This window comes from Lutimaribacter pacificus, assembly GCF_900142185.1.
Lineage (GTDB): Bacteria > Pseudomonadota > Alphaproteobacteria > Rhodobacterales > Rhodobacteraceae > Lutimaribacter > Lutimaribacter pacificus.
In genome coordinates, this window is record NZ_FQZZ01000007.1 from 112,614 (window position 1) to 169,665 (window position 57,052).

The window sequence follows — 57,052 nt, forward strand, 5'->3', positions numbered from 1 at the left end:
CCAGCCGCAGGAAAGCCGCGCGGTCTGTGTCATCCTTTAGGTTCAGGGCGATGCTTTTCTTGCCGCGGTTCACGGCGGCAAAGAGGCCGGGGAACATGGCGCGCGCGGCGTCGCCCGCAGGACGTTCGACCTTGATGACCTCGGCCCCCATCTCGGCCAGTTGCTGCGTTGCATAGGGCCCAGGCAGAAGCTCGGTCAGATCGAGAACGCGAAGCCCCGAAAGCGGTGCAGTGCCGGTCATTTTTGCTCTCCTGTGCTGTCTGCGCGGTCCGGGTCGGCAATCCCGGCGCATTCCGCCGAGTCGTCCTGTTCCAGGATCATGTCCCAGATCTTCTGACCCTGCGGATTTTCGAGCTCTTCCATCAGATGCGCCAGAAGCCCGGCGGATCGGCCAATCAGGGCGAAGGCCCGCGCCCAGATCGGGGCAAGCCCCATGTCCGAAACGGTGGCCCCGACCGCGCCGGCGGCGTTGATGGGCAGCAGACGTCCATATTCCTCGCGGGCGGCGGCCTCGACGGCCGCCATGAAGCGCCAGTGCCGCCCGTCGAACCCATTCTCGCCGGCGATCCGGCGCAGGACCGGCGTGCGGGGGTCGCCGTCGACATGGATCGGATGACCGAGGCCTGGCACGATCCGGCGCGCCGCGCGAAAGGCGCGCACGGCCTCTTGCGCGCGGGCGGCATAGGCTGCGTCGTCGTCGCTGTCGGACAGCTCGCCGATCTCGTCGCGGGTAAAGGCCGCGGCGTTCTGCATGGTGCCGAGAAAATGGTTCCCCGCGCCCAGCAAGCCCGCGGCCACCGCACCCTGAAGCGATTCCGGCGCGCCGAGAATGGTCATCCGCGCGGCGATGGCGCTGGGGGTAAGGCCGTGATCGGTGGCGGTGACGATGATCGCGTTGGTCATCGCGCGGGTGCGGGCATCCGGCTCTTTCCCCGTGGCGGTGAAATAGATCATGTCGACGAAATCCATCTTGCCCAGGATCTCATCGGCCAGATCGCGCCCGCGCACATAGATGCGGTCGCGGGTGGTGAAACCGATGTCCGTCTTTACCGTCATTGCCTTGCCTTTCCTTCTATCTCGGTCGGAGCGCGCAGGATCACCGCGTCAAGCACCGTCGCACCCGCCGGACCGGCGCGCACCGGATTGAGATCCATCTCCGCGATGTCGCCGCGCGCACCCAGGGCGGCCAGGATCACGAGAAGATCGGCCAGCGCGCCCAGATCGGCGCCGGGGCGGCCGCGCAGCGGACCCAGCAGTGCGCGTCCGCGGATCTCGTCGATCATCGCCAGCGCCTCGTCCCGCCCAAAGGGCGCGGCGCGGTGCGTGACGTCAGAAAGCGCCTCGACCATCACGCCGCCGAGGCCGAAGCTCACCACCGGGCCGAACACCGGATCGCGGTGCAGTCCCGCCATCACCTCGACGCCCGGCCCCTGTTCCATGCGCTCAACCAGAGCGCGCTCCAGCCTGTGCCCCTGTGCTGAAAGCGATGTCATCATCGCGCCCCAGGCCGCCGCCAGCGCCTGCTCATCCATCAGCCCGACGGCCACGGCCCCGGCTTCGGTCTTGTGCAGAAGACCGGGCACCAGCGCCTTGAGCACCACCGGAAAGCCGATCCCGCGCGCCGCCTCGCCTGCCTGTCTGGCACTGGTCACGACCCGTCCTTCGGGCACGGTCAGACCCAGGTCGGCCAGCACCGCCTTGGCGGCAGCCTCGTCAAGCTCGCCGGGCGGAAATGCGGGTAGAGCAAGCGTGGAGGTCCCCGAGGGGCTCCAGTCGCCGCGCCAGATCAGCCGCTTCAACGCCGTCACTGCCTTGCCGAGGCTGCGAAAAGGCGCCAGCCCTGCCGCGTTCAGCGTGGCATAGCCAGCGGCGCGATGCCCGCTCATCCAGACCGGCAGGAGCAGAGCCGGGCTGTCCGGCGCCAGCGCGACCATGTCGTCGGCGGACCGGTCGGTGATCGGGCCGTAGTCGGCGGGAATCGGCAGAAGCACAACATCGGTGGCCGGGTCCCGCGCCACCAGCGACAGGCAATCGCGGTTGAGCTTGTCTTGGGTGAAGACCTGGGTGGTCAGGTCCACCGGGTTATCGACCGCCGCATAAGACGGGGCCAGCGCACGCAACCCCGCGCGGGTGCCGGGGGCCAGTTCGGACAGGATCAGCCCGGCGCTGCCCACCATATCGGCGGCCAGCGCCGCTGTGCCACCCGAGAAGGAATAGACGCAGATCCCCCGCCGCGGGGCGATGCCGACGCGCTCGAACAGCGCCACCGTATCGATCAATTCGTCCAGATCCTCCACCTCGACGATGCCATGCTGGCGAAACAGTGCCGAGGTGACCGCCGCCGATCCGGCAAGCGCGGCGGTGTGCGAACGGGTGGCAGCAACGCCATAGTCCGACTTGCCCACCTTCATCGCCACCACCGGCTTGCCGGCGCGAGCAGCGGCGCGGGCAGCTGCCAGAAAGCGCGGCCCGTCGCGGAAGCCTTCGGCGAGAAGGGCGATTACCTTTATGTCGGGATCGCCCACCATGTGGTACACGACATCGGCCATGGTCAGGTCGGCTTCGTTGCCGGTAGAGCACCACAGGCCAACGCCGATACCCCGTTCGCTTGCCTGGATGAAGGCGCGGCCAAGTCCGCCGCCCTGGGTGACAAGCCCAATGCCGCCGCCCAGCGTGTCGTTCTTGAATACCGGTGAAAAGGTCAGCCCAAGGCGGCGGTTGATGTTGCTCAGCCCTGGCGAGTTCGGCCCGTAGATGCGCATCCCGCTTTGCCGGGCGATTTCAGCCATCTCGGCTTCGACGGCACGGCCCTCATCCCCGGTTTCGCCAAAGCCAGAGGTGAAGACCACCGCAAACCCCGTTCCTGCTGCCGCGCAATCGCGCAAGGCGCCCACCACCGCATCGGCTGGAAGGCACACCACCGCCACATCGACGGGGCCAGGCAAGGCCGACATTGCAGAATAGGCGCGCAAACCATGCACCCTTTCACGCCCGGGGTTGACCGGAAAGATCTGCCCATCGAAGTCGGAATGCTCGGCAAGGTTCAGCAAGGTGTCGCTGCCCACGCTACGGGGCCTTTCACTGGCGCCCAGGATCGCCACGCTGCGTGGCGACAAGAGCCGCGAAAGATCGGGAAAGTCGCGGGCGACCACCGGCTCAGCCACCTTGCGGCGCCCGCCGGACGAGCAGTTTCCAGACCCCTTCCACCACGGTTTCGCCACGCTGGTTGATGACCTCGCGCCGGAACGACAGGATGCCGCGTTCGGGTTTCGAAGTCTCGCGCTTCTCGGCTACGGTAACGCGCACGCCAATCGTGTCGCCGATGAAGGTGGGGTTGGGAAAGCTGCACTGCATGTCGAGCAACCCCAGAAGCGAGGGTTCCAGGAACGTGTTCATCAGCATCCGCGTGGTCAGCCCGGACATCACCGACACCACCAGAAGCCCGTGCGCGATACGCTGGCCAAAGGCCGAATCGGCGGCATATTCGGCATCGACGTGCAGCCGGTTGAAGTCGCCTGACAGGCAGGCGAAATTAGCCACGTCGGCCTCGGTGATGGTACGGGTGGGGCTATCGAACTGGTCGCCTTCGTTCAGGTCCTCCCAGTAGAGTTGCTGGCCCTTGAGGGCCGAAAGATCGGGCCGTGTCATTGGGTTTCCTCCTCTGGCAGCGCTAGCACTGCCTCTTTCAGTTCAGCCTTGAGAACGCGGCCGGTCAGGTTGCGCGGCACCGCCGTCATAAAGACCACGCGCCGCGGGCGCTTGTATCGGTCAAGCCGGGTTTCGGCATGGGCGATCACATCGGCCGCTGTCAGCTGCGCGCCCGGCGCGGGCACGATCACTGCGCAGATCGCCTCGGTCCAGTGCGGATCGGGCAGGCCGATGCAATGCGCCTCGGCAATCGCCGGGTGGCCGGCCAGCGCCTCCTCGATCTCGGGGGCGTAGACATTGATGCCGCCGCTCTTGATGATGTCGCGCTTGCGACCCGTGAACCAGAGCAGCCCTTCGTCGTCGATCCGGCCCAGATCGCCCACGGTCAGATAGTCGCCGCGCCGGGTTTCAGCGGTCAGCGCCTCATCCTTGTAATACCCGTCGTAGCGGCTTTCGCTGCGGGTGCAGATCTCGCCGACCTCGCCCTGCGGCACCTCGTTTCCATCGTCGTCCAGCAGTTTGAGTTCCACCCCGAAGAAGGGGCGGCCGACGCAGTTGCCCGCAAGGTTGCGGCGCAGATCCCGAGCGGTCAGGTTGGCATAGGGTCCTGCTTCGCTGGAGGCGGCATAGATCATCAGCGCATCGCCGAACTTGTCGAGCGCGGCACGCTTGAGGTCGAGATACATCTCGCCGCCGCCAGATTGCAAAGTCCCCAGCGACGACAGATCGGCGCTCGCGAACCCCTCGGCCTCGACCATCCGCTGGAGCATGGCGGGCAGCAGCATGGTGGCGGTCAGCCGCTCGTCTTCGATCAGCCGTAGCGCGGCGGCCCCGTCGAAGCGGCGCATCAGATAGACGCTGGCACCCAGATAAAGCGGCAGCAGCGTATAGGTGCAGCCGGCCGACAGGCAGATCGGCAGCGCCGACAGCGCCCGGTCGTCGGGGCGGAAACGCTGCTCGATGGCGCGTTCCTCCATGCCGAAGAGACTGCGCAGCGCGCCCTTGGGCTTGCCGGTGGTCCCCGACGTGTGCAGCATGATCGTGGTGCCGTCCTGCCCTTGCGGCGGATCGGGCGGTGTGTCTGCCAGAAGGTCCGACAGGCGCGGCAGTCCTTGCGGGGCCCCGTCGCCGATGGTGACGATGTCGTCCACCACGGTCCGGAACAGATCGGCATGATCCAGCGCCGCATCGCCCAGCAGCAGGGTTTTGCTGTCCGAGCGGGCAACCACATCGGCCATGACTTCGGGCGCGATGCGATAGTTGATCGGTGCGGGAATTGCGCCTAGCCCCGTCACCGCCACATAGGCGGCAAGGAAATCGGGATGATTTTCCGAGATCACCGCCACCTTGTCGCCCGGTCCGATGCCGCGCCGCGCCAGCACCGTCATCATCCGTTCCACCCGGTCAAGGAAATCCGTATAGGTCTGGCTCCTCCCCTCGAACACCACCGAGGGTTTCGTGGGGAACCGCCGCGCGTTCAACCTCAGGGCCTGGAGAAAGGTCATCGGCATGGCCGCCTCCTCAGGTGAAGGCCGAGATCCCGAGAACCTCGCGCCCTATGATCAATGTCTGGATTTCCGATGTGCCTTCGGGGATCAGCCCGCCGCGCGTGTCGCGGAACAACCGTTCGACGGGGTAGTCGGTCGAATAGCCCAGCCCGCCGTGCGCCTGCAGCGCCATCGAGGCCACCTCATGCGCCGCCTCGCTGGCATAGAGCTTGGCAATCGAGCATTCCTTGCGCCCAGGCAGACCCGCGTCCAGCGCTTGGGCGGCACGGTCAGTCAACGCGCGCGCCGCTTCGGTGCGGATGGTCATGTCGACGATCAGCTTCTGCACCAGCTGATAGCTTCCGATCACGTTGCCGAACTGCTTGCGCGTCTTGACGTAATCGGTGGACAGGTCCAACGACCGCTGCGCCGCGCCCACCGCGCCCGCCGCCACGTTGAGCCGGCCATAATTCAACCCCGTAAGGATCGCCTTGAGGCCCTTTCCCGCAGGACCCAACAGGTTTTCCTTTGGCACCTTTGCGTCTTGAAAGGCCAGCTGCGATGTCGCGGTGGCCTTGATGAACATCGTGCCCACCCGCGAAGCTTCGAAATCGGTCTCCTCGAGGTCCACGATGAACAGACTCAGATCGCCATCACAGCCTTCCGTGAATGTCCGTGCCACCAGGATTCCGACCCGGCCGTTGACGCCGTTCGTCGTCCACAGCTTGCCGCCATTGATCAGCCAGTGGTCGCCCTTGTCCTCGGCGCGGGTCTGCACCGAGGCAACATCAGAGCCGTGGTCGGGTTCGGTGATCCCCACCCAGACCGGCATCTGGCCAGCCATGACGGGTTTCAGCCACTTTTCCTTCTGGCGCGCATCGCCCAGGTGGTGGAACAGTGCGATCACGATGTTCACGGTGTTGAGCAGAACCCGGAGTGAAAGCCAGCGGTATCCTGCTTCCTCCATCATCATCGCCCAGGTGCGATAGCTGAGGCCGTAGCCACCGGCCTCTTCCGAGAGAAGCCCGCCAAGATAGCCGAACTGGCGTAGCTCGCCCATTATCGCCCAGGGCAGATCGCCCGTCGCCTCGCATTGCGAGATGCGCTCTTCGGTCAGCTCGCGCGCCATGAAGCCCCGGATGCTGTCTCGCAGCATCCGCGTCTCTTGATCCTCGACACAGGCGGAGGCCGGGACATGTTTAGCCATATCGCCCCCCGGTGATGTGAAGCGTCTCGCCCGAGATGTATTCCGCCGCATCCGAGGCGAGGAACACCACGCCGTTGGCGATGTCGCGTTCGTTGCCAAGGCGCTGCACGGTATTCATTGCCAGAGCGCGCGACTTTATCCGGTCGTAGTTTGGAAGCGCCTCGATCATCTCGGTGGCGATGAACCCCGGCGCGATGGCATTTACGGTGACATTGAAGCGCCCCTGTTCCATCCCCAGCGCCCGGGTGAAGCCGATGATGCCGGCCTTGGCGGCGGCATAGTTGGTCTGTCCCGGATTGCCGAGATAGGCGCGAGAGGAGATGTTGATCACCCGGCCCCACTTCTGTTCCATGAAGTACGGCACCACGGCGCGCGAGCAGGTATAGGCACCCTTCAGGATCACGCCCACAACAGCGTCCCAGTCCTGTTCGGGCATCTTGGTGATGTAGTTGTCGCGCGGAAATCCGGCATTGTTGACCAGGATGTGGACGGCGCCAAATGCTTCGATCGTGCGCGAGACGAGGGCTTCGACCTGTGCCTCGTTCGTGACATCGCAGACCACGCCGATCGCGTCGTATCCGTCGGCCTCAAGAGCGGCGCGGGTGGCTTCTGTGGTTTCGGGGTCGATATCGGTGATCACCACCTTCGCCCCCTCTTCGGCCAGCGCGCGGGCGGTCACTGCGCCGATCCCGCGACCCGATCCGGTGACGATAGCCACCTTGTCCTTTAGTCCCAGTTCCAAGTTACGCTCCTTCAGGTTGTCAGTATTCGCCCGAGAACACGGTTACGATCTCGGGAAAGAATGCGATCAGGGCCAAGACCGCGAACTCGGCCAGCACGAAAGGCAGCACCCCGACAAAGACCCGTTTAAGAGGTACGCCGGTGATCGAGCTGGCGACGAAAACGTTCATTCCGATTGGGGGGGTAATCAGCCCGATTTCGACCGTTTTGGTCACCAGGATGCCGAACCAGATCGGCGAATAGCCAAGCTCCATGACCATTGGAAAGACGATCGGCATGGTCAGGATCAGGATCGCCAGCTGATCCATCACGCAGCCCAGCAGGATGTAGATCAGGATCAGGATTAAAATCACCACGCCCGGCCCGATCTCAAGCCCTTGCACGTACGAAACCAGCGCCTGCGGTGCCATGGTCAGGGTGACAAAATAGCCGAAAATGTGCGCCCCGATAATAATGGTGAAGATCATTGCAGTCGGGCGCGTTGTACGTTCGAGCGCCCCCATGAATTCGCGCCAGCCCATACGTCTGAGCAACACGGCGGCAATCATGATCGCGCCAAAGCAGCCGACCGCGGCGGCTTCGGTCACGGTGACAGCGCCAGAATAAATCCCGGCCACGACAAAGACGAACAGCAGAACCACCGGCCAGATGTCGCGCAGTGACGCGAAGCGCTCACGCCACCCATGGCTTTGCACTGGTGGCGCCAGATCGCGGTTCAGCGTCGCCCAGACCATCGTGATCCCGGCAAAGCTGAGCGCGGTAATGAGACCCGGCAGAATGCCGGCAATGAACAGCCCGCCGATCGAGGTTTCGGTGATGATACCGTAAACCATCAGCACAACCGAAGGCGGGATCATGATCGACAACGTCCCGGCGGCCGCAACCGTGCCTACGATCATGCCGCGGTCATAGCCATATTTCTCAGCCTCGGGCGCGACGGTGCGCGCCATCGTGGCCGTCGCCGCGGTGGACGAGCCCGAAACCGCCCCGAAGCCTGCGCTGGTAAAGACCGTGGCCACGGCCAGTCCGCCGGGCAAATGGCCCACCCACCTGTTGGCGGCGCGGAACATGTCCGACGAAATCCGACTGGCCGACAGGATCTCGGCCATCAAGATGAACAAGGGAATGGCGGTCAACAGCCAAGAGGCGGTGTTGCGATACGGGGCCACCGACAGGATGCCGAGCGCCAGATTGAGCCCGCCGATCAGATACAGGCCGACGGTGCCGGCGATGCCCATCGCGAAGCCTATCGGCATCCCGACGACGAGAAGCCCCGCCAGCAATAGCGACACAGGTGCAAGAAATTCCATACTCAGCCAATCCGATCCGAAGCGCCGCGAAGGTGCTGAACGTCACCCGCCGCATTTACGAGAAGGCGCAGAACGATCAGCACGCAGCCAATCGGCGCAATCACAAGCGTGGTGACGAGAGGCGCGTCGATGTCGCCGGATGTGCGATATCCGAAGTCCCACGCCTTAAGCGCCTCGCGCGAGGCACCGTAACAGATCAGCGCAAAAAACGCGGCCGCTGCCAATCGCAAGACGACATTGAAACCGGCCCGCAGCCCTTCGGGCAGAGCATCAAACACTATCCCCACTCGCACGTGGCCATCATACATTTCCAGATAGCTCAGGCTTCCGAACACGATGATGGGCATCAGATATAGCTCTGTAGCGCCAATGACCCCTTCGATCGGGTCATTCAGGATATAGCGCGTAAAGACCTGTATGAGGATCAGCACCAGCATGACCATCATCGCAGCGCGCGACAGCCAGTTCATCCCGGTATCCACCCGGTCCATCGCTCGGCCCAGAGGACCGTGCAATCCAACTCTCGGCGACGGCACGGCGTCCTCTCGGGGATCAAGATCGTGACGGGACACGGTTGCGCGCCTTACTGCGTCTGGTGCTTTTCGATGTTCGCACGAAACATCTCCAGCACTTCGCCCGCAGGCAGTCCGCGCTCTTGCAGACCAGAGACCCAGGCATCGAACACCGGCGCTGTGGCCGATTTGACCTTTTCGCGCTGCGCTTCATCCAGAACGATGACCTCGATACCGCTGTCCCGCATCTTGTCCTCAAGCTCGGCGGCCGATCGGTCGGTTTCTTCGGCAACTCGCTGCATCGCCTCCTGCGACGCCTGTTGAATGGCCTGTTGATGCTCTGGCGACAGATCCTGCCAGACCTCCTCGCGGATCGCGTAGGGCGCCCAATACACAAAAACATCCAGACCCAGAACGGCGGTATCGATTACCTCGTCCAGCTTGTAGGAATAGATGCTGGTGGTGGGAAAGATCGTGCCGTCGACGGTGCCGGTGCGGATGGCCTGATAGGTTTCCGGGCTGGGAATATCAACCGGCGCGCCCCCTAGGGCCTTGACCGACTCCGCCATGTTCCCGGCAATGGTTTTCAGTTTCAGCCCTTTGATGTCATCAATGCCGCTAACATCCTGGTCGCGGGTGAACAGGTTGTAGGTCGAGGTCATTACACCCCAGACTGGGCGCATCCCGTTGGCCAGGAAGTCGTTTTGCAGGATCGGATCCGACGTCACCGTTTCAAAAAAAGCGGGCGTCCCGACAACGCTCTGCGAGAAAAGGCCAGGAAGCGTGTGCACGCCCGCCAGCGGCATCGTGCCCCCGTTATAGGCCGGCGGAACATAGCCGATGTCCACCACGCCTGTCTGCACCATCGAGAACATATCGCGCAGCGAACCCAACTGACCGGCACCGAAATACTGAAACTTGACCTCGCCATCGGTCAGCTCGGTTACGCGGTCCATCCAGTAGGTGGTGCCGGTCTCGACGATGTAGTGGCCGGGCGGAAAGGTATCTGCAACCTTGAGTGTCACTTCGGCCGCCGCAATTTGCGGCATCGTTCCGACCGCGATCACCAGCGCCGCCCCTGCGGCAAACCGATCGAGTTTTGTGTTTCTTGTCATGGCAGTCTTCCTCCCTGTGGCGTTGTCGATCAGCGCACCATGGTGCGGTGAACCGGTCAATGTTTATGGGTGGCCGGGAGCGCAACTGTCGCGAGATCACACATATATGCGAATACGCGAACTGAATCCGCGGCGACGCAACAGAGAAGATCGAACGCCAATCGTGGGTGGGAATCTCCAGCGCTTTCACGGCCGAAAGAAAGGATTCCGTGGCCTGCCGATCAACAGTAAGCGGCGGCTGCGCCCCACGTTGTAGATGAGCTCCGGCACTGCGAGGTGATATCCATCTCATGATGGGGAGTGTGTTTCGCAATGTGCGCGACAAATTCGTTTCTCAGATCTCTGGGCGTCGAGATCTACGGGTCAGGTCATCGGCGCTGGCCGGACGACGTGAAGGCTCGCGCTGTGGCAGAGACTTTGGAGCCGGGAGCGACCGTGAATGCGATTGCCGAGCGATATGACATCCGCCCAAACCAGCTCTCGGCTTGGCGGCGTCTGGCAAAGCAGGGCCAGCTGGTTCTTCCTCCGGCGGAACTCGGAGAGCCGGTCTTCGCGCCTCTGGTCATTTGCGATCCGACTGAGACGCCCGAGCTTTCCGACGCGAAGCCCCAGCAGGTGATCCGGATCGTCAAGGGAACAACCCGGATCGAGCTGTCTTCTGACACGTCGGCAGGTCAGATCGCCGCGATCGTGCGCACTCTGGAAGCGCCTGCATGCTGATGCCGTCTCAAGGGGTCCGCATCCTGGTGGCGACGAAGCCGGTAGACTTCCGCAAGGGGCATGATGGACTGGCAGCCTTGGTGCAGTCGACCTTGACCGAAGATCCGTTCACCGGGACGGTCTTTATCTTTCGGGCGAAGCGCGCAGACCGGATGAAGATCCTGTTCTGGGACGGCAGCGGTCTCGTCATGGCCTACAAACGGCTGGAGGAGAGCACCTTCACCTGGCCCGCGATCCGGGATGGTGCGATGACCCTGAATCGCGCCCAGTTCGAGGCGCTGTTCGCCGGGCTGGACTGGCGGCGGGTGCGGTCTCTGGAGACGCGCGCCCCCGCTGTGGCAGAGTGACTCAGGGCGGGGAAAGCCGGCCTGACAAACGCAGGAGCGGGATATGATGCCGCCATGTCCAGCGCCCTATCCCTCGACCTGTCGGCCATTCCGGAAGACCAGCGTGACGCTGTTCTGGCCGTCCTGCGCGAGCGTGATGCACTCAGGGAAGCCAACAAGCGCCTCGAGCACCTCGTCGCCGAACTGAACCAGGTCGTGCATGGCAAAAGGTCCGAGAAACTGAGTGAGGACGAGCGGCAGCTGGCCTTCGAAGATCTGGAAACTGCCGTCGTCGAGGCAGAGGCCCAGCAGGATGAAGACGCCACGGCCTCGTCCGGTCCGCGGCGATCCAAGGTCGCCCGCCGCAATCGGGGCAATCTGCCTGAGAGCCTCCCCCGGATCGAGCAGATGATCGAGCCGGCCAGCCTGGAGTGTCCCTGCGGCTGCGGCACGATGCACCGGATCGGCGAGGACCGCAGCGAGCGGCTGGACATCGTGCCGGCCCAGCTCCGCGTCATCGTGACGGTTCGACCCAAGTATGCCTGCCGTGCCTACGCCGAAGGGGTCACCCAGGCGCCAGCCCCTGCCTTCCTGATCGAGGGCGGGCTGCCGACCGAGGGCGCCATTGCGTATGTGCTCGTCGCCAAGTTCGCCGACCATTTGCCTCTCTATCGCCAGAGCCAGATCCTCGCGCGTTCCGGGATCGACCTTCGGCGCAGCACGCCCGCCGATTGGGTCGGCACCGCGGCCTTCCACCTTGCCCCGGTGGTCGACCGGCTCGCCGAGCACCTGAAGGGCTCGGGCAAACTCTTCATGGACGAAACGACGGCGCCGGTTCTGGAGCCCGGGCGAGGCAGGACGAAGACTGGCTTCCTCTGGGCGCTGGCCCGAGATGATCGGGGCTGGGGCGGCGATGACCCGCCCGGCGTGGTCTTCACTTACCGCCCGAGCCGCGCCGGCGTGAACGCGGAGCAGATCCTGCAGGGCTTCGACGGCATCCTGCAGCTGGACGGCTATCCCGGCTACGATCGGCTGACGCGCCCCTCGCGCAAGGGCGGCGCGCCGATCACGGTTGCGCACTGCTGGGCACATGCCCGCCGGAAGCTGAAGGAAGTCTTCGACCGTGATGGATCGGAGATCGCCGCCGAGGGGCTGCGCCGGATCGCCGAGTTCTACCGGATCGAAACCGAGATCCGCGGCATGGGACCGGGACAGCGCCTGTCGGCGAGACAGACACGCACCGCGCCGCTGGTGGCCCAGTTCGGCGAATGGTTGCAGAGCCAGCGCCGCCGGATCTCCGCCAAGTCCCGCCTCGGAGAGAAACTCGCCTATATCCACCGGCAGTGGGACGGGCTACAGACCTTCCTGCAGGACGGACGCGTCGAGATCGACTCCAATGCCGTGGAGAATCTCATCAGGCCGATCGCCCTGACGCGGAAGAACGCACTCTTCGCCGGCCACGACGAAGGTGGTCGGACCTGGGGCCGCATCGCCTCGCTCATCGCCACAGCAAAGATCAACGAAATCGTACCCTTTGTCTATCTCAAGGCGACGCTCGAGGCGATCGCGGCAGGGCATCCCGCGAACCGGATCGACGAGTTGCTACCCTGGAACTTCAAGCCGTCGAGCTGAACTCCGGTGGGGCGTAGACGCCGCTTACGATCAACACGATGATGGTCGGCCTCTTTCGCGGCGCCTCTCTTCAAGCCGGTATTCTTGGGGCGGGCCGAAACCGTGGTCGCACTGCTCTGGGCAGCGCATCCTACACCGCCCGGCCTTCGGGGATGCCGGTGCTAACGACGCCCCGCCGGTCAGGCTCAACCTTGAGCCTGACGCGAAGAGGCTATTTCCGCCGCCTGAAAACGGACCCTGACATTGGCAAGTGGCGCGTTTCGTCCGCGCCCCCCAAGTCCCGTCTTCGTCAAGCCGGGCCATTTTTTACGGCGCTGGCTGATCCAGGCGGTCAGGCGGTCAGGGACTGTTGACCCATCTTCTTCAGATTTCGAACGATTTCTTCGTGCATGATCCCTACGATCTCTTTTTCGGATCTCAAGATAACATCAGTTGGAGCGCCAACCCCGACAGCGAAAAGCCGCGAGTTCAGATGGTTAGGAAACGGCATGGAAATCAAGCCGCTCCCTTGAACCACCTGATCGGTTGAGAGGTAATAGCCCTTGGCACGGGTTTCTGCCAACGAGGCCACGAAAGCTTTCACATCCACTGCCGGTTTGTCGGGCGCGCGATAGGCGTTGATCCTGCGGAACAGACTGCGCACTTCGTCGTCACTGAAACGACTCATCAGAACGCGCCCGACACCTGAGTTACCCAGCGGACGACGTGTCCCGAGCGATATGTGGTGGATCGGCGAATCTTTCGGGCGGACAACTTGCACGTACTCGGCTTCGTCCCCATTCTTGGTTGCCAGAACCACCACATGCCGTGTGCGTTCCGAAATTGCCTTGAGCAGCCGGTGGATGGTGCCTTCGCCGAACAGATCTGGATTCATCCACGACCCTAAAAGCGGAACGCGCTCGGTGGGAAAATAACTCTTCTTTCGGGCATCGTGGGTCAGAAATCCAAGCTTCACCAAGCTTTTGAGCAGCGCCGAGGTACTTGACTGCGGGTACCCCAGTTCCTTGGACACTTCCACGACCGAAAGCGGTCGCTGAACTTCATCGAAATACACCAAAGTCTGACAGGTGCGCGCCACCGATTTCACAATTTGATCGCCGCCTGTTCTTGCTGAAGTCTGATGCGCGGTTTCCATGATCTCCTCCCTTCGTGTGCAGTTATATGCACAGCGTTCCATACGGAAGGATGGCCGCGCTTGTAAATTCTGTCAACTGTTAGAAAACTGCCGGGGGCACGCCGCAAGCGGCTTGGGGATCAGGAAAGATTTCGGGTTCGGTTGTCAGTGGCCTCCTCGATTGGCGGGTATGATCACACCGTCAGCGGCGACGGCTCCCTGCCCGCTTGCTCCGACGATCAATGGATTGACATCAATGGTCTCAAGCGCGGCCCCGTGATGGGCGGCAAAAGCAGACAGTCGGGCAAGGGCGCCGGCGAGGGCGTCGATGTCGCGTTCGGGCGCGCCCCGGAATGCGTCCAGCAGTTTGCGGCTGCGGATTTCGTCAATCATACGGCGCGCTTCGACAGGTCCGAATGGTGCGACGCGGAAAGACACGTCTTCGAGGGCCTCGACAAACACCCCGCCCAGACCGAACATGACCACCGGGCCGAAAGCCGGGTCCTGGGTCACGCCGAGTATAGCCTCCAGTCCAGGTGCTGCCTGTTCCGCCACGACCAGCCCGTCGATCCGCGCACCGGGCATCTTCTCGGACGCCAATTCCAAGATTCGTGCCCCGGCAGAGCGGACATCTTCGGCCGAACGCAGATCAAGCGCGACGCCCCCGATGTCGGATTTGTGCAAGATGTCGGGCGAGGCAATCTTCAGCACGACCGGGAATCCCATTTCTTGCGCTGCCTGAGCTGCCGCTTCGGGGGTGGTGGCCAGGGTTTCGCGCACGATCCCGATTCCGGCCTCTGCAAGCAGGGCCTTGGCCTCGATCTCGTTCACAATTCCGTCCGGCAACGGCGACAGGTTGGAGAGTTCGGGTATCGGGTCCTTTTCGCCTGCCCGCGCGAAGGAACGGGCAAAATAGCGCAATGCGGCCATCGCCCGGACTGCACGGGTCGGTTCCTCGAACACGATGAACCCCGACTTTTCGTACGCGGCGCGCCCCTCTGGCTCTGTCAGCGAACAGAACAGCATTGGCCGATCGGGATATTTCTCGCGAATGCGCTCCAGTCCGCGCCGAATGGCTTCGTTCAGGTCGGCGACAAGTCCGACCGTCGACATGAAGATGATGGCCCCATCGATCTCGCCGTCACCAAACAACACATCCATGTTGGTTTCCAGAAGATCGATCTGGTTGACCAGCTGCGCCGTCACATCGACCGGGTTTCGGACACCGGCAAATGGCAGCACCTCTTTCAGCTTTTTCTGTGCATGATCGGGAAGCGCAGGCACGTCCAGTTTCAGCTTTTCGGCTTCGTCGGCCATCAGCACCCCGACCCCGCCCGAGACTGTCACAAGGCCCAGCCGGTCGCCCTGCATCATCGACGCGGATTCGGCACAGGCATAAGTCACATCGAACATTTCATCGACCGATTGCGCCCGGTAAACGCCGTACTGCCGGAACGCCGCGTCATAAACCGCGTCTGCCCCAGCCAATGAGGCGGTATGCGACTGCGCGGCCTCTGCTCCGACCGCGCTGCGCCCGACCTTCATCATGACCACCGGCTTTCCCCGGGCCCGCGCCAGCTCAAGTGCCTCGACCAGCCTGTCGCGATCGGTTGCCCCTTCGAGATATCCCATGATGACGCGGGTATCGTCATCCTGCGCGCAATAGGCCACGGCATCGGCAAAATCGACATCGCAGGAATTGCCCGTCGTCGCCCAGATATTGACCCCAAGTCCGCGCATTCGAACGAGCGTCATGCAATACGAGCCGAACGCGCCGCTTTGACTGACGATCGACACGCCGCCGGGTTTTGGCAGGTGTTTTTCGACCCCGGGCGTGAATGTCGCATAGAGGTTGTGGCGCACATTCGCGATGCCAAGGCAGTTCGGCCCCACAAGCCGCATGCCGCCCTCGCGCGCGATGTCGACCATGCGCGCCTGAAGGGCGGCCCCGTCGGCATCGACCTCCGAGAACCCCGAACTGAAGATCACCGCCCCCCGCACACCTTGGGCCGCGCACTGTTCGACCGCCTGAACGGCCAGCGGCGCGGGCAGCGCGATCACGGCCAGGTCCGGTGTCGTGGGTGCCTCCGAGATCGACGGATACGCCGTCAGGCCCTGCACCTCTGGCGATTTCGGGTTGATAGGCAGGATCGGGCCGTCGAAACCGTGCCGCTTGAGAAAATCCACCGGCCTTCCGCCGATGCGCTTGGGATCGCTTGAGGCGCCAATCACCGCTACCGAGCGAGGGTTGAAAATGGCATCCATTCCATGAATTCGCATGGGACTTCCTTTGATGTTCGTAACTAGTAGGATTTTGGCAGGCCGAGGGCATGTTCCGCGATAAACGAAAGCACCAGCTGCGGGGTGACCGGCGCGATGCGGAACAGGATGGCCTCGCGAACAAGACGCTCGACATGGTATTCCTTGGCGTATCCGAACCCCCCGAAGGTCAGCTGCGCGGTCTGTGTCGCCTTCACCGCCGCTTCGGCGGCCAGATATTTTCCTGCGTTGGCTTCATTTCCGCAGGGCTTGCCCGCGTCGTAGAGCGCGCCGGCGTGCATCGCCATCAGGTTGGCCGCCTCCAGTTCCGCCCAGCTGGCGGCCAGGGGGTGCTGTACACCCTGATTCTGACCGATTGGTCTGCCAAAAACGACGCGCTCATTGGCGTAATCCGCGGCGCGCCGAAGCGCATTCCGCCCGATTCCGACTGCTTCAGCGGCAATTAGAACCCGTTCGGGGTTCAGCCCGTGCAGGATCTGACGAAAGCCCTGGCCTTCTTCGCCGATCAGATCCCCGGCGGGGATCGGAAGCCCGTCGATGAACAGTTCGTTCGAGTCGACACATTTGCGGCCCATCTTTTCGATCTCGCGCACGGTGACGAAAGATCGGTCCAGATCGGTGTAAAAAAGGCTTAATCCTTCTGTCGGTTTCTTGACGTCCTCAAGCGGGGTCGTGCGCGCCAGCAACAGGATCTTGTCGGCCTCCTGGGCGGTTGAAATCCAGACCTTCTGGCCGTGCACCACATATCGGTCACCCTGTCGCACGGCGCGTGTTTTCAGTTTGGTGGTGTCCAGACCGGTTGTCGGCTCGGTCACCCCGAAACACGCACGTTCATCGCCTGCCACCAAAGGCGGAAGGTATTTCTTTTTCTGGTCATCGGTGCCGAATTTCACGACTGGGTTCAGACCGAAGATATTCATGTGAATCGCCGATGCGGCGCTGTTGCCGCCGCCGGATTCCGCAATGGCCTGCATCATGATCGCGGCATCGACGATGCCAAGACCGGCACCTCCGTACTCTTCGGGGATTGCAATCCCCAGCCAGCCATCGCGGGCCAGCTTTTGATGCAGCTCTCGCGGGAAACCGCCTACGCGATCGCGTGTCAGCCAGAATTCGTCGTCGAATTCTTCGCAGATCCGCAGGATCGCATCGCGGATTCCCTGCTGTTCGGATGTCATCTGATAGGTCATGATTTTCTCCTCACGTCTTGCAGACCCGGCTCAGCGGCCCGGTTCGGCCACAGTGCCTTGTTCGATTAGGGTGTCGATTTGCCCGGTGTCGTACGCGAGCTCTTGTAAAATCGCCCGGGTGTCAGCACCCAGTTCGCGGCGCCCAAGCCAGCGCAGCCGTCCCGGCGTCTTGTCCAGCTTTGGCACGGGTCCGACGACCTTGGTGTCGTCGCCCTCCACCCCAACAATGTCCCTTCGCGCGGCGATCTGCGGATCGGCCAGGATGTCATCGACGTCATAGACCATCGCAGCCACGGCATCGTGGGCCTGGAAGATGTCAATCGCCTTCTGCGCGTCATGCTGTGCCACAAATGCGCCGAGACGGTCCACAATCTCGTCCATGTGCTCCGCGAAGCCATCGAGGCTTTGGAATTGCGGCTGTTCCGCCCATTCCTTTCCGCCCGCGGCTTCCAGAAGCCGCCGCCCGGTCGCGGCACTGCCTGCGCTGATTGTGACCCATTTCCCGTCGCGGGCGCGAAACACCCCCGCCGGGGCGTAGGAATTGGGCGCCTGGAGCCCGTTTCGGTCAACCGGCAGCCCCGCGCCGGTTCGCGTCGGAACGTGATAGTCGATCAGGCGCAACAGCGGCTCGAAAATAGCCAGGTCCACCACTTGCCCCCGGGCGCGGCCGTTCTGCACCGCATGCAGCGCCATCATCGCGCCGTAGGCCGCCATCAGGCCTGTGGTCGAATCCGCAGCGGGAAAGCCGGGGTGCATCGGCGCGTTGTCGGCAAAGCCGGTGATGTGCGCCAGTCCGCTCATGGCCTCGCCGGCCCGACCGAAACCCGGCCACGAGGCGCGCGGCCCCGTCTGGCCATAGCCCGAGATCCGCACGATCACCAGATCGGGGTTCCACTCATGCAGGACCTCTGGGGCCAACCCTGCCCGTTCCAGAACACCGGGTCGAAAGTTCTCGATAAGCACATGGGCGTTTTCGACCAGCCGGCGCAGAATGGCGCGGCCGTCTTCACTCTTCCAATCCAGCGCCATCAGACGCTTGTTTCGTGCCAGGGTCTTCCACCAGGCGCCAACGCCATCACTGGCCCGCGCGCTCAGTACCCGCAGCATGTCACCCTGCCCCGGACGCTCGATCTTGACCACGTCGGCGCCAAAATCGGACAGCAATGCGCCGCACATCGGTGCTGCGATCACATGCCCCAGTTCAATCACCCTGACATCGCTCAGTGGCCCATTTTCCATTTTCACGTGTCTGCCTCGTTCTGCGAATTTTCCGACGTCAAGCCCTAGTTTGCGGCTCTGAAAGCCTCATTCTGCTCGGAACTAGAATCCATTGCGAGAACAATCGAACAACCGTTAGATCGCCGAAACGAGCCGATGTTTTTTCACTTGACGGAGGAAAGAATGGCAGAGCCAAACACGAATCGAATGACGGCATGCCGGCCCACGGTAGCCGACGCACTGGACGGGTTGTTCGACCCTCGCACCATTGCGGTGGTCGGCGCGTCCCGCACCAAGGGCAAGTTGGGGCAGGCCGTCATGGCCCTGCTGAAGAGCAACGGTTACAGCGGCACGATTATCCCCGTGAACCCTTCGGGCGGCGAGATCGAAGGCCTTCCGGCTGTGCGCAGTCTGGACGAGATTGACAGCCCGATCGACGTGGTTGTGCTGGCAACGCCGGTCGGGGTCGCGCTGGACGCTCTGGAGACCTGCACCAGGCTCGATGTAAAGGTCGTGGTCGGGGTCACCTCGGGCTTTTCCGAAGCCGGGGAAGAAGGGCATGACAACGAAGAGCGCTTGCGCCGGATCATGCAAGACGCGCCCTTCAGACTGGTCGGACCGAACTGCGAAGGCGTGGTGCGCCCCGCGGCGGACCTGCAACTGACCTTCAGCCCGATGTTCAACGATCTTCGGCCTGGTCCCGTGGCCATGATTTCCCAGTCCGGCGCGCTTGCGGGCCTTATGGCGTTGCGCCTGGGCGAACGCGGCGTGGGCATCAACGCCATCGTTTCCAGCGGCAACGAAACCGACCTGACCGCAGCGGACCTGCTGGATTATCTGGGCAACGACCCCCAGACGCGGGTGGTTCTTTGCTACGTCGAGGAACTGCGCGACGGACGCCGTTTTTCCGAAGCGGCCCAGCGGCTGACACAGGCGGGGAAGCATATTGTCGCGGTCAAGGGTGGGCGCAGCCGCGCCGGGTCACGCGCGGTCCAGTCGCATACCGGCGCCATGGCCGGGGACGACCGGGTGATCAGCGCGGTCTTTCGCGAAACCGGTGTCATCCGCGCCCGTGAATCCGTCGCCGCCGTCGATGCCGTGACGGCGCTCGCCGCGGGTCGACGACCTGCCGGAAACAGGGTCGGGATCATTTCTGTCACCGGCGGGCTTGGCGTCGAAATGACCGACTTGGCCGAAAGCGCCGGCTTCGAGGTTCCGGTGCTGGATGAAACGACGCAGACGGCGCTGTCGCGCTATGTGCCCTTTTATGGGTCGGTGACAAACCCGGTCGATCTGACCGGTGTGGTTTTGGCGAATCCCACATATGTCGGACGCTGTCTGGAGGCCGTTGCCGCCGATCCGGGCGTGGATATTGCCATCGCAATTATCACATTTGTGCCAGATCAGCAGTTCATCGAGGCCTTGGCCGAGGCGTTCGACAGCACAGACAAGCCGATTCTGATCGTCTGGACCGGTTCGGCACGCAGCAATGCCTCGGGCGAGGCGCTGCGCGAACGAGCCGTTCCTGTCTATGATTCGCCCGCTCGGGCGGCATCGGGCCTCGCCGCACTCGCGGTCGCGACAGGAGAAGTGGCATGACCCAAAGAGAAACGCTGGAAAACTGGCAGCGTGCCGGGCGCACGGTTATCCACGAGGCCGATGCGAAGGATCTGCTGCAACGGATTGGAATCCCGGTGCCCCGACGTGACCCCGACCACGGGCGCTGTGTCGCCAAGCTGTGTCACGATGACTATCCGCATAAGTCCGATCACGGGCTCGTCCGTTTGGGTCTTTCCCCCGACGAGGCGAAACAGGCCGCCGCGGAAATGGCGGAACGTTTTGCGGGCGGCACGGCGCTGATCGAGGAAATGGAAGAAGGGTCCGTGGCCGAATGGATTATCGGCTGCAAACGCGACGACACCTTTGGTCCGATCGTTCTGGCCGGTCCTGGCGGCATCCTTGTAGAACTGATTGATGCCGCCGAAATCAGGCTTGCGCCCGCCACCCCGCAAACTGCCGCGGCCATGCTGCGATCGGGTCCGGGGGCGCGGTTGCTGACTGGACTACGCGGCGCAGAACCGGCCGACAAAGATGCCCTGGCAGACCTGATTTCACGCATATCTGTTTTCTTTGCCGAGAACGCCGATCTGATCTCGGAAATTGAAATCAACCCTGTGATGGTTCGGGCCGACGGGAAGGGATTGGTCGCCGCCGATGCCTTGATCGTTTTGTCATCAAAGGCGGACGGACAGGAGAAATCAACGTGATACGTCACCCTTTTGGAGAGTTGTCACTTGGCCAGACCGGCATTTCGAGCGGTCGGACGATGACCGAAACCGATGTCGTCAATTTCTGCATGTTGACCGGGAACTGGCTGGAACTTCACTCCAACGTCGAGCACGCCAAATCGTCTCTGTATGGCCAGCGCCTCGTGCAGGGCAGCCTCGTGTTCTCGATCGTCAATGCGATGATCCCCTTCGACAGTTCCGTGCTGGCCGCTTTCTATGGCTGTGACAAGCTACGCTTTTTGCGGCCCACTTTTATCAACGACACCCTTTGGGCCCGCACCGAAATCATCGACCTGAAGGACCATGACGAAAGGCACGGCGTCGTGACCAGCAAACTGGAAGGCATCAACCAGCGGGACGAAACGGTCCTGCGCTGCGAGTTCAGCCTGCTGATCCGCAAGTCGCGTCTGGATCGCCCCGGAGAACCGGCCAAAATCCGTGCGGCGCACGACAAGACACAAGGACAGAGCGCATGAACTTTCTGACACCCGAGCAAGAGATGTGGCGCGCCACCGTCGAGCGTTTCGTCGACGAAGAGATCGGCCGCGATTATATCCGCAATTGCGACCGCGAGCGCAAATACCCCTACGAAGCCTATGAAAAAGTGGCCAAGCAGGGCTGGCTCGGCATCCTGTTTTCAGAAGAGAGCGGCGGTCTTGGCGGTGACATCATGGATTATGCCCTGATGTGCGAAGGGTTGGCCAAATACGGCTTTGACTTCTCGACCGGGTTGATGGTGGCGACGTTCACCGCGATGAATGTCGAGAAATTCGGCACGCCCGAGCAAAAAGAGCGGTACATCCAGCCCTTCCTCAATGGCGACATCCGCTTTTCGATCTCGATTTCCGAACCGGGCGCGGGGTCGGATGCGGCATCGACAAAGACCCGCGCGCGGCGCGACGGCAACGGCTGGGTCGTCAACGGGCAGAAACTGTGGTGCTCGGGCGCTGCGGCCGATAACGCAATCCTTGCAATGCTGACCCGGACCGACCCCGACGCGCCCAAACACAAGGGGCTGTCGGTTTTCCTGATCCCCAATGACACCGAAGGTCTGGACATCCGCAAGCTGCCGACCATGGCGCGCCGCGCAACCGGCACCACCGAGATTTTCGTGGACGACGTGAAACTGCCGGCCGATGCGCTGCTGGGCACGGAAAACGATGGCTGGAAGATCATCACCGACCATCTGGAACTGGAACGCGTGGCCGTGGCCGCCGCCTATGTGGGCAATGCCCAGACAGCCGTAGACGATGCTCTGCGCTACGCCCACGAACGGATTCAGTTCGACAAGCCGATCTTCGACTTTCAGGTGATCCGCCACATGCTGGCCGACATGCAGACCCAGGTCGATGCCGCCCGGCTGTTGGTTTATCGCGCCGCCAGCCTGGCCGCAGCCAAGACGCCCTGCACGCGAGAGGTCTCGATGGCAAAGCTCTATGCCTCCGAGACGCTGCAGACGGTGACGCGCAACGGAATGCAGATCCTGGGTGGCCACTCGATGCTGCCCGAAGCAGATATGGAGCGGTATTTCCGCGAAGGGATGCAAAGCACCATCGGCGGCGGAACCTCGCAGATTCAGCGTACGCTCATCGCCAAGACCATGCGCCCGGGCTAACAGTTCGGGGCGCACCGGGACAGCCCGACAAGAAGGAGAAAGAGCATATGAAGAACGGACGAGAACCGGTGGTCGTCGGCATCGCCGACGCGCCGCTGAAGGACGGCAAGTTCGTCACCAAGGCTTCGGTCCTTGGTCATGCCGCATTTGTGGCAAAAGCCGCCGTCGAAGAAGCAGGACTGAAGTTGAGCGATGTCGACGGTCTTCTGACGGCCGGCATGTGGGGGGTCCCCGGCCCCGGCCAACTGGCCACGGTGACGCTGGGCGAATATCTGGGCATCATGCCGACATTCGTCGATGGCACGAATATTGGCGGTTCGGCATTCGAGGCCCATATCGCACATGCCGCCATGGCTCTTCGCGAAGGCTATTGCGAGGTTGCGCTGATTGTCTACAGCTCGGACCAGAAATCCCTGCGCAGCCGCAATCTAGGGGGTCGGCCTTCAGTCCTGTCCATGCAGCATGAAACGCCTTACGGAATGCCCACGCCTGTGGGCGGCTATGCGATGGCCGCACAGCGCCATATGCATGAATTTGGCACCACGTCCGAGAATCTGGCCGAAATCGCCGTCGCGACGCGGAAATGGGCACAGTTGAACCCCGAGGCGACGCGTCGCGATCCGCTGTCCATTGACGACGTGCTGTCCAGCACGATGATCTCGGAGCCGCTGCATCTGCTCGATTGCTGTCTCGTCACCGACGGGGCCGGCGCCCTCGTCATGACCACCGCCGAGCGGGCCAAGGACCTCAACACCCGTCCCGTCGCGGTCAAGGGCTATGGCGAGGCGCATACCCACTGGGCCATCGGCGAAATGCCGGACCTCGCCCGCCTGCTTCCCGCGCAAAAGGCCGGGGAACGCGCAATAAAAATGGCCGGGGTGAGCCATTCGGATATCGACCTGGTCGAGATCTATGACAGCTTTACCATCACCGTGCTGCTCTCGCTCGAGGCTCTCGGCTTCTGCAAGATCGGCGAAGGCGGGGATTTCGTGTCGGGCCAGCGCACGGCACCAGGCGGGGCGTTCCCAATGAACACCAGCGGCGGCGGCCTCTCGGCGCTGCATCCGGGCATGTTCGGAATGTTCCTGCTGATCGAGGCCGTCCGGCAGCTTCGCGGCGAAGGCGGCGAGCGCCAGGTCAAGGGCGCCGAGACCGCTCTGGTGCATGGTACCGGGGGTACGCTTTCCTCAGGTGCGACCGTGATTTTGCAGAAGGGCTAAGACGATGAGCATTGAAAAACCGCTTCCGGTGATCGACCATGACAGTGCCCCCTATTGGGAGGCCACGCGCGAGGGCCGCCTCGACATCCCGCTTTGCGGCGATTGCGGCAAACATCATTTCTATCCCCGCTCTATTTGCCCGTATTGCCATTCCGACAATCTGCGCTTCAACACCGTGAGCGGACGCGGCAAGGTGCATACCTTCACCATCGCGCGCCGTCCGGCAGGGCCGACTTTCGCGGATGACGTGCCATATGTCGTGGCATTGATCGAGCTGGAGGAAGGCCCCCGGATGATGAGCCGGATCCAGACCGGCGACCCCGAGAAGGTTCATATCGGGGCCAAGGTGGAAGTGACGTTCGTCAAGGCAACCGACGAAGTGACTTTTCCCTACTTCAAAATGACCTGAGGCCAGAGGCACCGCCACTTCGGGGCCGAATGTGGAAGAGCCGTCGCAGAGGTTGTCTGCGGTGGCTCTTCGCTTTTCGGAGGTCACCCGGCGCGGCCGGGCTGCGGTGCTCCGCGCAAAAACCGCCACGCCAAGAGCCCGGCCAGCGCCAGCCCACCAACGATGTCGGCCGCAGGCGCGGCGTAAAACAGCAAGCCGGCAGCCGACAGGAACAGCAACCGGCCGATGACCGGCACCTTTCCACGAAACCAGCCGCTTGTGCCGACGCTGACGGCAAAAACCGCGGCGCAGGCCACGCCCATATCCAGTAGGATTTGCACCGTGCCGCCCTGGGCCAGTATGCCCGGCCGGAACACAAAGAGAAACGGCACCACATAGATCGCTCCGGCCAACATCAGCGCGCGACCCGCCACCCGCCAGAAATTGGCCCCTGCCAGGGCGGCGGCGGCATAGACACTGGCGCAGACCGGTGGCGTGATGGCCGACAGGATCGCATAGTAGAAGACAAAAAGATGAGCCGTCAGTTCGGGTAGGCCAAGCCGCACGAGACTGGGCGCGGCGATTGCCGCCGCCAGCACATAGGAGGCCGTCGTCGGCACGTCCATACCCAGCAAGATCGCCAGCACCGCCGCCAGCAACAGGGCCACGATCAACCCCTGACCGGACACAGAGAACAACAGGTTCGAGACTTTGACCCCGGCACCCGTCGCCGTCAGAACCTTGACGACGATGGCGGCGCAGGCTAGCAGCGCGGCGATCATCACCAACGCCCGCCCTGCTTCGATCATCCCCTCATAGAGGTCGCGCGCCAGCTTGGCCCAAGAGGCCAGCACGCCCTGCTCTCTTCCGTCACGCGCGAACGGGCGCACCACCACACAGGCCAAAACCAGTATGATAACAGCACCGGCACCTGCAAAGCTCGGCGTGTAGCCGTTGAACAGGAAGTAGACCATCGCCGCGATGGGAAGAAACAAGGGAATTGACTTGTCCGGTGCGAGGAATTCCGCCGGTTCGGGCATTTCGCTCCTCGGTGTCGGTTGCAACCCTGTGCGACGCGCATAGAGATCCACCCCGAGCCATACCGCCAGGTAGTAGAGAAATGCCGGACCGATCGCCGCAACGACAATGTCGGTATAGGGAATGTTCAGGAACTCAGCCATGATGAAGGCCGCTGCCCCCATCACCGGCGGCGTAAGCTGGCCGGCGGAGGAGGCAACGGCCTCGACCGCCCCGGCAAAGGCCGGTGGATAGCGCAGCCGCTTCATCGTGGGAATGGTGATCGAGCCGGTCGCCATGACGTTGGCCACTGCCGAACCGGTCACCGTCCCGAACATCGCCGAAGACAGGGCACAGACCTTTGCCGGGCCGCCATACGTTCGACCGGCGATCCACGTTGCCATTTTCATGAAAGCATCCGTTGCCCCGGTCGACAGCAGGAGCGCCCCCAGAAGCACATAGATCACGATGACCCGTGCCCCGATATCCGCAAGGTAGCCGAACAGGCCGGTGGTCGAGCTGTAAAATGTCTCGACAGCGGTACGTGCCGAAACGCGCGGCGGGCGCCAGGCGCCGTCGATCAGGTCATAGCCGAAATAGAAATAGATCACGGTGCAAAGGGCCAGCAGCGGCAGGAACCATCCGATCACCCGGCGCGCGGCCTCGAGGGTCAGCAGAACAGCTATCAGACCTGCCGCCTTGTCGATCGGCCCATAGCGCACCATGATATCCGAAAAGCGATCCCGGTTCAGGATCACGTAGAGGCAAACCGCGAACGCCAGTAGTCCCAGCATGATGTCCACAGCCCGTTCAATCCCGCTTCGCGCACCGGTCCGCGAGGCGCGTGCCGCATAAAGAAAGAACGCGCCGCCGATACCGAAACCGATAAAGATCGGCCGCTGAACCAGCGGTTCGAACTGCCCGAATAAGGCATTGTAGAAATGCAGAGCGACGAATGCCGCCAACAATACTCCAAGCGCCTGCCCTCCGCGCCGTTCCCAATTGGGTATTGCGGTCGATGTCTGCGTCATGTTCTCTCCGAGAGCGGTAACGGCGGGGTGCCCGCAGCACCCCGTCTGGATCAGCCTATGGCCGCCGTCGTGACGGCCCGCGATTCCGGTCAGCTTCCGGCCGCCTCTCTCCAGTAACGTTCCGCACCTGGATGATAGGGTATACCGGTCTCGATTGTGGCGACGGCATCGGCGGCGATGTCGTAATCCGCAAGCTGCGGCCAGGCTTCGACCAGCAGGTCCATGTTCTGGTGGATGCTGCGAGCGATGTCATAGGCGCTCTGGTCATCCATGACGCCGGTGCGGGTCAGGAAGAAGACGTTGAGCTTGGGTACCCGCATTTCCTCGGATCCCGGAATAAGCCCTGCGGGAAGAGTCGTGAAACCGACGCCCTCCATGGCTTCTGTCGCCGCTTTCTCCTGCTCTTCGGTGAAGCCGATCAACCGCATCTTGGTGCTTGTCATCAACTCTTGCAGGGTTGCATCGACAGAGTTTGCGGCCCCGTATTTGCTATAACCGATGATCTGGCGGTTCTTGATGCCTTCCACCGCGTCGCCAACGGCGCCATGCACCAGGTCCGCGTTGATATCGAACATGGACAGGACACCGGTCGTCAACGTCTCGGCCGCCGATCCGCGGATGCCGGGATTGAACTTCTTTCCGTCCAGTTCGTCCAGCGTCGTCACACCAGACTCTTCGGTGACCGCGATCAGCAGGATCGAGGCGCTGTAAGGATAAAGCGCAACCGTATCTGGGATTGCGTTACCTTCGAACTTGCCGGTCCCGTTTCTGGCGGAGATCAGAATGTCGGTGGTGGCAAGCCCAAGGTCGATCTCGTCGCGCGCCAGCCGCAGCACATTGTCCACGCTGGCCCCGGTTTCGATCACGCTGACATTGGTGCCTTCCATGCCGGTCTCGATCGCCTTGCTCATCGCAACCGAAATGGTGAAATGGCTCGACGTCGGGCTGGTCGTGCCCATCGTGAGATCCTTGGCAGATGCCGCGCCGCCAAGGGCTATCGCGCCCATGGCCGCGATAGCACCCACCGCCGCCCGGTATCCGGTCAACTTGCGTTGGATCATTTTATCCTCCCGTTTTTGCCTTTAAAGTAACGTCAGCCCGGTCGCTTAAGCACGCAGGGCCCCCGATGTATCGATCCGCTCTCTCAGAACGCGCAATTCTTCCTCCGTTGGTGGCCGCGTTTGCGGCACCTCGCCTCTGATCGCCAGATCGAACCCCGTATGACGCTGGACCTCTTCGGGCGTATTTCCCGCATGCACCGATTTCAGTCGCATTCGCAGCGTCGTCTTGTCGAAATCCATAACCGCTCGCGGTGTCACCACCAGGCGCGGTCCTTCATTGACCAGCCCGGCGTCGCGTTTCGCGGAAGGCCCGGACAGATGTCCGGGTATTGTGATGAAATCGACCGTTTCCACAAAGTTTCGCGCCGTATGCACGGTGGGGCAAATGTAATACCGCGACGAGGTGTGGCAGTATGACAGGTTTGCTGCCCCCGGCCCGCGCATCTTTGGTGCGTGCAGCGTGCCGCCGACGTGGTGCAGGTTGATGTTGCCGTACACATCGTGCTGCAAGCCACTGTGAAAGAAAAAATCCAGCCCGTGATGGCTGTGGCCGAACAACTCGATAAAGGTCTCGGCGGCCTCGCAGCGGCCGAGCGCACGATCGTCCAGCATCGACGGATACAAACGCCCCGGCTCGGGGTTGAAGAACATCTCGCCGCCGACCGTCAGGTTCGGTGCATGCAGCTCGCGGGCTAGCGCAATGGCCGCCATCGGCACCAACGCGGCTGCACCCGCCGCACCCAGTTCTCCGTCGGCCAGATCGCGGGCCAACACGACGACCATCTGTTCAATTGGGGAAACCGCTGCACTCATTCGTTCCGTGCCTCGGCTTCGAGCACGGCGAAATACCCGGCTCCCCCGACCGCTTCGATGTAGTCGCTCTGGTTTTTCGGTCCGGTCACATGGCGGGCGATATAGGTGTCCAGCCCCGTGCTGTCGCCGGTCCGGGCGGCATCCCCCAGATCGGCGTAGGCGTCGATATGGTCCTCGTCCATCGCATAGTTGGGAAAGCTCGCGGTTGGGTGCGCGCCATAGGGCACCTCGACCACGGCATCGACATAATAAGACGGCACGGTAACCCGCGAGGGATCGTCCAGAACGACCTCGTCCGGCACGATCCGGTCCACGCTGGCAATGACCATGTCAGACGCGCGTGCCATCAGCTGATCGGCGTAGACCATCGTGCTGAGATGGCGCAGGTTTCCCCAACGGTCGGCTTCCTGCGCGTGCAAGAACGTCACTCTGGGGCGGATCGGCCCGACGGCGTGAATACGGCGGCCGGAGAACGGGCAGTCGATTTCGTGCAAAAGCGGGTTGTGCTTCAGAACGTCCGATCCGCGCAGCGCGTCGATTGGCTGGAACGGCACGCCATGAGCCGACGCCATCAGCCCGCCCACCACGGTCAGCGCATCCAGCGCGTGCGCGGTCACCTGCCCTGCCTCGACCGCGCGGCGGAAATTGGGGCAAAGCCGGTTTTCCAGCGTAACGCCGGGAATAAAGACCTGTGCGACCGCGCCTGCCGCAATCATCAGGTCGACATCATACCCCGCGCCCGGCGAGGAATACACATGCAGACCATCTGCGCCCGCGGCCAGCAACGCGCGCACCAGTGCGACAGGGCGGCTTTGCTTGAACAGACCACCGAGACAAAGCTCGGGGCGTTCTTCCAAAGCGCCTCGTGCCAGCCGGGCTGCGTCTTGCAGGCCTGTGACCTTGCTGCGACGTGTGGGTTTCGCTTGGCCTTCCATCGTTGGGCGTGCCACTCCGATAGTGATTGCGCTGACCCATCCTAGTTGACGCTATGGGGTCCATCACCTTCCGACTAGCGCAAAGCCTGATCGAACACATATGTGGAAATGCTTGCGCCCGGTTCCTGACAGGCAATTGAGACCGGTCAGAACCACCCTGCCGCGACACCGCCGCCAACGATGAGCGTGATGAGGAGGATGCTCGCAACACCGAAGATCCCGTTCCACCGCAAGCCGATGGTCAGCGGCCGCTCGCCCACGATGGAGGAGGCGTAGACCACCGCCGTGATGGCCGGTCCCATGCAGATGATGCTGCTCCAGCCACCAGCCAGTGCAAGGCCCAGAGCAAGCGGCGACAAACCTTCCACGCCGACGCGGTTGACCACCTCTGCCAGCAGGACCACCGAGATCATCGGATGCACGCCCAGCAGCCCCGTCAGAAACACCGTCATGATCAACAGCACGACGGTCAGCACAGGCCGCGTTGCGATCCAGCCAAGATGGTCGGCAATCCATTCGACCGGAACGACCTCCAGCGCGACGAGGCCGATGAACCCCGCCGACGCGATGACGCTCATTTCGGTCGCGAAACCCGGTGCCTGGGTCACAAACCGGCGCGATATACCGGCAAGGCTGCCACTGCCGCTGCGCATAACCGACCAGAGCAGCGCATAGATCGGCACGATGGTGATCAGGACGGTCTGGAAACTGTACTGGGTCAACCGGTCCAGCGTGACCACGGCGGCGCCCAAAAAAAGCACATGCCCGGACACGATCAGGACGGCCCAGGGGCTCCAGTCCGGCAAGTCACCGCTCAGGGCCGGTGCCCGGCCGCGCGCCGAGGGCGGGCGCCACCATTCCACCGTGTCGAACAGCCATCCCAGAAGAAACAGAATCCCGGCCAGAGCAATCCCGTAAGGCGCCAGGGTCGTCCATTCGAGCCCCGGTATTGTGAGAATCATCAGATTGAGAGCGATTCCGAACGGCGTCCAGAACGCGATCGAGGAAAACCCCCGCATACAGGCGCTCACCATCCTGCGCTTGCGAGCCTGGAACACGAATTCGTCCATCTCGTGCCGATGCGCCGCCAGCCCTTTCATTATGATCTCCAGCATCACCCCAAGCCCGCCGAGATTTAGAAGCACCCCGAACAGATGCCCGCCCGCACCCAGAGAGGCGTAGCGACGGGTCGGCGGCTGCAGTGTCAGGAATTCACCGGCAACCTCGACAATCGGGTCTTGGGTGGCCGCGATGCGCAGGAAGGCGACAGCCGTCAGCAGAGCGGACAGGAACACGACGCGCCCCGCCGCCTGGACGAAGATGCCGGGGTCGATTCCATTGGCCAGCGCCAGAAGGGCGATCGCGAGCGAGAAGAAAAGCAGCACCCATCCGACACGGGCGATGTAGCGGGACGAAATGGCAAGATAGATGCAGAAAAACGGCGCGGCAGCGATGGACGCGACGGCGGAGGGCAAGACACCCTGAATGATGGCAGCGCCAAGACAAATCAGCAGACAAATGGCCGTAAACCTGTTGCGCTTGCCGGAACGTTTCAGGCGCTCGACAGGCGACATCTGCCCCCCCTTTTCCGAAGGCGCTCGTTGTGTCTGTGACGCAACGGCAGATGCGGTCTTTCATGGCACGACGGCGGAAATGCGATGCCGACAATTTCCCATTCACAGGCAAGGACACACAAGGTGCTCATCTTGTCGGCGCAGGGCGGACTAGCCCGGATTTGTGGTGGCACTGACCGCCTTGGTTCCGGGCCTCCGAGGATACATCGTCTGGCGGTCAATGACACAACGATGCCTCGAAATGTCTCTCCGCACATGCGTGCTTGTCTGCCCGACTTTTCACGCCGATACCCTCAACCACGTCTGTTCTTCTTTCCGAAGTTCTACGGTCACGTCCAACGCCCGATCCTGCACGGAAACAGAGGAAGGATGAGCACCCAGAATATCCAACGGCAGCAAGGATCACAACGCAAGCATCCCGCTCCAACACATATGTGCGAAAGAGTGGGGCCGAGAGTTGATAGCGCCCGCCTTGATGAGGCAATATGCAGTGTCAGAGAAAGAAGTGGATGATCAGCGATTTCACCATCCGTTTGTCGCGGTTCGTCGCCGCGCCGCACCGGCTGAGCGTTGCAGACGCCGAGCAGGCCGCGCTTTGCGTTGAGGATACCATAGCCGCCATCTATGGCGGGTGGCATGAACCGGTGGTTCGCCGGCTGGCGGCGCTTGACGCGGGCGGACCGGCAGTCCCGGCAGGAGCTGCTGAAGGTGGCAGTCCCGAACAGGCCGCGTTCCTGAACGCGGTTGCCGGTCATGCGCTCGATTTCGACGATGTCCATACGGTCAGCGTCACCCATCCCAGTGTTGTAATCGTGTCGGCGCTGCTGGCCACCGTGGATGTCCGGCCGGACACGGCCGGCCGCATTGCCCCCGCGCTTGCGGTCGGAACAGCCGTCAATGTCGCGCTCGGTCAGATCCTGGGTTTTGGCCACTACAACAAGGGCTGGCACGCAACGTCGACCATCGGGGTTCTGGCATCGGCGGCAGCGGTCGCGCATCAGCTTGGGCTCGACGACGACGCAGTCCGCAACGCCCTGTCCCTGGCCGCGTCGCTGGCCGGGGGAATGCAGATCAATTTCGGCGCCATGGCGAAACCGATCCAGGCCGGAAACGCCGCCCTTGTCGGATTGCGGGCCACCCGGATGGCCGAGGCCGGCATCACGGGCGCCCCGGACATCTTCGCGGCGCGCGGCTTCTTCGACCTTTATGCCGGCCCGGACGGGATTGCGGCCGACCCCGCAGCGGTGGAACCGCGGATCGATCTGGGCACGGTGTCCCGCAAGCTGTATCCCTGCTGCTACCTCACCCACAGGATGATCGCCGCCGGGCGGCACCTTCACGCCGAACGCGGCGGCGAGGCGGTGCCCGAAGGATCGGTGATTGAAATGACAGTGCCCGAAAGCGTCATGGTCCCGTTGCATGTCACCGACCCCAAAGATGGAATGCAGGCCAAGTTCTGTGCCGCCTATACGCTCGCCGTGGCCCTGCAGCAGGGCCAGGTCGGGCTGGTGGATTTCGAAGGGGACAGCCCCCATCGCCCCGCGGTGCGCCGGCTTATGGACATGGTGCATATCCAAACCATGCCGGAAGCGGGGCGGGATCACGCTGGCGTGGACCATGGGACGGTCCATGTCCGCCTGCGCAAAGGGAACGTAACCCTGGCCGAAACCTCGGTCGCGGCGCACCCCGGCTCTCCCTCGGATCCGGCAACCCCTGCCGCGATCGGCGACAAAATCGCCGATTGCCTCGGAAAATATCGCAGGGACGGGGGCGCGGCGCCCTCTGCCAGTGCGTTCCGCCGGGATCTGCGCACGCGGCTGCATCTGCCGCCACTGCGAGAGGCGTCGGCCCCCGACGGGCAAAAAAACCATGCGCGGCAGGACAAGCCCGTGAAGGAAATGTCCAGCGCCGATCAAACACCGTCTGAAAGGACCGTCTGATGGAATCGATGATTCATGACATGGCAGAGCGACTGTTCCGCGACCATGTCACCCACCGCATGCGCGAAGACGCCGCCTCGGGACAATGCCCCGAGGCGCTCTGGACGCAGATCGAGGAGGCAGGGTTAACCATGGCGCTGGTGCCAGAGGACGCAGGCGGTTTCGGCGTGCCACCGGCCGAGGCGCTCGGTCTTGTGCGTATTGTCGGGGCGCATGGCCTGCCCTTGCCTCTGGCTGAAACCCTGATCGCAAACGCCGTTCTGGCGGCCGCGAATATGGCCCTTCCCGGTGGCAGGCTGACCATCGCCGAAGGCGAAGCGCTGCGGTTGGAACGGCGCGGCAAGAAGATCCATGCGAGCGGGCATCTGACACTGGTGCCCTTTGCCCGCTGGGCGAACCGGATCGTGACCATTGGCGTCCTGGACGGTGTCGATCACGTCCTGTCCCTGCCGGTGAAGGATCTGATCGTTGACCCGGCGCAGGATTTTGCCGGGATGCCACGCGACGACATCGAACTCGATTATACCCTGACAGAGACCGATGTCACCCCCTTGCCACGACCCGTGGGAGGGATGCGCGGGCTTGGTGCACTTATCCGCAGTCTTGCCACCACCGGGGCGATGGAGACCATCCTGAAGATGAGCGTTCAATACGCCAACGACCGGGTGCAGTTCGGACGGCCAATCGGCAGGTTCCAGGCGATCCAGCACAATCTTGCGACAATGGCCGGAGAAACCGCAGCCTCGCGCACGGCCGCCGAGATGGCGGCCGGCAGCTATGACACACCGGCCTTTGCGCTGGCCGTTGCCGCCGCCAAGGCCCGCGCCGGAGAAGCGGCCGAGAAGGTCGGGGCCCTGGCCCACCAGATTCACGGGGCCATCGGTTATACCCAGGAACACGCGCTTCACCATTTCACCAAACGGATTTGGGGCTGGCGTGACGAGTTCGGCACCGAGCTTGACTGGACCAGGGAACTTGGGCGGGCCGCCCTGTCGAGCCCCCACGACACCTTCTGGCATTTCATCACAGACAGCGCTGCAAAAGGGACCCAGGCATGACCCTCACCGCTTTTTCTCCCCCCCCGCCCGGCGCCGACTATGACGACCTCCGGCAAGAGGTCCGCGCGTTCCTGGCCGACGAACTGGCCGATTTCCCGCCCATAAAACGCGCGCAGTCGTGGAATGGGTTCAGCCGTGATTTTTCACGAAAGCTGGCGCAGCGCGGCTGGGTCGGCATGACCTTCCCAAAGGAATACGGCGGCCACGCGCGCAGCGCGCTTGAGCGGTATGTCGTGTCCGAAGAGCTACTGGCCGCCGGTGCCCCGGTGATTTCGCACTGGATCGCAGATCGGCAGAGCGGTCCGCTCATACTTGCCAAGGGCACCGACGATCAGAAACGCCGGATCGTGCCGCGCATCGCCGCGGGCGAACTGTGTTTCTGCATCGGGATGAGCGAGCCGGATTCCGGCTCGGACCTGGCGGCGACGCGCACGATGGCCACCGAGGTCGACGGGGGGTTCCGGATCAACGGCACGAAGGTCTGGACGACCTATGCGCATGTCGCCGATTACATGATCCTGTTCTGCCGCACCGGCAAGAGCGACGACCGCCACGGCGGGATGAGCCAATTTCTGGTCGATCTCAAGGCCACCGACAACATTCAGATCACCCCGATCATCGACTTGGGCGGTGAGCATCATTTCAACCAGGTGGTATTCGACGATACCTTTTTGCCCTCCGATGCGCTGCTGGGCGAAAAGGGCGAGGGCTGGTCGCAGGTCATGAGCGAACTGGCGTTCGAGCGCAGCGGCCCCGAGCGGTTCCTGTCGTCGTTTGCCCTGATCGAGGAACTGATCCGATTGCTGCGCGACGACGCAACCGAAGCGCAGCAGGCCGAGATTGGCCGTTTGTCCGCGCATCTGATGGTGCTGCGGCAGATGTCACGATCGGTGGCCGGAATGTTGAACGAAGGAGAGAACCCGTCACTTCAGGCTGCCATTGTCAAGGATCTGGGAGCGCTTTTCGAACAGGACATTCCGCGCCTGGCCCGAAGTCTTGTGTCGCGCCCGGCGGTGCCTGGCGGGAGCGATAGCTATGCGGCTGTTCTGGCGTATACCGAACTCGCCGTTCCGTCGTTTTCGTTGCGCGGCGGCACACGCGAAATTCTTCGCGGTATCATTGCGCGGGGACTCGGACTGAGATGATCCCGCCTGCGGAATGACAACAACGGCGGGCGGCACACGTCTAGTGCCGGCCGGTTTCCCCAACCTCCGAACGATAGCCGAGTGCTCGGGAGAGCTGTTCAGCGGCCGTTTTGGCAGCGGCAACATATCGCTTCTTGTTACGCTTGGCGCGCTCCAGAGGAGCACCAATCACCAATGCTCCTGCCAAGTGTCCGTCGGCGCGAAAGACCGGAACCCCGAACCCCGCTGCATCTACATGCGCGGTTCCAGCTGTACTGGAATACCCGGTTTTGCGAATCTCCGAAATTAACCCGCGCAGTTCATTTTCATCGGTGATCGAATTAGGCGTCAGCGGCTTTAATTCAGTGCGCCGAAAATAATCGTCCAGTTCCTGCTGCGTGTCAAAGGCCAGCATGACCAGCCCCGATGCCGAACAGAACAATGGCCGGTTGATCCCCTGTTGGGCGACATACCGAACGGGCTGGGGGCTTTCGATGACCGACGAATAAATGACTTTCTCGCCGTCCCGGACAGCAAACAGGATGGTTTCACCGGTCTGGTTAACCACATCATTCATCACCCCGCGCAGGACCGATTCGAACGGGTGGTTGGTCAGAATTGACTGGGCGAACTGAAAAATCCTCGGACCCAGAAAGTAATTGTCTTCCTCGCGCATCAGATACCCCTTCTCGGTGAGGGGCCGAAGCAGCACCAGCAAACTGCTCTTGGGGCAATCAATCGCGATGCTGAGTTCCGAAAGAGACATGTGACGTTTGCAGCGCGCCAAAAGATCGAACAACGCAAGGATACGCGTCAAGGACCGGGGCCCTTCCGATGTGCGCCCGGCGGCTTCGGCTGGGCCAGATTGCGCGGTTTTCATAGTCATGTCTCCAGTGCCGCTATCCGGAACAGGCCTATGCCTTTCCTGGCTCTTTATCCGTCATGCGGGCCTTGATCATCCGCAACGGCGTATACTCCAATACCTGTTCTCCGGTTTGCTTGAACACCTTGTTTCGCGTCCGCACCAATCCGCGGTTCGGACGGCTCTTCGACCGGCGCGATTCTGTTACCTCGACCTCACAATGGATGGTGTCCCCGGCAAATGTGGGCCCCATGACCTTCAGTTCCATGTCCAGAAAGGCAAAGCCGGTATGTTGCATTGTGGATTGGGTCAAGAGCCCTTCCATAAAGGTATAGACCAGCGCACCGGGCGCGGCGAAACCGGGGATATTGGATTCCTTCTCTCGGAAGTCACGATTGATGAACAAGACCTCAAGCATGCCGGTAACACTTACAAAATTCGTGATATCGGTTTCGGTGACGGTGCGGCCAATGGTCCGAAACCTGCGCCCCACTGGCAAATCTTCATAACAAAACCCGAGTCCTACAGTTTCCATTTCGCACAATTCCCTTGATCAGTTCCATTTTCTGAGAGGGTTCGGCCACATCTGTCCTGCGCCCGGAACACGCCCCGGTTCCTTCACGTTAGGCGGCAAGCTCCGCAGCAATCAATCGACTGCCTCGTTTTTGCGGCTTTCACGTCGATTGAGCACATTCTTGATGAATCGCATTCTTCGCTCCAGTGGCCCCTTTTTCCACGCCACAGCACATATGTGGTTTTACGCGGCTGGTGCCGGATAGCGTTTGGGACATACCGAACGCGTACCTTACCTTTTTGTGAACAGGCGCCAAATGCCATGACCCGAAGAGGACCAGCATGAATTTCGGCTTTTCCGACGAACACGATGCCATACGCGACACGCTGGCACGAATGCTGAGCGATCACGCCACTCTCGCGGTGGCGCATGACTGTCTTGAGGCTGCCGACGGGTTCGATTCCGCAACCTGGACCGCCTTGGCGGACGGCGGATGGCTGGGCCTTGCAATTGCCGAAGACTACGGGGGGGCGGCGATGGGGGCGATCGAACTGGCCATTGTCGCCGAAGAGATCGGCCGTAGCCTGGCCGCCATACCTTTTGGCCCGGTTCTTGGCCTGGCGATCCCCGCGATTCAGGACTTGGGCACGCAAAGCCAAAGGGAAAATCTGCTTCCCCGGATCGCCGAAGGCCGCATGATCGTTACCGTCGCGCTTGCCGAGGATGGAGGGTCTGCACCGGAACGGGTCTCGGCAAAAGTGCTGCAGGATCGCCTTTCGGGACGGAAATCGCCAGTTTCGTTCGCATCCGATGCGTCATTCGCGATCGTCGCCGCCCTGGACGAAGGCGGCACCGCGCGCCTTTATCTGGCGGATCTTTCGGACCCCTCGGTGTCGATCAGCGCGCTGGATGCGATCGACCGCACCCGTCCGACGTCCGAGATCGTCTTTCACGACACGCCGGTTGAACTGCTTCCCGGGTCCGATCCCGCAGCGATCCGGACTCTTCTGGACGGCGCCGCAGTGTTGGCCGCCTTCGAACAGATCGGCCTGGCCGAGCGGGCGCTTTTCCTGACCAGAGACTATGCCTGCGAGCGGCAGGCGTTCGGACGCCAGATCGGCAGTTTTCAGGCGGTCAAGCACCGGCTCGCGGACATGTTCGCCAAGATCGAGCTGGCACGGTCCAATGCTTTTTTCGGCGCCTGGGCGCTGGCGAGCGGGGATGAACGGCTGTCCGAAGCGGCGGCGGTAGCACGCCTCGCGGCTCTCGATGCAGTGCAATTCACCACTGAGGAATCGGTGCAGCTTCACGGTGGGATCGGGTTCACCTGGGCGGCCGACCCGCATTTGTTTCTGCGGCGAGGATGGCAGTTGAAGGCCGAACTCGGCCTGGCCGATTTGTGGCGCGAGCGGCTGCTTTGCAATCTGGCGGACGGCCAAAGGGCCGCGAACTGACAAGGACAAAGTGCAGATGGATTTCAGCGACAGCCCGGAAGAAGCCGCGTTCCGCGCCAAGGCGCGCGACTGGCTTGATGCCACCGCGACCCGCCGCAATGGAAGCGAAAAGGCCCAGGACCATTTCATGGCCCGCGACGCCGACGAAGTTGCCCGTGCGCGCGACTGGCAGGCACGAAAGGCCGACGCAGGCTGGGCGGGGCTGACATGGCCCCGTGCTTTCGGTGGGCGTGACGCCACTCCGATCGAGCAAGTGATCTGGAATCAAGAGGAAGGGCGCTACGCCGTCCCGCCCAACGTCTTTCTGATCGGGATCGGGCTGGTCGGGCCTACGGTCATGATCCACGGCACCGAAGACCAGAAAACAAGATTCCTGCCCCGGGCTCTCACGGGCGAAGACATCTGGTGCCAACTTTTTTCCGAACCCGCCGCCGGGTCCGATTTGGCCGGTATCCGCACCCGTGCACGCCGCGAAGACGACGAATGGGTGATCTCCGGTCAGAAGGTTTGGACCTCGGGGGCGCATTATTCCACTCACGGCATCCTGCTGGCGCGCACCGATCCACAGGTGCCCAAGCACAAGGGAATGACCATGTTCCTTGTGGACATGTCCGACCCGGCCATCGAAACCCGTCCTATTCGCCAGATTTCGGGCAGCTCCAGTTTCAACGAAGTGTTCATCGACAACCTGCGCGTGCCAGACAGCGCCCGCTTGGGCGGTGTATCCGAAGGGTGGAAAGTGGCGCTGACCACACTCATGAACGAACGGTTCAGTATTTCCGTCGGCCGGGCCAGTGGCGGTGCGCGGGCCGAGGAATTGATTGATCTGGCTACCCGTGTCGAACGGAACGGTCGCCCGGCCATCGAGGACGACGAGGTGCGCGCGCGCATTGCCGATTTCATCGCGCGTCAACGCGGACTGGAATTCACCTCTTACCGGGTCATGACGTCGCTTTCGCGCGGCCAGGCACCGGGTGAAGAGGGCTCGATCGGCAAGCTGTTGCTGGGCAAGCTGCGGCAGGAAATGGGCGCTTTCGGGATGGATCTGGCGGGAACTTCGGCGGGCATATCAGCCAAGGTCGGGGATGACGTGGCGCGCTGGCGAAACGAATACCTGACCGCGCCGGGCAACCGGATCGCGGGGGGATCGGACGAGATCCAGCGCACGATCATTGGCGAACGCATTCTCGGGCTGCCGCCTGAAATACGCGTCGACAAGGATGTCGCGTTTTCAGAGCTTTGATCTGAATGGGCGCCACCCGGGACCAACGACCAACAAGGAGGAGAATATCATGAAGTTCAAGATAACCGGGATCGCTGCCGCATGCCTGGCAATGGCCACCTCGGCTGGCGCGCAAGACATCGATCTGCCTGACGTGATCGCTTGGTCGGCCTATGACACGGGATCGGCCGGTCATGCGCATTCCATAGCCATCGGCAACATGATGCGCAGCAAATACGGATCGACGGTCCGCGTGCTTCCGGGGCGAAACGACGTCTCGCGGATGACGCCGCTCAAAAACGGGACGGTCGATTATTGCCTGTGCGGCATCGCCTCCTATTTCGCTGCCGAAGGGGTTTTCCTTTTTGCTGCGCCTGAATGGGGCCCGCAGCCGATCCGCGCGGTGCTTCAGGCTGTCGGCGACTACGGTCTGGGTGTCGCCGTCGCGGCCGATGCCGGCATCGAGACGATTACGGACCTCAAGGGCAAACGGGTCGGTCGCGCCGTCAGTTCGCCGGCGATCGATGTCAACATGGAGGGGCTGCTGGCCTTTGCGGACCTGACATGGGACGACGTGGAGGCAGTGGAATTCTCGGGCTATGTGAACACGCTCCAGGGCATTCTCGAAGACCGTGTGGATGCCGCCTTTGCACTGACGACGACCACCGTAAACTACCAGATCGAGTCAAGCCCGCGCGGCCTGAAATGGCTTGAAACACCCGCGGACCAGACAGAAGCATGGGAACGCTACACCAGCGTAACGCCCTTCGTGACACCGCATATGGTGTCTGTGGGGCCGGGCATCGACCCTGCCTCCCCACTGCCCATGGCGCAGTACCCCTATCCGATCCTGGTCACTAACTCCGATCAGGATTCCACCGAGGTGCGCAACATCGTAGCCGCGCTTGACGCAGGGTTCGACGATTACAAGGATGCCGCCCCCGGTGCCAATGCGTATGCGATTGATCGCCAGATCCTGTCTTGGGTGATGCCATGGAGCGATGGCAGCGTTGCCTACTTCAAGGAAAAGGGTCTGTGGACACCGGAAGCCCAGGCAAACCAGGACAAATTGGTGGAACGGCAAGAGGTGCTCTTGCGGGCCTGGGGCACATTTGTCGGGGACGCTCCAGAGGGTGAAGAAGAATTTGCCGCTGCATGGATGAAAGCCCGTGCCGACGCACTGGAAGCGGCCGGCCACGAAGTCTTTTTCCGCTGATGCGACACAGCGCGGCGCCCCACAGGCGCCTTGCACAAAGCAACGCAGCACAAAACTGGAATACGGGCATGGCACAGGAAACACAGGAAGCGCCGGCGCAACCGACCGGTATGGGCACCCTGCCCGCGTTTGTTCGCTGGTCGCTCGTCGTCTCGGCGCTGCTTTTGACCGCGGCGTCGGTCAACCATCTGTTCAATCTGGGCTTCTTCATGAACGTCCGGTTGCTTGAAATTCACTACCTCTACGTGATGCTTCTGCTGACGCTGCCACTGGTGTTCCTTGTCTTTCCCTGTTCAAAGTCAGATCCTTACGGATCGACGCGATGGTGGGATTACTTTCTGGCCCTGCTGGCCCTGATCACCTGCGCCTTCTTTGCCTACTACGGGCGCAGCGTGGTGAACAAAGGGTGGGATTTCGCCGCTCCTCTTAATGCCGTGATCGCCAGCTTCGCCTTCTGGTTCCTGCTGCTCGTGGCCGCGCGCCGCACCGGCGGCTGGACGCTGTTCGCGGTAATCCTGGTATTTTCCATCTACCCCATGATCGCCAACTATGCGCCCGGCCCGATCCAGGGCTTCCAGCGCTCGCCCGTCGAAACGGCGATCTTCCACGCGATGAGCGGCGAAAGTGTGCTGGGCATACCGATGCGCAGCTTTGTCAATCTTGTCGTGGGGTTCATGATCTTCGGCGTTGCGATGCAACATACCGGCGCAGGTCCGTTTTTTATCGACATCGCCTTTGCCGCGCTCGGAAATGTCCGGGGCGGGCCGGCCAAGGTAGGAGTTCTGACCAGCGGGCTGACCGGTTCGATGAGCGGCAGCGTGATCACCAATGTGCTGACGACCGGATCAATTACCATTCCAGCGATGAAAAAGGTGGGGTTCAGGCCCACTTATGCGGCGGGGATCGAAGCGGCGGCGTCGACGGGGGCGGTGCTGATGCCCCCTATCATGGGCGCCACGGCCTTTGTCATGGCGACATTCCTGGCGACCGACTACACCAACATCGTTGTGGCGGCGGTGCTTCCTTCGCTGTTCTACTTTTTCGGCCTGTTCGCACAAATCGACGCATACTCGGCGCGCAACGGACTGAAAGGCGTTCCGCGCGCCGACCTTCCCAGGATCGGCAAGGTGCTGCGCGAAGGCTGGTACTTTCTCGCCGTCTTCGGGCTGCTGATCTGGATGTTGCTCTACCTCAAGCGCGAGGCGATCGCTCCATTCTATGCGACCGCGCTGCTTCTTGTCCTGAACCAGCTGCTCTCAAAATCACGCTGGGGGCGAAAGGAGCTGATGAATTTTCTGATCGCCACGGGACAGTTGTTCGTCGAACTTGTTGCCATTCTTGCGGCGGTCGGGCTGATCGTCGGCGGACTGGCGGTGACCGGGATGTCCGGGACGATCTCGAACGATCTGCTGTTCATCGCGGGCGGCAACATCTTTCTGCTTCTGCTGCTGGGGGCTTTGACCAGTTTCATTCTTGGAATGGGCATGACCGTGACCGCCGCCTATGTGATTCTGGCGGTGTCGCTGGCACCCGCCCTGGTCGCCGGCGGGCTCGATCCGATCGGCGTCCATTTATTTATCCTTTACTGGAGCATGCTGAGCTATATCACCCCCCCCGTCGCGCTCGCGGCTTTCGCCGCGGCGGCCATCGCCCAGGCCAAACCCTTTGCGACGGCCTTCGAAGCGATGAAGCTTGGAAGCATCGTCTATATAATTCCCTTCTTCTTCGTCCTTGATCCGGCGTTCATCCTGCAAGCCGGTCCACTCGAAAGCCTGCTTACGGTTCTGCGCGCCGGTCTCGGCATTCTGCTGATCTGCGCCGGTATTCAGGGGTATCTGTTTGGCGTCGGGCGGATCGAAACCGGACTGCCAGGAACAATCGCCCGCGTCCTTCTTGGTATTGCCGGTCTGGCCTTCGCCTTTCCCTCGAACGCGGGTCTGGCGGTTCCGATCCTCGGCGCGGTGGGCGCAGGTGCCGCTATGGCGGCAGTGGCTGTCGCTTTGGTGATGGTCTCGGCCAAGCAGGAGACAGCGTAATATGAGCGCACAAGACGGCAGACCGGACATCCCCGCCCCGTTCAACGCATTGCTCGGCGTGCGCTTCGTCTCGTGGTCCGATGGCAAAGCCGAGCTGCGGTTGGCCATCGGACGCGATCACCTGAACGGCGCTTTTTCGGTGCATGGCGGTGTCTACGCGACCATGCTGGACAACGCGGTCACCTTTTGCGCGGCCTACGCGGGGGATGGCCGCCCAGGTCATCGCTGCCTTACGCTTTCGCTTACCACCAGTTTCGTCGCCCCGGCGACCGAAGGAGACACGCTGACGGCCCGCGCGCGCATTGTCGGGGGCGGACGCAAACTGGTTTTTGTACAGGGCGAGATCTTCAATCAGGACGGGCACCATCTGGCCCATGGCGATGCCGTGATCAAGCGGCTCGCACCACCGTCGTGACCACCTGAGTGAACCGATGGTGAGCGAGACCAAACAAACGAAGGACAAAAGGAGACAGAAATGATCAACCCGATGGCATTGGACAATCAAGTGGTTATCGTCACAGGCGCCGGACAGGGTATCGGCCGCGGTGTGGCGGCGCTGTCGGCAGAGCTGGGCGCCAAGGTCGTGGTGAACGATCTGAACGAGGACGGCGTCAAGGAAACCGCCGAACAGATCGGTGGCAATGCCCGCGCCATCGTGGGGAATGTGGCCGACCCGGACTTTCCCGGGAAGCTCGTGAAATTCGCCTTCGACGAATTCGGCGACATCAACGGGCTTGTGAACAACGCCGGGATCGTGCGCGCCGCGATGATCCACAAGATGGACCGGGCCACCTGGCAACAGGTCATCGACGTGAACCTCACCGGTGTCTTCGCCTGCCTTCAGGCCGTGGGGACCTATTACAAGGACCGGGTCGAAAAAGACCCCGAAAGCGCCGCGCGCCGTGCCATCGTGAATATCTCATCCGATGCCGGGCGTCGCGGCACCATCGGTCAGATCAATTATGGCGCGGCAAAATCCGGGGTTCTGGGCCTGACAATGAGCGCCGCGCGTGAATGGGGCCGTTACCGCATCAACGTCAATTCAGTCTGTTTCGGAATGGTCGAGACACCAATGACTGAGACCATCCGCTCTGAAAAATTCGCCGACAGGTATATGGCGCAGATTCCGATGGGACGGATGAGCACCCCTGAAGAAGTCGCGCAGCCCGTCTGTTTCCTGTTGTCCAACGCGGCATCCTATATCACCGGCCAGCACCTGAGCGTGAACGGTGGCTTCCACATCGGGTTCTGAGATGGCCGGCATTGGACAAGGCCCAGGGCCGGACGCCGTCTTCGCCGCGAAGCTGGCCGAGGGCGTCTTCGAGATTCAGAAATGTGGCGGCTGCGGCACCCATGTATTCCATCCGCGCGTGATCTGTCCGGCCTGCGGCAGCGCGGATCTGGGATGGTTCGCGCCAACCGGGAGGGGCACCGTCTATGCGCGAACGGTCGTGCGCCGAAAACCGGAACGAGGCGGCGATTACAACGTGGTTCTGGTGGACCTGGAGGAAGGGGTACGAATGATGTCGCGCATCGACGGTATCGCGCATGACCAGATTGTCGCCGGGCTGAAAGTAACCGCGTCGATCGGCGAAGGCGCCGAAGGTGACCCCGCCGTGGTTTTCCGGCCAGAAGGAGAAGCAAATTGAGTTTACGGGGAAAAGCCGCCATCGTCGGTGCAGCGCTGGCAGGCTGCGGCGAGGCCCATGGCAAAAGCTCGATGGAGATCACAATCGAGGGGGTGCACGGCGCGCTTGCCGATGCGGGGATCGCACTTGGCGAGGTCGATGCCGTTGCCACCTGCCAGCCGCTGGATATGCTGTCGGGTCTTACACTGGCGCAGGAATTGGGCTTGAACCCCAGGTTCACGATGAACAACCGCATGGGCGGCTCGTCGTTCCTGTCGCACACGCTCTGGGCCGCGATGCTGCTCGAATTGCGGCTCGCTGATACCGTGTTGATCTGCTACGGATCGAACCAGCGCACCGCCTCGGGCAAGCTGATGACTGCGCTTGGCCTGCCGACCTACGAGGCCCCCTACCGACCGTTGTTCCCGCTGTCGTCCTATGCGCTGGCCACAGACCGTCACATGACGCAATTCGGCACAACGCGCGAACAGCTGGCCGACGTGGCGGTGGCGGCCCGGGCCTGGGCCCAAAAGAACCCCGACGCTTTCATGCGCGATCCTCTGACGCGCGAGGATGTCATCGCCTCGCGGCCGGTTTCCGACCCTCTGCGGGTGCGCGACTGCTGCCTTGTGACCGATGGCGGTGGCGCGATTGTGATGCGCCGGGCCGAGACGGCCAAGGATCACCCCAGACCTCCGGTGTATTTGCTGGGCGGCGGCGAGGGCACGACGCACCGCGACATCTCCGAAATGGCGGACCTGACCGTGACCGGCGCTGCGCAATCAGGGCGAACGGCCATGGACATGGCGGGTGTCAAACCCGCGGACATCGACGTGGTCCAGCTCTACGACGCGTTCACCATCAATGTGATCCTTTTTCTAGAAGATCTGGGCTTTTGCAAGAAAGGCGAAGGCGGTGCGTTTGTGGCGAACGGCGGCATCGCGCCTGGCGGCCACCTGCCGGTCAATACCAATGGTGGCGGCCTGTCATGCGTGCATCCCGGGATGTACGGCATCTTCACGCTGGTCGAGGCGGTGCGGCAACTGCGCGGCGATGCTGGCGATCGCCAGATCGGCAGTGCCGAACTGGCCCTGGCCCACGGCAACGGCGGTGTCCTGTCCAGCCAGGTGACGAATATCCTGGGCACCGAAGCCACCCTCTGAACAGACGAAGGAAGCAATGAAGCGGCCCTTCTTGCGAAGGGCCGCTGTGTATTCAGGCCTGAAACGGCTCAGTTCGGGTAGGTTGCGAAGTCGATCTTGGAATAAATCTCCTGACGCAGAAGGTCTGCATAAGGCTGATGATTGTCCCGGATCGGTTGCAGCGGCTCAACCAGACCGTGCCATTTCTCGATCAGCTCGCGATAGGTTGCGATCAGCGGTTCCGGATCTTCGATGCCGCGTTCCTCGCGCGAGATGCGGGCGATCTCTTCAAGATCGGCGGTGCGGAAATCAATGAGATCCTGAAGAAACTCAGGCGACGGCTGGTGTACCTGCAGGCCAAGCCCACCCGCCTCTTTCAGCACGTCGAGATCGTCGGTTTCGTAGTACACCTCGGTCTGCGCCACGGCCTCGGGTATGTTCTTGACGAATTGCTCGCGTTGCTCCGGCGAAAGTGAGATCCAGAATTTCGGGCCGGCGGCAAAGATCGAACCGGAATGATAGGTGCCCAACGGCAACTCCGTCAGGTGCTTGGCAACCTCGATCAGACTGTGCCCCTTGAGCGCACCGACCGGCTGCACCGCAGCGGTGACGACACCGTGGCTCATCGTGTCGTACATCTCGCTCGACGGCACGTTTACCGGCTCTGCCCCAAGGCGTGTCGCCCAGCGGTCCCAGACCGACCCGCCCGTGCGCAGCTTGACCCCTTGCATATCGCTGATTTCGACGATCGGCTTGGTGGTCAGCAATACATAAGGCGCAGTGCTGATCCCGCTCAGCGCCACCATGCCGTTCTTTGCGAACTCGTCCTTGCACGGCTGGCAGTGCAGCATCACGAATTCGCTGGTCGCGCCGGCCATGGCATAGTGGTCCTCGCCCAAAAGAGCGAGATCGGCGACGAGCTGCGCATAGGGCATTTCCGACCTGAAATAGGTCAACGCCAGCAGACCTACATCGGCGACGCCGTCGCGCAGGCCGGACAGTGTTGGCTTGGGGCCAAGCAAGGCGCCGCCGGCAAACAGCTTGAAGTCGAAGGCATCCGGAAATTCAGATTCGGTCATTTCGGCAAAGGCGGCATGGCCACGCGATGTCGCGTGATTGGGTGACGTCCAGTTGGATATAGTCACCCGCTTTTCGGCCAGGGCCGGTGTCGCCGCTAGAACGGTCGTCGCCGCCAGCGCGGCAAACGCATTGGTCAGTTTCATGTGGTCTCCTCCTCTTTTTCAAGACCCCGCTATTGCGCGGGGTTCGTCACGGCCGGGATGGCCAAATCAGTTGCCGAGCTCTGGCAGGAACATGATCAGTTCGGGAAAGGCGACCATGATGATCAGGACCACCACATCCGCAGCCAAAAACCACAAAACACCCTTGAAAATCAGTGAAATCGGGACCGCATCACCGACGATGCCCTTGATCACGAACACGTTCAGCCCCACCGGTGGGGTGATCAGAGCCATCTCGACCAGCTTGGTTGCAAGCACGCCCAGCCAGATCAGGCTGATATGGTTCGCCTCGTAGATCGGCAGAAGGATCGGCAGCGTCAGCAGCAGGATGCCCAGCGGATCGAGGATCATGCCCAGCAGACAAAAGATCACGGCCGTGCCGAAAACCAGCATCACATAGCTGGCCCCCATATCAATCACCAGGTCGGTCATCGCTTCGGGGATACCGCTGATCGCCAGAAACCTCGAAAACAGGTTGGCACCGACCGCGATGATGAAGATCGCCGCAGTCATTTTTGCAGTGTCCATCAGCGCGATCCTGGAAACTTTCCAGTTCAGGGTGCCGCGCGCCGCCGCAATCACGAAGGACAACGCCGCCCCGACAGCCCCGGCCTGCGTGGGTGTGAATATCCCGGTGAACAGACCGCCGAAAACGCCCACCACCAGCAAGATCACGGGCCATGTCTCGCTCAGGGCCTCCAGCCGTTCGGACCATGTCGCGCTTTCGTCGAGCGACGGCGCGAGCGCGGGATTGATCCACACACGAACGATGATCACGGCCCAGTACCCCAGCATCGTCAGTACGCCCGGCACGATCGCGGCCAGAAACAGCTTGCTGATCGCGACCTCGGCAAAAATACCGTAGATGATCAGAAGGATGCTCGGCGGGATGAGCGACCCCATGGTGCCGGCTGCGGCAACCACGGCGGTACTCAGCCCGGGATCGTAGTCGCGCTTCAGCATTTCCGGCACCGCGATCCGGCCCATTGCCGCGGCGCAGGCCAGGCTGGAGCCGGCCGCCGCCGAAAACAGCGCCGCGCCGCCCACGCTGGCGACCGCCAGCCCGCCCGGCAGGAATGACAGCCAGACCCGGGCGGCCTTGAAGATCCCGCGCGTGATGTCGGTCTGGTAACAGACGTATCCCATCAACAGGAACATCGGGATCGAACTGAGGGTCCAGTGCGCGGCAAAATCATAGGGCACCGCCGTCAGCAGGCCGAAAGCCGCGCCGCTTCCCAGCATCGCCCAGAACCCGAAGAAGGACACGATACCCAGCGCGACCGCGATCGGAACGCGCAGCAAGACCAGCAGGATGACAGAAACGATGCCGCAAAGGCCGATCTGGAAAAAGCTCACCGTTCCACTCCTATTCGTACATGTCGTGATTGGGGCCGGCCATGCCAGCGTCGGTGAAAGGCCTCTGGATCAGCTTGGCCAGCAAGAGCAGAACCATCAGCCCCGCACCAAGAGGCAGACAGAAGCGACCGGGCCAGACGGTCACCGCCGCCATGCCCATGGATTGCTCGCCGATGAGGTATTTTTCGACGGCATCGATCCAGGTCTGCCAGGTGAGCAGCCCGTAGAACACCGCAGACAGCGCCAGAGCCAGCATGTCGAGAGCGGTCCTCGCCCCCGTCGGGAGCAGATCGTGGATCAGGTCGACCTTGATGTGCTCGTTGGTGTATTCGACGAAGGGAAGCGGCAGAAAGACCAGCCCGACCATGTAATAATACGACACGTAATCCACCGTGCCCGGCAGGGGCTCGGCGATGAACTGGCTCAGGATGACATCGAGCGTGACGTGGACCATCATCAGGGCCGCCAGGGCAGTCGCAATATAGGTGATAATCCGCGACACCCTGCCAAGTCGTGCAATGACTGTTTCCATCACTATCTCTTCCCTGTCGTAAAAAGGGCCAATCCGCTTGGTCATACGCCACGGAAAACCGGTTTTCTCTTGCTCAGAAAGGCGTCGATGCCTTCGGCGTGATCCGCGCTCTTGATGATTTGCCCCTGAATGATGGCTTCTGTTTCAAGAAAGCTCTCCAGAGACGGTTGCATCGCGGCGCGCATCAGCCGCTTGGTACCGGCCAGGGCAAAGGTTGGCCCCGCGGCCAGGTCTGTCGCATAGTCCAGGGCCGCCCGGTCGAGGGCATCATCGGGATGAACCTGGCTTGCCAATCCCAGGCTCAGGGCTTCATCCGCCGGCACCATCCGCGCTGAGAAGGCAAGGTCCGTCGCACGTTGCCGACCGATCAGATTCTGAAGGAAAAACGCCGCGCCGCCATCGGGGGCCAGCCCGATCTTGCGAAAAACCTGACCGAATCTTGCCGTCTCGGAGAGCAGGATAACGTCGCAGGCGAGCGCCATGCTCAGACCGATCCCGACCGCCGGACCGCGCACCGCGGCAACCACAGGCTTCTCGCAATTGAATATGGAAAGGATCATCTGGTGCGCCCTGTACAAGCGCGCCCGATCACCCCAGACATCGTCCTTGCCCATGGTCGAAATATCCGCACCCGCACAAAAAGCGCGGCCCTCGGCCCGCAGTAATACGGCGCGAATCCGCGGGTCAGTTTGGATATCGCGAAACGCGTCCAGGAGTTCGACGCGCATGTCGAGGGTCAGCGCATTCAGCTTGTCGGGCCGGTTCAACGACACGACGGCCAGACCTTCTGAGTGTTCCACAGTGATATCGCTTGTCATGACCACCCCTCCCTTTGGCGAAGATTCGTCAGTCAGTGAACAGCGCCCGAGCAATCCCGTTCTTATGTATCTGGGTCGTTCCCCCGGTGATCGTCAGCATCCGCACATCCCTCACCATCCGCTCCAACGGAAGCGAACCGAAATAGCCGTAGCCACCGAACATCTGCATGGCGTCATGGGTGACGCGCTGTGCCATTTCGGTGGCCTGAACCTTGGCGATCGAAGACAATGTTGGATCGGGCTGGCCGCGGTCGATCAGCGACAGCGCCGTATAACACAACGACCGCGCGGCCTCGATCTGCACCTTCATGTCCGACATCATCCATTGCAGCCCCTGCATCTCGGACAGCGCCTTGCCGAATTGCCGGCGGGTCTTCATGTAGTCGCGTGCAAGGTCGAACGCCCCCTCGGCGACACCAAGCGCCAGTATCCCCATGCCGACGCGCGTGGCGTTATAGACACCCAGCGGGCGGACAAAGCCGCTGGAGTTGCCGGCCAGCCCTTCGGTCACGACGTTTTCGGACGGCACCCGCACATCGTCGAAATGGATCTCGCATTCGTTGCAGCCGCGCGCGCCCATCTTCTGTTCAAGAATATGGACCGAAACGCCGGGGCTTTTGCGGTGCACCAAAACGGTTCCGATGCCTCGCGCGCCTTTGCTTTCGCAGAACCGAGCATAGACCAGAAGGTAATCGGCCCTGTCGCCGAAAGTGGTAAAGATCTTGCCGCCGTTCAGCACAAACCCGTCCCCGTCCGGGCGCAGCGATGTCGTCACCGCGGTGGCGTCCGACCCGGCCTCGGGCTCGGACCAGGAGATCGCGCATTCGATCTCGCCCGCGGCGAAGCGGGGCAGGAAAGCCTGCTTCAACGCCTCGCTGCCGCAGGTGGCGATGATCCGGGGCGAGACGTTCTGATCGTGAACGATCAGCGCGGTATTGAAATCCACCTTGGCCAGTTCTTCGATCACGAGATAGCAATCCACCAGCGGCGTACCGCCACCGCCGTATTCTTCGGGAATGGTCATGCCCAGATAGCCAAGCGCGCCCAGGCGATGGTGGTTTTCCTCGGGGTAGATGCCGTCGCGGTCCCAGCGTGCGGCGCGGTCCCGGAATTCCCCGAGCGCCAGTTTGCGCGCGGCATCCTTGGGAGCGACCTGTTCTGTCGTTAGCAACGAGGGATGCATCCGCCCTACCCCCGCCGCTGGTCGAAGCTGTGGCCGTAGACCATGGCGGCGATCGTATTGCGCAGGATTTCGACGGTGCCACCGCCAAGCGCGAAGCCGCGCGCGTCACGCACCATACGTTCCAGCGGGTATTCGCGCGTGTAACCATTGTGACCGTGGATCTGCAGCGCTTCGTTCGTGACCCTCTGCGCCATTTCGTTGGCGTAAAGCTTGGCCATGGTCGCATCCATCGGATCGGGAAAGCCGTTCGGCGCGGGGTTGGTCGCGGCCCGATAGACCATCAGACGCGCAGCATGGATCTGTGTGGCCATGTCGGCGATTTTCCATTGCAGGCCCTGGAATTCCTTGATCGGGCGCCCGAACTGATGGCGAATCTCGGAATACGACTTTGCAGCATCGAAAGCGCCCTGCGCCAGCCCCACGCACATCGCTGCGTTGCCCACCCGCTCGGGTCCGAAACTGCTCATCAACAGCGCGAAGGAGCGCGAGCTTTCCGGGTCCCCTTCGACCAGCACATCCTCGGGACCGGCCTTGTAGTTTTCAAGGATAATCTCGGCCTCGGTCAGCCCCCGGCCACCCATCTTCAGCGATATGTGGCCGATCCGCGCGCCCGGCTTCTTCAGATCGACGACAAAGGCACCAATCCCCTTCGCCCCGCTGGCCTTGCCGAAACGGCAGAAGACCAGCGCATAATCGGCCACATGGGCGCCCGTGGACCAGCATTTGTTGCCATTCAGCACCCATCCGTCGCCGTCCCTTGTGGCCGTGGTGCGCAGGTCTGTCACCGCCGACCCCGCCTCTGGCTCGCTGATGGCGATTGCGATGAATTTCTTGCCGGCCGCCATGTCTGGCAGGAACCGCTTTTTCTGCTCGTCGCTGCCCAGAACGCTGATTGCCCGGGATGGGCCGTTCAGGTAGAGTTGCGAGACCAGCGCCGTGTTGAAACAGACCCGCGCCATTTCTTCCAGAAACACCGTGCCCTGGATCACTGGCGCGCCGGAGCCGCCGTATTCTTCAGGGATGAACATTCCCAGATAGCCAAGTTCGGCCAGCTTGTCGCGGTTCGCGGCTGGAAACTCTTCGGCTTCGTCCCAATGGGCGGCCCTGGGAGCAAACTCGCGCTCAGCCAGCTTGCGTGCCTCGTTGCGAAAATCCTCCAATTCCGGATCGAGCTTGAACATGTCAGTAGGTGTCCTTTGATTGAGCAGAGGGCAGGTCCTGTTCCAGCGCGGCCAGGATGCGCGCCGTATCGGCGCCTACGGTTGGTGCGGGGATAGGGGCGACCTGTGGGTGAGCCGCGAAACGCATCGGCAGCCCTGGAACAGGGACCGTGCCCAGGTCTGGATGCGGAAGGTCATGGATCATGCCGCGGGCGCGCATGTCATCGTCCGACACCACCTCAGCGAGCGTGCGCACCGGGGCGCCCGGCACATGTGCGCTGCTCAGGGCCGCGAAAATCTCGGCGCGGGTCTGACTTGAGGTCCACGCCGTCACCCAGCCATCGACTTGGGCACGCCGCGCGCAGCGCGCGGGTCCCGCGGCCAGTTCGGGATCTTCGGCCAGATCAGGGCGACCCATGGCCCGGGTCAGCTGCTGCCAGTGGCGATCATTCAGGCACATGATGGCCACCTGCCCGTCGCGCGCCGGAAACAGGTCGTAGGGTGCGACCTTGAGCACGGCCTGACTGTTGCCGGCCCGGTCGGCGAACCCGTCAGGCGCCAGCAGATAGCTTGCGATATTCGACGCCAGCGCGTGGTGCGTGACGTCCTGCATCGCGATCTGGACAAAGTCCCCGCGCCCTGTCGCGCCGCGCGCATGCAACGCCGCCATAATGCCACCAAAAAGGTGGATACCGCCCAGAAAATCGGTGATCGCTGCGCCGCATTTCACCGGCGGACCATCGGGAAACCCGGTCACCGACATCAGCCCGGTCAGGGCCTGAATAGGAAAATCCATCGCCGGCGCATCGCGATAGACGGAATCGGCCGCGTAACCCTTTCCTGACCCCATGACCAGGCGCGGATTGCGGGCACAGAGTGTTTCCCACCCCAGCCCCAGTTTCTCCATCGTACCGGGACGGAAATTCTCGATTAGAACATCGGCCGAATCTGCCAGCGCCAGCAGGGCGCTGCGCCCGCCCTCGGACCCCAGATCAAGCGTCACGCTCTGTTTGCTGGAATTGAGCATCATCGCTGCGGGGTTCTCGCGCCCGCCCGCGATGCCGCGGATACTGTCGCCGCCGGGCGGCTCGACCTTGATGACCTCGGCCCCCATGAGCGCGAACATCAGACCGCAATAGGGCCCAAGGTAGACCTGCCCGAGGTCGATCACCCGAAGACCGGCCAGCGGGCCACAATCGGGCGCCGCGTTCATGATCCGACAAAGCCCGGCGGGCGCTTTTCCTTGAAAGAGGCGACCGCCTCGCGGTGATCTGCGGTCTGCATGATATGGGCTTCGGCGGTTGCCTCGATCTCGAGATAGGTCGCGAAATCGCAATCCATGCCACGGTTCAGCATCGACTTGCCCAGCCCAAAGGCTCGGGTCGGCCCTTCGGCCAGACGCACGGCCAGCGCATCGGCCTCTGCGTCGAGCGCGTCTTCTTCGTGGATTGCGTGGACGATCCCAAGGTCGTGCGCCTCTTGGGCATCGATCACCTGGGCCGTCAGGAACATCGCCTTCGCCCGCTGCGTCCCGACCGTCCGCGCCAGCAAGTAAAGCCCGCCACCGTCGGGCACGATCGCCACGCGCGCATAGGCCTGGCAAAAGCGGGCCGAGGGCGCGGCCAGGATCACGTCAGCCAGAAGCGCAATGTTGAACCCCACGCCAAAGGCCGGCCCGGCAACCGCCGCGACGACCGGCTTTTCAAGATCATATAGCATCCGGGTTACGCGGTGCTGTTGTTTCATGCGGTCCCGCATGGCCACAGGCGAAGAACCGGCGAAGGTGCTGATATCGCCTCCGGCGCAAAACGCGCCCCCGGCACCCGTGATCAACAGCGCGCGCACGCGGTCATCGTCGCGCACCTGGGTGACGATGCGTTCCATCTCTTTGCGTGCGTCTTGATCAAGGGCATTCTTCTTCTCGGGAAAATCGAAAGTCATCCGACCAACGCTTTCCGAGCGGCTGTAGAGCAATGGCACCGCTTCCTCCTCCCAGGAATGGGCTAGCATGGAACACGATAGGAGTGGCATTGAGCGACGGGCAATAGTCCGGTGCGGAAAATCAGACATGTGTAAAATTCACCCGTTCTGTGTATTTCCTTGCGGTCTGCTGGCACGTTTTTTCGGCTTCCCTTCCCATGCGCGCCCGTCACGGCTACGGGCCTCGGCACCCCCTGTTGAAACAGCAAAGAAGAAATAGACAATGTACTCCGACACCCCTCTCGGCCGCTTGCGCCTGCCTGTGATCTGCTCGCCCATGTTCCTGGTGTCCGGGCCGGATCTTGTCGTCGCCCAGTGCAAAGCCGGCGTCATCGGCAGCTTTCCGGCGCTGAACGCACGCGAGTCCGAAGGTGAACCGCCGCTGCTTGAAGCCTGGCTCAAGCGCATCACTGAAGAGCTTGACGCGCACAATCAGGCCAATCCCGATCGGCCCGCCGCGCCATTCGCGGTCAACCAGATCGTCCATCGATCGAATGATCGGATTGAGCGGGACGTCGAAATATGTGCGCGCTGGAAAGTGCCTGTCTGGATCACATCAATGGGCGCACGGGAAGACGTCAACCAGGCGGCACATGAGTGCGGCGGCACTGTACTGCACGATGTAATCAACAACAAATACGCCAGGAAAGCGATCGACAAGGGCGCCGACGGCCTGATCGCGGTCTGCGCCGGCGCTGGCGGCCACGCCGGGGCCTTGTCACCCTTTGCGCTGGTTCAGGAAATCCGGGAATGGTTCGATGGTCCGCTTGCCCTGTCCGGGTCCATCGCGACCGGGCGCTCAATTCTGGCGGCGCAGGCCATGGGTGCGGATTTTGGGTATATCGGATCCCCCTTCATTGCCATGACCGAGGCGGTCGCGTCGGAGGAGTACAAGCAAATGATCGTCGAAGGCGGGGCCGATGATATTGTCTATACCGACTATTTCAGCGGCGTGCATGCCAACTATCTGAAACCGTCGGTGCGGGCGGTCGGTCTCGATCCGGACAACCTGGCCGGGATCGGCAACAAACTCGATCTGGCCACCGGCGACATTCGCCCCAAGGCCTGGCGTGACATCTGGGGCAGCGGTCAGGGGATCGGAGCGGTGAAAGAGGTGATGACCACGGCGGACTACGTCGACCGTCTCGACCGGGAATACCAGGTCGCCAAAGATGCGCTCTGTTCCTGACGAAAGAGGGCGGCCGGTTGCCCGGCCGCCCATCTGTTTCTGCGGTTGTCGCGAATGATCGAGACCCGATCTTAGCGGTCCTTTTGGTTGACGATCAGTTCTGCATTTTCGGGTAGTTCCGAAACAATGTTCACTTCGTCGACACGAATTCGTGTATGCAGTTTGAAGTTTTTGGCGGCGGCTGCTTCCGCAGCAGAAGCGTCGGCACCGTCTTCCAGCACAAGCGAGAGGCGGATCATGTCGCGATCGTTCTCGCGCGTTACCACGGCCTGCGCGGCCTTTGCGCCCGGCGTGCCGATGACAACTTCTTCAACCACGCGCGGATAAACGAAAATCTCGCGCACTTTGACCGCTGCCCCGACCCGTCCCTGCAATGCTGAAATCCGGCTGACGGTGCCATCCGCGTTGCTTTCCAGGGCAAAGGCGCTGTCGCCGGTGCCGAACCGGATCATCGGCCAGGTGGCATCGCGCGCGGTCACGACAACCTCGCCCGGTTCGCCATGGGCGACCTGTTCGCCGCTGACCGGATCGCAGATCTGCACCACGCGGTCGGGATGAACCAGATAGCCTTCGCCGCCATCCTCATAGGCGACAAGGCCTAGATCGGCGGTGGCATAGGCGGCCCAGGTGGACACGCCGTATTCGGCCTCGATCCGGCGGCGCTTGGCCATCCAGTCGCCCATCTCACCGCCGAGGAAGGCTGTCTTCACCTTCCATGCGTCGCGGCCATAGGTTTCGATCACCTTGTCCGCCAGCGTCAGGAAAAACGCGGTCGAGGCGCAGATCGAAGTCACGCCGGTTTCGACGATGATCTGCGCCTGAAGCTCGGTATTGCCCACGCCGCCGGGAATCACCGTGGCACCTGCGGCCTGTGCCGCTTCGTCGAACAGCAAGCCTGCGGGCACAAGATGATACATCCAGGTGTTCAGGATGATATCCCCCGGCCCCACGCCTGCCGCCTTGAAAAGCAGGTCCAGGCCATGACCTCCCTCGCCCGAAAGGGCCGGCTCGAAAATTGGGCCAGGGGACACGTAGATCCGTCCAATATCCTTCAGATCCGAGGCAAGGAATCCGCCGAAAGGCGGGTTCTCGCGCTGGATCTTCAGAAGCTCTTCTTTTTTCATCACTGGAAGTCGCGAGAGGTCCGCCACCGATGTGACGGCTGCCGGATCGAATCCGGCAGCCGTAAATCGCGATTTCAGGCCAGGAGCTTTTTCGGCCGCAGCGGCATAGGCTTGCGCTATATCTTTGTAGATATCATCAGACATTTCCATGCCTCCTCGTCCAATCGGGCGTTAAAGCGGGCAGTCCTTGCGGAAGTTTGGCGCGCGCTTCTCGCGGTGCGACAACACACCTTCCTTGACGTCCTCGCTCATAAAACCAAGCATCTCCAGCGCGGTCGACGCATCAAAGATCGGCCCGGCCTGGCGCAGCCAGTTGTTCAGCGAATACTTGGTCCAGCGGATCGCGCTTTGCGAGCCGTTGGCCAGTTCGACAGCCGTGTCCAAAGCGATCTGCTGAAGCTCGTCATCCTCGACGCACATTGACACCAGACCGATGCGCTCGGCCTCTTCGCCCGACACCGGCTTGCAGGTCATCAGATAGTATTTCGCCTTGGCCATCGAGGTCAGCAGCGGCCAGATAATCGCCGCGACATCGCCAGCGGCAACGCCCAGACGCGGATGACCATCGACAATCTTTGCCCGTTTCCCGGCGATCGAGATGTCGGCCAGGATGGCAACCACAAGGCCCGCGCCTGCCGCAGGGCCATTGATCGCGGAAATGATCGGCTTGTTGCAGTTGATGATGTTGTAGACGAGATCCTTGGCTTCTTTCCACGTCTTCATGATCTCGTGCGAGTCGCCGATCATCTTCTCAATCAGGCTGAAATCGCCGCCCGCCGAAAACGCCTTGCCCGCGCCGGTCACGATGACCGCGTTGATGTCGGGGTCGCGGTCGATGTCGATCCACATGTCCGTCATCTGGGTGTGGGTTTCGGCATCGACCGAGTTGAATGTCTCGGGCCGGTCGAACGTGATGCGCAGGACGCGATCCGCCGGGTAGTCAAATTTCAGTTTGTCGTACTTTGCGTAACGCTCCGACATAGGTCTTTTCCTCCTCAGGGTATGGGTTCAGCCAGGCAGTCCCAGGACGGCCTTGGACAGGATGTTTCTTTGGATTTCGTTCGATCCACCGTAGATCGTGGTAGGTCTGGCCTTGTAGAAGCTCGACAAAACGTCGACGCTAACATTGCCAACCTGAAGCGGCCCGATGGAGCCGCCATCGGGACCGGCTGCTTCGATCATCAGCTCGGTGATGCGCTGGAAGCATTCAGTCACCCAGATCTTCAGCATGGACACATCCGCACCGAGCGTCTCGCCACGTTTGAGCTGATCTGCAAAACGGGCATAAAGCGCGGCATGATCTTCCACATCCAGTGCCGCTTGGGCAAAGCGGTCACGGAACACCGGATCGTCAAACGCGCCACGGCCACGGGCAAAGCTTTCAAGCTGTCCCAGAGCGTTCTGGGCCAGACTTGGCGAGCCGATGAAGATGCGCTCGAAGCTCAAAAGCGCCTTGGCCATCGTCCAGCCCTTGTTCAGTTCGCCGACCAGGTTTTCCCGGGGAGTGCGGGCATTGTCGAAGAACACCTCGCAAAATTCGGTCTCACCCGAAAGGGTGGTGATCGTGCGCACCTCGATCCCCGGCTGATCCATCGGAGCAAGAAGGAAACTGATGCCCTGCTGTTTCTTCGGCGCATCGGGATCGGTGCGCACCAGCATGAAGATGTGCGTGGCATCATGCGCCATCGTCGTCCAGATCTTCTGGCCGTTAATGACGAAATCGTCGCCGTCAATTTCCGCGCGTGTGCGCAGATTGGCAAGATCGGACCCGGCACCGGGCTCGGAATAGCCCTGGCACCAGATGTCCTCGCAGCTCAGAATACGTGGCAGC

General features: G+C 62.2%; 53 protein-coding genes (2 of these 53 only partly in view). 21 read left to right on the forward strand and 32 right to left on the reverse strand.

Features of this window, described 5'->3' with window-relative positions; translation table 11 throughout:
- From F3H87_RS16745 to F3H87_RS16790, 10 genes are all read right to left on the reverse strand, one after another.
- Positions 1–241: the 5' end (the start) of a CaiB/BaiF CoA transferase family protein gene (locus F3H87_RS16745; RefSeq protein WP_027264373.1), read on the reverse strand. It extends 881 nt beyond the left edge of the window; 241 of the gene's 1,122 nt are visible here — the first part of the coding sequence; it begins with the start codon at positions 239–241; its stop codon lies beyond the left edge, outside the window.
- Positions 238–1,056, reverse strand: coding sequence for a citryl-CoA lyase (locus tag F3H87_RS16750; protein WP_036051583.1), 819 nt, complete (start codon positions 1,054–1,056; stop codon positions 238–240). Before F3H87_RS16750 ends, F3H87_RS16745 begins: the two co-directional genes overlap by 4 nt.
- Positions 1,053–3,164 carry an acetate--CoA ligase family protein gene (locus F3H87_RS16755; protein ID WP_198952314.1) on the reverse strand — a complete coding sequence of 704 codons (2,112 nt, stop codon included), beginning with the start codon at positions 3,162–3,164 and terminating at the stop codon, positions 1,053–1,055. Before F3H87_RS16755 ends, F3H87_RS16750 begins: the two co-directional genes overlap by 4 nt.
- Positions 3,157–3,648, reverse strand: coding sequence for a MaoC family dehydratase (locus F3H87_RS16760; protein ID WP_027264371.1), 492 nt, complete (start codon positions 3,646–3,648; stop codon positions 3,157–3,159). Before F3H87_RS16760 ends, F3H87_RS16755 begins: the two co-directional genes overlap by 8 nt.
- A complete protein-coding gene (locus F3H87_RS16765) occupies positions 3,645–5,159 on the reverse strand; it encodes a class I adenylate-forming enzyme family protein (protein ID WP_027264370.1) in 1,515 nt (504 codons plus the stop codon). The genes F3H87_RS16760 and F3H87_RS16765 overlap by 4 nt, the downstream gene beginning before the upstream one ends.
- Before the next feature lie 10 nt (positions 5,160–5,169).
- The gene (locus F3H87_RS16770) at positions 5,170–6,342 is read right to left on the reverse strand and encodes an acyl-CoA dehydrogenase family protein (RefSeq protein WP_048534161.1); all 1,173 of its coding nucleotides are present in this window, start codon (positions 6,340–6,342) and stop codon (positions 5,170–5,172) included.
- The gene (locus tag F3H87_RS16775) at positions 6,335–7,084 is read right to left on the reverse strand and encodes an SDR family NAD(P)-dependent oxidoreductase (RefSeq protein ID WP_027264368.1); all 750 of its coding nucleotides are present in this window, start codon (positions 7,082–7,084) and stop codon (positions 6,335–6,337) included. The genes F3H87_RS16770 and F3H87_RS16775 overlap by 8 nt, the downstream gene beginning before the upstream one ends.
- Before the next feature lie 19 nt (positions 7,085–7,103).
- Positions 7,104–8,393, reverse strand: a complete 1,290-nt coding sequence (locus F3H87_RS16780; protein WP_027264367.1) for a TRAP transporter large permease — start codon at positions 8,391–8,393, stop codon at positions 7,104–7,106.
- A gap of 2 nt (positions 8,394–8,395) precedes the next feature.
- Complete coding sequence (locus F3H87_RS16785; RefSeq protein WP_157815108.1) at positions 8,396–8,863, reverse strand: TRAP transporter small permease; 468 nt, start codon at positions 8,861–8,863, stop codon at positions 8,396–8,398.
- A 113-nt stretch (positions 8,864–8,976) separates the two neighbouring features.
- Entirely contained in the window at positions 8,977–10,020 is a 1,044-nt protein-coding gene (locus F3H87_RS16790; RefSeq protein ID WP_027264365.1) for a TRAP transporter substrate-binding protein, read from the reverse strand.
- A gap of 312 nt (positions 10,021–10,332) precedes the next feature.
- Between F3H87_RS16790 and tnpA the strand changes: the two genes are divergently transcribed.
- The 3 genes from tnpA to tnpC are packed head-to-tail and all read left to right on the forward strand — an operon-like array spanning position 10,333 to position 12,698.
- On the forward strand, positions 10,333–10,740 hold the full coding sequence (tnpA, locus tag F3H87_RS16795; RefSeq protein ID WP_027264364.1) for an IS66-like element accessory protein TnpA: 408 nt from the start codon (positions 10,333–10,335) through the stop codon (positions 10,738–10,740).
- Positions 10,734–11,087 carry an IS66 family insertion sequence element accessory protein TnpB gene (gene tnpB / locus F3H87_RS16800; protein WP_027264363.1) on the forward strand — a complete coding sequence of 118 codons (354 nt, stop codon included), beginning with the start codon at positions 10,734–10,736 and terminating at the stop codon, positions 11,085–11,087. Before tnpA ends, tnpB begins: the two co-directional genes overlap by 7 nt.
- A gap of 54 nt (positions 11,088–11,141) precedes the next feature.
- Positions 11,142–12,698 carry an IS66 family transposase gene (gene tnpC, locus F3H87_RS16805; RefSeq protein ID WP_027264362.1) on the forward strand — a complete coding sequence of 519 codons (1,557 nt, stop codon included), beginning with the start codon at positions 11,142–11,144 and terminating at the stop codon, positions 12,696–12,698.
- Positions 12,699–13,029: 331 nt separating this feature from the next.
- On the opposite strand, the gene F3H87_RS16810 is transcribed toward tnpC, so the two are convergent.
- The 4 genes from F3H87_RS16810 to F3H87_RS16825 form a co-directional block, all read right to left on the reverse strand.
- Positions 13,030–13,833 (reverse strand): IclR family transcriptional regulator, encoded by an 804-nt coding sequence (locus F3H87_RS16810; RefSeq protein WP_027264361.1) that lies wholly within the window; start codon positions 13,831–13,833, stop codon positions 13,030–13,032.
- Between the two features lie 144 nt (positions 13,834–13,977).
- Positions 13,978–16,077, reverse strand: coding sequence for an acetate--CoA ligase family protein (locus F3H87_RS16815; RefSeq protein WP_036051580.1), 2,100 nt, complete (start codon positions 16,075–16,077; stop codon positions 13,978–13,980).
- A gap of 38 nt (positions 16,078–16,115) precedes the next feature.
- Positions 16,116–17,282, reverse strand: coding sequence for an acyl-CoA dehydrogenase family protein (locus F3H87_RS16820; RefSeq protein ID WP_027264359.1), 1,167 nt, complete (start codon positions 17,280–17,282; stop codon positions 16,116–16,118).
- Between the two features lie 30 nt (positions 17,283–17,312).
- Complete coding sequence (locus F3H87_RS16825) at positions 17,313–18,521, reverse strand: CaiB/BaiF CoA transferase family protein (protein WP_027264358.1); 1,209 nt, start codon at positions 18,519–18,521, stop codon at positions 17,313–17,315.
- Between the two features lie 162 nt (positions 18,522–18,683).
- Between F3H87_RS16825 and F3H87_RS16830 the strand changes: the two genes are divergently transcribed.
- From F3H87_RS16830 to F3H87_RS16855, 6 genes are read left to right on the forward strand one after another with little or no spacing between them, the layout of a single operon-like run.
- Positions 18,684–20,099 carry an acetate--CoA ligase family protein gene (locus tag F3H87_RS16830; protein ID WP_223228102.1) on the forward strand — a complete coding sequence of 472 codons (1,416 nt, stop codon included), beginning with the start codon at positions 18,684–18,686 and terminating at the stop codon, positions 20,097–20,099.
- On the forward strand, positions 20,096–20,767 hold the full coding sequence (locus F3H87_RS16835; protein ID WP_027264356.1) for an acetate--CoA ligase family protein: 672 nt from the start codon (positions 20,096–20,098) through the stop codon (positions 20,765–20,767). The genes F3H87_RS16830 and F3H87_RS16835 overlap by 4 nt, the downstream gene beginning before the upstream one ends.
- A gap of 59 nt (positions 20,768–20,826) precedes the next feature.
- Positions 20,827–21,264: a MaoC/PaaZ C-terminal domain-containing protein gene (locus F3H87_RS16840; RefSeq protein ID WP_051372686.1), complete on the forward strand. Its 438-nt coding sequence runs from the start codon at positions 20,827–20,829 to the stop codon at positions 21,262–21,264.
- Positions 21,261–22,403 (forward strand): acyl-CoA dehydrogenase family protein, encoded by a 1,143-nt coding sequence (locus tag F3H87_RS16845; RefSeq protein WP_027264354.1) that lies wholly within the window; start codon positions 21,261–21,263, stop codon positions 22,401–22,403. The genes F3H87_RS16840 and F3H87_RS16845 overlap by 4 nt, the downstream gene beginning before the upstream one ends.
- A gap of 47 nt (positions 22,404–22,450) precedes the next feature.
- A complete protein-coding gene (locus F3H87_RS16850) occupies positions 22,451–23,623 on the forward strand; it encodes an acetyl-CoA acetyltransferase (RefSeq protein ID WP_027264353.1) in 1,173 nt (390 codons plus the stop codon).
- Positions 23,624–23,627: 4 nt separating this feature from the next.
- Positions 23,628–24,032, forward strand: coding sequence for a Zn-ribbon domain-containing OB-fold protein (locus F3H87_RS16855; RefSeq protein ID WP_027264352.1), 405 nt, complete (start codon positions 23,628–23,630; stop codon positions 24,030–24,032).
- Positions 24,033–24,115: 83 nt separating this feature from the next.
- Here the strand turns inward: F3H87_RS16855 and F3H87_RS16860 are convergent, their stop codons facing one another.
- The 5 genes from F3H87_RS16860 to F3H87_RS16880 all read right to left on the reverse strand — a co-directional run bounded on the left by F3H87_RS16860 (position 24,116) and on the right by F3H87_RS16880 (position 30,442).
- Positions 24,116–25,993 (reverse strand): TRAP transporter permease, encoded by a 1,878-nt coding sequence (locus F3H87_RS16860; protein WP_237267662.1) that lies wholly within the window; start codon positions 25,991–25,993, stop codon positions 24,116–24,118.
- A gap of 155 nt (positions 25,994–26,148) precedes the next feature.
- Positions 26,149–27,120: a TAXI family TRAP transporter solute-binding subunit gene (locus F3H87_RS16865; protein ID WP_027264350.1), complete on the reverse strand. Its 972-nt coding sequence runs from the start codon at positions 27,118–27,120 to the stop codon at positions 26,149–26,151.
- Positions 27,121–27,165: 45 nt separating this feature from the next.
- On the reverse strand, positions 27,166–27,933 hold the full coding sequence (locus tag F3H87_RS16870; protein WP_188129234.1) for a CoA-transferase: 768 nt from the start codon (positions 27,931–27,933) through the stop codon (positions 27,166–27,168).
- Positions 27,930–28,790 (reverse strand): CoA transferase subunit A, encoded by an 861-nt coding sequence (locus F3H87_RS16875; RefSeq protein WP_036051647.1) that lies wholly within the window; start codon positions 28,788–28,790, stop codon positions 27,930–27,932. Before F3H87_RS16875 ends, F3H87_RS16870 begins: the two co-directional genes overlap by 4 nt.
- Positions 28,791–29,014: 224 nt before the next feature.
- The gene (locus F3H87_RS16880; RefSeq protein ID WP_027264347.1) at positions 29,015–30,442 is read right to left on the reverse strand and encodes a hypothetical protein; all 1,428 of its coding nucleotides are present in this window, start codon (positions 30,440–30,442) and stop codon (positions 29,015–29,017) included.
- A 509-nt stretch (positions 30,443–30,951) separates the two neighbouring features.
- On the opposite strand from F3H87_RS16880, the gene F3H87_RS16885 reads away from it, so the two are divergent.
- From F3H87_RS16885 to F3H87_RS16895, 3 genes are read left to right on the forward strand one after another with little or no spacing between them, the layout of a single operon-like run.
- Positions 30,952–32,382 (forward strand): MmgE/PrpD family protein, encoded by a 1,431-nt coding sequence (locus F3H87_RS16885; RefSeq protein WP_027264346.1) that lies wholly within the window; start codon positions 30,952–30,954, stop codon positions 32,380–32,382.
- On the forward strand, positions 32,382–33,440 hold the full coding sequence (locus F3H87_RS16890) for an acyl-CoA dehydrogenase family protein (RefSeq protein ID WP_027264345.1): 1,059 nt from the start codon (positions 32,382–32,384) through the stop codon (positions 33,438–33,440). Before F3H87_RS16885 ends, F3H87_RS16890 begins: the two co-directional genes overlap by 1 nt.
- Positions 33,437–34,585: an acyl-CoA dehydrogenase family protein gene (locus tag F3H87_RS16895; RefSeq protein WP_027264344.1), complete on the forward strand. Its 1,149-nt coding sequence runs from the start codon at positions 33,437–33,439 to the stop codon at positions 34,583–34,585. Before F3H87_RS16890 ends, F3H87_RS16895 begins: the two co-directional genes overlap by 4 nt.
- A gap of 40 nt (positions 34,586–34,625) precedes the next feature.
- Here the strand turns inward: F3H87_RS16895 and F3H87_RS16900 are convergent, their stop codons facing one another.
- Positions 34,626–35,381, reverse strand: coding sequence for an IclR family transcriptional regulator (locus tag F3H87_RS16900; RefSeq protein WP_237267661.1), 756 nt, complete (start codon positions 35,379–35,381; stop codon positions 34,626–34,628).
- A gap of 97 nt (positions 35,382–35,478) precedes the next feature.
- Positions 35,479–35,961: a MaoC family dehydratase gene (locus F3H87_RS16905; RefSeq protein ID WP_036051571.1), complete on the reverse strand. Its 483-nt coding sequence runs from the start codon at positions 35,959–35,961 to the stop codon at positions 35,479–35,481.
- 320 nt (positions 35,962–36,281) lie between these two features.
- On the opposite strand from F3H87_RS16905, the gene F3H87_RS16910 reads away from it, so the two are divergent.
- From F3H87_RS16910 to F3H87_RS16945, 8 genes are all read left to right on the forward strand, one after another.
- Complete coding sequence (locus F3H87_RS16910; protein WP_027264341.1) at positions 36,282–37,394, forward strand: acyl-CoA dehydrogenase family protein; 1,113 nt, start codon at positions 36,282–36,284, stop codon at positions 37,392–37,394.
- Between the two features lie 16 nt (positions 37,395–37,410).
- The gene (locus F3H87_RS16915; protein WP_027264340.1) at positions 37,411–38,637 is read left to right on the forward strand and encodes an acyl-CoA dehydrogenase family protein; all 1,227 of its coding nucleotides are present in this window, start codon (positions 37,411–37,413) and stop codon (positions 38,635–38,637) included.
- A gap of 49 nt (positions 38,638–38,686) precedes the next feature.
- On the forward strand, positions 38,687–39,832 hold the full coding sequence (locus F3H87_RS16920) for a TAXI family TRAP transporter solute-binding subunit (protein ID WP_027264339.1): 1,146 nt from the start codon (positions 38,687–38,689) through the stop codon (positions 39,830–39,832).
- 68 nt (positions 39,833–39,900) lie between these two features.
- Positions 39,901–41,868 (forward strand): TRAP transporter permease, encoded by a 1,968-nt coding sequence (locus tag F3H87_RS16925; RefSeq protein WP_027264338.1) that lies wholly within the window; start codon positions 39,901–39,903, stop codon positions 41,866–41,868.
- A 1-nt stretch (position 41,869) separates the two neighbouring features.
- Positions 41,870–42,283 carry a PaaI family thioesterase gene (locus F3H87_RS16930; protein WP_036051569.1) on the forward strand — a complete coding sequence of 138 codons (414 nt, stop codon included), beginning with the start codon at positions 41,870–41,872 and terminating at the stop codon, positions 42,281–42,283.
- A 60-nt stretch (positions 42,284–42,343) separates the two neighbouring features.
- Positions 42,344–43,120: an SDR family NAD(P)-dependent oxidoreductase gene (locus tag F3H87_RS16935; RefSeq protein ID WP_027264336.1), complete on the forward strand. Its 777-nt coding sequence runs from the start codon at positions 42,344–42,346 to the stop codon at positions 43,118–43,120.
- Position 43,121: 1 nt separating this feature from the next.
- Complete coding sequence (locus F3H87_RS16940) at positions 43,122–43,517, forward strand: Zn-ribbon domain-containing OB-fold protein (protein WP_027264335.1); 396 nt, start codon at positions 43,122–43,124, stop codon at positions 43,515–43,517.
- Positions 43,514–44,659: a thiolase gene (locus F3H87_RS16945; protein ID WP_027264334.1), complete on the forward strand. Its 1,146-nt coding sequence runs from the start codon at positions 43,514–43,516 to the stop codon at positions 44,657–44,659. Before F3H87_RS16940 ends, F3H87_RS16945 begins: the two co-directional genes overlap by 4 nt.
- A 68-nt stretch (positions 44,660–44,727) precedes the next feature.
- On the opposite strand, the gene F3H87_RS16950 is transcribed toward F3H87_RS16945, so the two are convergent.
- The 8 genes from F3H87_RS16950 to F3H87_RS16985 all read right to left on the reverse strand — a co-directional run bounded on the left by F3H87_RS16950 (position 44,728) and on the right by F3H87_RS16985 (position 52,908).
- Complete coding sequence (locus F3H87_RS16950) at positions 44,728–45,861, reverse strand: C4-dicarboxylate TRAP transporter substrate-binding protein (RefSeq protein WP_027264333.1); 1,134 nt, start codon at positions 45,859–45,861, stop codon at positions 44,728–44,730.
- 66 nt (positions 45,862–45,927) lie between these two features.
- A complete protein-coding gene (locus F3H87_RS16955) occupies positions 45,928–47,235 on the reverse strand; it encodes a TRAP transporter large permease (protein ID WP_027264332.1) in 1,308 nt (435 codons plus the stop codon).
- Positions 47,236–47,245: 10 nt separating this feature from the next.
- Positions 47,246–47,767: a TRAP transporter small permease subunit gene (locus F3H87_RS16960; protein ID WP_027264331.1), complete on the reverse strand. Its 522-nt coding sequence runs from the start codon at positions 47,765–47,767 to the stop codon at positions 47,246–47,248.
- Between the two features lie 41 nt (positions 47,768–47,808).
- The gene (locus F3H87_RS16965) at positions 47,809–48,585 is read right to left on the reverse strand and encodes an enoyl-CoA hydratase/isomerase family protein (RefSeq protein ID WP_027264330.1); all 777 of its coding nucleotides are present in this window, start codon (positions 48,583–48,585) and stop codon (positions 47,809–47,811) included.
- 28 nt (positions 48,586–48,613) lie between these two features.
- Complete coding sequence (locus F3H87_RS16970; protein WP_149788990.1) at positions 48,614–49,768, reverse strand: acyl-CoA dehydrogenase family protein; 1,155 nt, start codon at positions 49,766–49,768, stop codon at positions 48,614–48,616.
- A gap of 5 nt (positions 49,769–49,773) precedes the next feature.
- Complete coding sequence (locus tag F3H87_RS16975; protein WP_027264328.1) at positions 49,774–50,949, reverse strand: acyl-CoA dehydrogenase family protein; 1,176 nt, start codon at positions 50,947–50,949, stop codon at positions 49,774–49,776.
- Between the two features lies 1 nt (position 50,950).
- The gene (locus F3H87_RS16980) at positions 50,951–52,141 is read right to left on the reverse strand and encodes a CaiB/BaiF CoA transferase family protein (RefSeq protein ID WP_027264327.1); all 1,191 of its coding nucleotides are present in this window, start codon (positions 52,139–52,141) and stop codon (positions 50,951–50,953) included.
- Positions 52,138–52,908, reverse strand: coding sequence for an enoyl-CoA hydratase/isomerase family protein (locus F3H87_RS16985; RefSeq protein WP_223228104.1), 771 nt, complete (start codon positions 52,906–52,908; stop codon positions 52,138–52,140). The genes F3H87_RS16980 and F3H87_RS16985 overlap by 4 nt, the downstream gene beginning before the upstream one ends.
- Positions 52,909–53,131: 223 nt before the next feature.
- On the opposite strand from F3H87_RS16985, the gene F3H87_RS16990 reads away from it, so the two are divergent.
- Positions 53,132–54,097: an NAD(P)H-dependent flavin oxidoreductase gene (locus tag F3H87_RS16990; protein WP_027264325.1), complete on the forward strand. Its 966-nt coding sequence runs from the start codon at positions 53,132–53,134 to the stop codon at positions 54,095–54,097.
- 71 nt (positions 54,098–54,168) lie between these two features.
- Here the strand turns inward: F3H87_RS16990 and F3H87_RS16995 are convergent, their stop codons facing one another.
- The 3 genes in view from F3H87_RS16995 to F3H87_RS17005 are tightly spaced (at most 27 nt apart) and all read right to left on the reverse strand, a layout consistent with a single transcriptional unit that may run on beyond the window.
- Positions 54,169–55,365 (reverse strand): phenylacetate--CoA ligase family protein, encoded by a 1,197-nt coding sequence (locus tag F3H87_RS16995; RefSeq protein ID WP_223228105.1) that lies wholly within the window; start codon positions 55,363–55,365, stop codon positions 54,169–54,171.
- A 27-nt stretch (positions 55,366–55,392) separates the two neighbouring features.
- On the reverse strand, positions 55,393–56,202 hold the full coding sequence (locus F3H87_RS17000; protein WP_027264323.1) for an enoyl-CoA hydratase/isomerase family protein: 810 nt from the start codon (positions 56,200–56,202) through the stop codon (positions 55,393–55,395).
- A 27-nt stretch (positions 56,203–56,229) separates the two neighbouring features.
- Positions 56,230–57,052, reverse strand: the 3' portion of a protein-coding gene (locus tag F3H87_RS17005) for an acyl-CoA dehydrogenase family protein (protein ID WP_027264322.1). Its footprint extends 329 nt past the window's final position; the window shows 823 of its 1,152 coding nt (coding positions 330–1,152); its start codon lies off the right edge, out of view; its stop codon occupies positions 56,230–56,232.

Bases quoted from the DNA above. Each gene is read 5' to 3' on its own strand.
- F3H87_RS16750 (WP_036051583.1), bottom strand. From the start codon at position 1,056: ATGACGGTAAAGACGGACATCGGTTTCACCACCCGCGACCGCATCTAT.
- F3H87_RS16760 (WP_027264371.1), bottom strand. From the start codon at position 3,648: ATGACACGGCCCGATCTTTCGGCCCTCAAGGGCCAGCAACTCTACTGG.
- F3H87_RS16765 (WP_027264370.1), bottom strand. From the start codon at position 5,159: ATGCCGATGACCTTTCTCCAGGCCCTGAGGTTGAACGCGCGGCGGTTC.
- F3H87_RS16770 (WP_048534161.1), bottom strand. From the start codon at position 6,342: ATGGCTAAACATGTCCCGGCCTCCGCCTGTGTCGAGGATCAAGAGACG.
- F3H87_RS16780 (WP_027264367.1), bottom strand. From the start codon at position 8,393: ATGGAATTTCTTGCACCTGTGTCGCTATTGCTGGCGGGGCTTCTCGTC.
- F3H87_RS16785 (WP_157815108.1), bottom strand. From the start codon at position 8,863: ATGAACTGGCTGTCGCGCGCTGCGATGATGGTCATGCTGGTGCTGATC.
- F3H87_RS16790 (WP_027264365.1), bottom strand. From the start codon at position 10,020: ATGACAAGAAACACAAAACTCGATCGGTTTGCCGCAGGGGCGGCGCTG.
- tnpA (WP_027264364.1), top strand. From the start codon at position 10,333: ATGTGCGCGACAAATTCGTTTCTCAGATCTCTGGGCGTCGAGATCTAC.
- tnpB (WP_027264363.1), top strand. From the start codon at position 10,734: ATGCTGATGCCGTCTCAAGGGGTCCGCATCCTGGTGGCGACGAAGCCG.
- tnpC (WP_027264362.1), top strand. From the start codon at position 11,142: ATGTCCAGCGCCCTATCCCTCGACCTGTCGGCCATTCCGGAAGACCAG.
- F3H87_RS16810 (WP_027264361.1), bottom strand. From the start codon at position 13,833: ATGGAAACCGCGCATCAGACTTCAGCAAGAACAGGCGGCGATCAAATT.
- F3H87_RS16815 (WP_036051580.1), bottom strand. From the start codon at position 16,077: ATGGATGCCATTTTCAACCCTCGCTCGGTAGCGGTGATTGGCGCCTCA.
- F3H87_RS16820 (WP_027264359.1), bottom strand. From the start codon at position 17,282: ATGACCTATCAGATGACATCCGAACAGCAGGGAATCCGCGATGCGATC.
- F3H87_RS16825 (WP_027264358.1), bottom strand. From the start codon at position 18,521: ATGGAAAATGGGCCACTGAGCGATGTCAGGGTGATTGAACTGGGGCAT.
- F3H87_RS16830 (WP_223228102.1), top strand. From the start codon at position 18,684: ATGGCAGAGCCAAACACGAATCGAATGACGGCATGCCGGCCCACGGTA.
- F3H87_RS16835 (WP_027264356.1), top strand. From the start codon at position 20,096: ATGACCCAAAGAGAAACGCTGGAAAACTGGCAGCGTGCCGGGCGCACG.
- F3H87_RS16840 (WP_051372686.1), top strand. From the start codon at position 20,827: ATGACCGAAACCGATGTCGTCAATTTCTGCATGTTGACCGGGAACTGG.
- F3H87_RS16845 (WP_027264354.1), top strand. From the start codon at position 21,261: ATGAACTTTCTGACACCCGAGCAAGAGATGTGGCGCGCCACCGTCGAG.
- F3H87_RS16850 (WP_027264353.1), top strand. From the start codon at position 22,451: ATGAAGAACGGACGAGAACCGGTGGTCGTCGGCATCGCCGACGCGCCG.
- F3H87_RS16855 (WP_027264352.1), top strand. From the start codon at position 23,628: ATGAGCATTGAAAAACCGCTTCCGGTGATCGACCATGACAGTGCCCCC.
- F3H87_RS16865 (WP_027264350.1), bottom strand. From the start codon at position 27,120: ATGATCCAACGCAAGTTGACCGGATACCGGGCGGCGGTGGGTGCTATC.
- F3H87_RS16870 (WP_188129234.1), bottom strand. From the start codon at position 27,933: ATGAGTGCAGCGGTTTCCCCAATTGAACAGATGGTCGTCGTGTTGGCC.
- F3H87_RS16880 (WP_027264347.1), bottom strand. From the start codon at position 30,442: ATGTCGCCTGTCGAGCGCCTGAAACGTTCCGGCAAGCGCAACAGGTTT.
- F3H87_RS16885 (WP_027264346.1), top strand. From the start codon at position 30,952: ATGATCAGCGATTTCACCATCCGTTTGTCGCGGTTCGTCGCCGCGCCG.
- F3H87_RS16890 (WP_027264345.1), top strand. From the start codon at position 32,382: ATGGAATCGATGATTCATGACATGGCAGAGCGACTGTTCCGCGACCAT.
- F3H87_RS16895 (WP_027264344.1), top strand. From the start codon at position 33,437: ATGACCCTCACCGCTTTTTCTCCCCCCCCGCCCGGCGCCGACTATGAC.
- F3H87_RS16905 (WP_036051571.1), bottom strand. From the start codon at position 35,961: ATGGAAACTGTAGGACTCGGGTTTTGTTATGAAGATTTGCCAGTGGGG.
- F3H87_RS16910 (WP_027264341.1), top strand. From the start codon at position 36,282: ATGAATTTCGGCTTTTCCGACGAACACGATGCCATACGCGACACGCTG.
- F3H87_RS16915 (WP_027264340.1), top strand. From the start codon at position 37,411: ATGGATTTCAGCGACAGCCCGGAAGAAGCCGCGTTCCGCGCCAAGGCG.
- F3H87_RS16920 (WP_027264339.1), top strand. From the start codon at position 38,687: ATGAAGTTCAAGATAACCGGGATCGCTGCCGCATGCCTGGCAATGGCC.
- F3H87_RS16925 (WP_027264338.1), top strand. From the start codon at position 39,901: ATGGCACAGGAAACACAGGAAGCGCCGGCGCAACCGACCGGTATGGGC.
- F3H87_RS16930 (WP_036051569.1), top strand. From the start codon at position 41,870: ATGAGCGCACAAGACGGCAGACCGGACATCCCCGCCCCGTTCAACGCA.
- F3H87_RS16935 (WP_027264336.1), top strand. From the start codon at position 42,344: ATGATCAACCCGATGGCATTGGACAATCAAGTGGTTATCGTCACAGGC.
- F3H87_RS16940 (WP_027264335.1), top strand. From the start codon at position 43,122: ATGGCCGGCATTGGACAAGGCCCAGGGCCGGACGCCGTCTTCGCCGCG.
- F3H87_RS16950 (WP_027264333.1), bottom strand. From the start codon at position 45,861: ATGAAACTGACCAATGCGTTTGCCGCGCTGGCGGCGACGACCGTTCTA.
- F3H87_RS16960 (WP_027264331.1), bottom strand. From the start codon at position 47,767: ATGGAAACAGTCATTGCACGACTTGGCAGGGTGTCGCGGATTATCACC.
- F3H87_RS16965 (WP_027264330.1), bottom strand. From the start codon at position 48,585: ATGACAAGCGATATCACTGTGGAACACTCAGAAGGTCTGGCCGTCGTG.
- F3H87_RS16970 (WP_149788990.1), bottom strand. From the start codon at position 49,768: ATGCATCCCTCGTTGCTAACGACAGAACAGGTCGCTCCCAAGGATGCC.
- F3H87_RS16975 (WP_027264328.1), bottom strand. From the start codon at position 50,949: ATGTTCAAGCTCGATCCGGAATTGGAGGATTTTCGCAACGAGGCACGC.
- F3H87_RS16980 (WP_027264327.1), bottom strand. From the start codon at position 52,141: ATGAACGCGGCGCCCGATTGTGGCCCGCTGGCCGGTCTTCGGGTGATC.
- F3H87_RS16990 (WP_027264325.1), top strand. From the start codon at position 53,132: ATGTACTCCGACACCCCTCTCGGCCGCTTGCGCCTGCCTGTGATCTGC.
- F3H87_RS16995 (WP_223228105.1), bottom strand. From the start codon at position 55,365: ATGTCTGATGATATCTACAAAGATATAGCGCAAGCCTATGCCGCTGCG.
- F3H87_RS17000 (WP_027264323.1), bottom strand. From the start codon at position 56,202: ATGTCGGAGCGTTACGCAAAGTACGACAAACTGAAATTTGACTACCCG.